The 57,301-nt window shown below is 70.5% G+C and carries 50 protein-coding genes, 1 pseudogene and 1 riboswitch (1 of these 52 running past the window's edge); of the genes and pseudogenes, 22 read left to right on the forward strand and 29 right to left on the reverse strand.

The genetic code is table 11. From position 1 onward, the window contains the following. Together HF995_RS05235 and HF995_RS05240 are read left to right on the forward strand one after the other, a co-directional pair. Positions 1-732 carry the 3' end of a carbohydrate binding domain-containing protein gene (locus HF995_RS05235; protein WP_168446693.1) on the forward strand. The gene continues 915 nt to the left of window position 1, outside the view, so the window shows 732 of its 1,647 coding nt (coding positions 916-1,647); its start codon lies off the left edge, out of view; it ends in the stop codon at positions 730-732. 82 nt (positions 733-814) lie between these two features. Then, positions 815-1,660: a CPBP family intramembrane glutamic endopeptidase gene (locus tag HF995_RS05240; RefSeq protein ID WP_168446694.1), complete on the forward strand. Its 846-nt coding sequence runs from the start codon at positions 815-817 to the stop codon at positions 1,658-1,660. A 580-nt stretch (positions 1,661-2,240) separates the two neighbouring features. On the opposite strand, the gene HF995_RS05245 is transcribed toward HF995_RS05240, so the two are convergent. The 3 genes from HF995_RS05245 to HF995_RS05255 are packed head-to-tail and all read right to left on the reverse strand — an operon-like array spanning position 2,241 to position 7,065. Further along, complete coding sequence (locus HF995_RS05245) at positions 2,241-3,113, reverse strand: PDDEXK family nuclease (protein WP_168446695.1); 873 nt, start codon at positions 3,111-3,113, stop codon at positions 2,241-2,243. Further along, positions 3,110-4,213: a ParB N-terminal domain-containing protein gene (locus HF995_RS05250; protein WP_168446696.1), complete on the reverse strand. Its 1,104-nt coding sequence runs from the start codon at positions 4,211-4,213 to the stop codon at positions 3,110-3,112. Before HF995_RS05250 ends, HF995_RS05245 begins: the two co-directional genes overlap by 4 nt. Continuing rightward, entirely contained in the window at positions 4,210-7,065 is a 2,856-nt protein-coding gene (locus HF995_RS05255) for a Z1 domain-containing protein (RefSeq protein WP_168446697.1), read from the reverse strand. The genes HF995_RS05250 and HF995_RS05255 overlap by 4 nt, the downstream gene beginning before the upstream one ends. 367 nt (positions 7,066-7,432) lie before the next feature. Here HF995_RS05255 and HF995_RS05260 point away from each other — a divergent pair, with 367 nt between their 5' ends. Further along, positions 7,433-8,824 carry a DNA cytosine methyltransferase gene (locus HF995_RS05260; protein ID WP_168446698.1) on the forward strand — a complete coding sequence of 464 codons (1,392 nt, stop codon included), beginning with the start codon at positions 7,433-7,435 and terminating at the stop codon, positions 8,822-8,824. A gap of 71 nt (positions 8,825-8,895) precedes the next feature. Continuing rightward, positions 8,896-9,279 (forward strand): very short patch repair endonuclease, encoded by a 384-nt coding sequence (locus HF995_RS05265; protein ID WP_168446699.1) that lies wholly within the window; start codon positions 8,896-8,898, stop codon positions 9,277-9,279. On the opposite strand, the gene HF995_RS13810 is transcribed toward HF995_RS05265, so the two are convergent. Next, complete coding sequence (locus HF995_RS13810; protein ID WP_168446700.1) at positions 9,276-9,992, reverse strand: Ltp family lipoprotein; 717 nt, start codon at positions 9,990-9,992, stop codon at positions 9,276-9,278. The two genes, HF995_RS05265 and HF995_RS13810, sit on opposite strands and share 4 nt — an antisense overlap. A 243-nt stretch (positions 9,993-10,235) precedes the next feature. Between HF995_RS13810 and HF995_RS05275 the strand changes: the two genes are divergently transcribed. Then, entirely contained in the window at positions 10,236-11,276 is a 1,041-nt protein-coding gene (locus HF995_RS05275) for an LLM class flavin-dependent oxidoreductase (protein ID WP_168446701.1), read from the forward strand. A 233-nt stretch (positions 11,277-11,509) separates the two neighbouring features. After that, entirely contained in the window at positions 11,510-12,847 is a 1,338-nt protein-coding gene (locus tag HF995_RS14065; RefSeq protein WP_168446702.1) for a Fic family protein, read from the forward strand. A gap of 178 nt (positions 12,848-13,025) precedes the next feature. On the opposite strand, the gene HF995_RS05285 is transcribed toward HF995_RS14065, so the two are convergent. Together HF995_RS05285 and HF995_RS13590 are read right to left on the reverse strand one after the other, a co-directional pair. Further along, positions 13,026-15,797, reverse strand: a complete 2,772-nt coding sequence (locus HF995_RS05285; RefSeq protein WP_168446703.1) for a hypothetical protein — start codon at positions 15,795-15,797, stop codon at positions 13,026-13,028. 100 nt (positions 15,798-15,897) lie between these two features. Next, positions 15,898-16,341 carry a hypothetical protein gene (locus HF995_RS13590; RefSeq protein ID WP_210727075.1) on the reverse strand — a complete coding sequence of 148 codons (444 nt, stop codon included), beginning with the start codon at positions 16,339-16,341 and terminating at the stop codon, positions 15,898-15,900. 259 nt (positions 16,342-16,600) lie between these two features. Between HF995_RS13590 and HF995_RS05295 the strand changes: the two genes are divergently transcribed. After that, positions 16,601-17,341: an acetoacetate decarboxylase family protein gene (locus tag HF995_RS05295; RefSeq protein ID WP_168446704.1), complete on the forward strand. Its 741-nt coding sequence runs from the start codon at positions 16,601-16,603 to the stop codon at positions 17,339-17,341. Positions 17,342-17,551: 210 nt separating this feature from the next. On the opposite strand, the gene HF995_RS05300 is transcribed toward HF995_RS05295, so the two are convergent. The 4 genes from HF995_RS05300 to HF995_RS05315 form a co-directional block, all read right to left on the reverse strand. Beyond that, on the reverse strand, positions 17,552-18,601 hold the full coding sequence (locus HF995_RS05300) for a tocopherol cyclase family protein (protein ID WP_168446705.1): 1,050 nt from the start codon (positions 18,599-18,601) through the stop codon (positions 17,552-17,554). 306 nt (positions 18,602-18,907) lie between these two features. After that, positions 18,908-19,474, reverse strand: coding sequence for a protein-L-isoaspartate O-methyltransferase family protein (locus HF995_RS05305; RefSeq protein ID WP_168446706.1), 567 nt, complete (start codon positions 19,472-19,474; stop codon positions 18,908-18,910). 39 nt (positions 19,475-19,513) lie between these two features. Then, positions 19,514-21,034: an amino acid permease gene (locus HF995_RS05310; RefSeq protein ID WP_168446707.1), complete on the reverse strand. Its 1,521-nt coding sequence runs from the start codon at positions 21,032-21,034 to the stop codon at positions 19,514-19,516. An 81-nt stretch (positions 21,035-21,115) separates the two neighbouring features. Further along, on the reverse strand, positions 21,116-22,699 hold the full coding sequence (locus HF995_RS05315) for a methyl-accepting chemotaxis protein (RefSeq protein ID WP_168446708.1): 1,584 nt from the start codon (positions 22,697-22,699) through the stop codon (positions 21,116-21,118). Positions 22,700-22,933: 234 nt separating this feature from the next. Here HF995_RS05315 and HF995_RS05320 point away from each other — a divergent pair, with 234 nt between their 5' ends. Next, positions 22,934-23,539, forward strand: coding sequence for a thymidine kinase (locus HF995_RS05320; protein ID WP_168446709.1), 606 nt, complete (start codon positions 22,934-22,936; stop codon positions 23,537-23,539). A 30-nt stretch (positions 23,540-23,569) separates the two neighbouring features. Here HF995_RS05320 and HF995_RS05325 read toward each other — a convergent pair whose 3' ends face one another. Next, positions 23,570-24,466: a LysR family transcriptional regulator gene (locus HF995_RS05325; RefSeq protein ID WP_168446710.1), complete on the reverse strand. Its 897-nt coding sequence runs from the start codon at positions 24,464-24,466 to the stop codon at positions 23,570-23,572. A 90-nt stretch (positions 24,467-24,556) separates the two neighbouring features. Between HF995_RS05325 and HF995_RS05330 the strand changes: the two genes are divergently transcribed. Together HF995_RS05330 and HF995_RS05335 are read left to right on the forward strand one after the other, a co-directional pair. Beyond that, on the forward strand, positions 24,557-25,669 hold the full coding sequence (locus tag HF995_RS05330) for a YeiH family protein (RefSeq protein WP_168446711.1): 1,113 nt from the start codon (positions 24,557-24,559) through the stop codon (positions 25,667-25,669). A 100-nt stretch (positions 25,670-25,769) separates the two neighbouring features. Beyond that, positions 25,770-26,342: a DNA-3-methyladenine glycosylase I gene (locus HF995_RS05335; protein ID WP_168446712.1), complete on the forward strand. Its 573-nt coding sequence runs from the start codon at positions 25,770-25,772 to the stop codon at positions 26,340-26,342. A gap of 16 nt (positions 26,343-26,358) precedes the next feature. Here HF995_RS05335 and HF995_RS05340 read toward each other — a convergent pair whose 3' ends face one another. Continuing rightward, positions 26,359-27,201 carry an AAC(3) family N-acetyltransferase gene (locus HF995_RS05340; RefSeq protein WP_350308740.1) on the reverse strand — a complete coding sequence of 281 codons (843 nt, stop codon included), beginning with the start codon at positions 27,199-27,201 and terminating at the stop codon, positions 26,359-26,361. An 81-nt stretch (positions 27,202-27,282) separates the two neighbouring features. Here HF995_RS05340 and HF995_RS05345 point away from each other — a divergent pair, with 81 nt between their 5' ends. Beyond that, positions 27,283-27,804, forward strand: a complete 522-nt coding sequence (locus HF995_RS05345) for a methyltransferase family protein (RefSeq protein ID WP_168446713.1) — start codon at positions 27,283-27,285, stop codon at positions 27,802-27,804. A 27-nt stretch (positions 27,805-27,831) separates the two neighbouring features. Here the strand turns inward: HF995_RS05345 and HF995_RS05350 are convergent, their stop codons facing one another. Next, a complete protein-coding gene (locus HF995_RS05350; RefSeq protein ID WP_168446714.1) occupies positions 27,832-28,545 on the reverse strand; it encodes an ABC transporter permease in 714 nt (237 codons plus the stop codon). After that, on the reverse strand, positions 28,542-29,252 hold the full coding sequence (locus tag HF995_RS05355; RefSeq protein ID WP_168447002.1) for an ABC transporter ATP-binding protein: 711 nt from the start codon (positions 29,250-29,252) through the stop codon (positions 28,542-28,544). Before HF995_RS05355 ends, HF995_RS05350 begins: the two co-directional genes overlap by 4 nt. A 130-nt stretch (positions 29,253-29,382) precedes the next feature. Between HF995_RS05355 and HF995_RS05360 the strand changes: the two genes are divergently transcribed. Then, positions 29,383-30,060, forward strand: a complete 678-nt coding sequence (locus HF995_RS05360) for a Crp/Fnr family transcriptional regulator (RefSeq protein ID WP_168446715.1) — start codon at positions 29,383-29,385, stop codon at positions 30,058-30,060. A 76-nt stretch (positions 30,061-30,136) separates the two neighbouring features. Here the strand turns inward: HF995_RS05360 and HF995_RS05365 are convergent, their stop codons facing one another. From HF995_RS05365 to HF995_RS05420, 12 genes and pseudogenes are all read right to left on the reverse strand, one after another. Then, the gene (locus HF995_RS05365) at positions 30,137-30,364 is read right to left on the reverse strand and encodes a heavy-metal-associated domain-containing protein (RefSeq protein WP_168446716.1); all 228 of its coding nucleotides are present in this window, start codon (positions 30,362-30,364) and stop codon (positions 30,137-30,139) included. Positions 30,365-30,417: 53 nt separating this feature from the next. Next, positions 30,418-32,328 (reverse strand): heavy metal translocating P-type ATPase, encoded by a 1,911-nt coding sequence (locus tag HF995_RS05370; protein WP_168446717.1) that lies wholly within the window; start codon positions 32,326-32,328, stop codon positions 30,418-30,420. Between the two features lie 104 nt (positions 32,329-32,432). Further along, the gene (locus HF995_RS05375; RefSeq protein WP_168446718.1) at positions 32,433-33,008 is read right to left on the reverse strand and encodes a hypothetical protein; all 576 of its coding nucleotides are present in this window, start codon (positions 33,006-33,008) and stop codon (positions 32,433-32,435) included. Further along, positions 32,987-34,222 carry a hypothetical protein gene (locus HF995_RS05380; protein WP_168446719.1) on the reverse strand — a complete coding sequence of 412 codons (1,236 nt, stop codon included), beginning with the start codon at positions 34,220-34,222 and terminating at the stop codon, positions 32,987-32,989. Before HF995_RS05380 ends, HF995_RS05375 begins: the two co-directional genes overlap by 22 nt. Beyond that, positions 34,219-34,887, reverse strand: a pseudogene (locus HF995_RS05385) (ABC transporter ATP-binding protein); the annotation flags it as partial. The gene HF995_RS05380 and the pseudogene HF995_RS05385, both read right to left, overlap by 4 nt. 87 nt (positions 34,888-34,974) lie before the next feature. Then, a complete protein-coding gene (locus HF995_RS05390; protein WP_168446721.1) occupies positions 34,975-35,382 on the reverse strand; it encodes a hypothetical protein in 408 nt (135 codons plus the stop codon). A 778-nt stretch (positions 35,383-36,160) separates the two neighbouring features. Then, a complete protein-coding gene (locus tag HF995_RS05395; RefSeq protein WP_168446722.1) occupies positions 36,161-37,096 on the reverse strand; it encodes an ROK family protein in 936 nt (311 codons plus the stop codon). Next, positions 37,093-37,872 carry a glucosamine-6-phosphate deaminase gene (nagB, locus tag HF995_RS05400; protein ID WP_168446723.1) on the reverse strand — a complete coding sequence of 260 codons (780 nt, stop codon included), beginning with the start codon at positions 37,870-37,872 and terminating at the stop codon, positions 37,093-37,095. Before nagB ends, HF995_RS05395 begins: the two co-directional genes overlap by 4 nt. A gap of 27 nt (positions 37,873-37,899) precedes the next feature. Further along, a complete protein-coding gene (locus HF995_RS05405; RefSeq protein WP_168446724.1) occupies positions 37,900-38,715 on the reverse strand; it encodes a carbohydrate ABC transporter permease in 816 nt (271 codons plus the stop codon). Between the two features lies 1 nt (position 38,716). Continuing rightward, complete coding sequence (locus HF995_RS05410) at positions 38,717-39,688, reverse strand: carbohydrate ABC transporter permease (RefSeq protein WP_168446725.1); 972 nt, start codon at positions 39,686-39,688, stop codon at positions 38,717-38,719. A 64-nt stretch (positions 39,689-39,752) separates the two neighbouring features. Beyond that, complete coding sequence (locus HF995_RS05415) at positions 39,753-41,027, reverse strand: extracellular solute-binding protein (RefSeq protein WP_168446726.1); 1,275 nt, start codon at positions 41,025-41,027, stop codon at positions 39,753-39,755. A 73-nt stretch (positions 41,028-41,100) separates the two neighbouring features. Continuing rightward, a complete protein-coding gene (locus HF995_RS05420; protein ID WP_168446727.1) occupies positions 41,101-42,258 on the reverse strand; it encodes an ROK family protein in 1,158 nt (385 codons plus the stop codon). 88 nt (positions 42,259-42,346) lie between these two features. Here HF995_RS05420 and HF995_RS05425 point away from each other — a divergent pair, with 88 nt between their 5' ends. The 6 genes from HF995_RS05425 (at position 42,347) to HF995_RS05450 (ending at position 49,837) form a co-directional block, all read left to right on the forward strand. Then, a complete protein-coding gene (locus HF995_RS05425; protein ID WP_168446728.1) occupies positions 42,347-43,798 on the forward strand; it encodes a family 20 glycosylhydrolase in 1,452 nt (483 codons plus the stop codon). Positions 43,799-43,881: 83 nt separating this feature from the next. Then, positions 43,882-44,415, forward strand: coding sequence for a PH domain-containing protein (locus HF995_RS05430; RefSeq protein ID WP_168446729.1), 534 nt, complete (start codon positions 43,882-43,884; stop codon positions 44,413-44,415). Between the two features lie 75 nt (positions 44,416-44,490). After that, a riboswitch (SAM riboswitch) is annotated at positions 44,491-44,595 on the forward strand. 16 nt (positions 44,596-44,611) lie between these two features. Then, positions 44,612-45,649, forward strand: a complete 1,038-nt coding sequence (locus tag HF995_RS05435; RefSeq protein ID WP_168446730.1) for a methylenetetrahydrofolate reductase — start codon at positions 44,612-44,614, stop codon at positions 45,647-45,649. A gap of 19 nt (positions 45,650-45,668) precedes the next feature. Continuing rightward, a complete protein-coding gene (gene metE, locus HF995_RS05440) occupies positions 45,669-48,041 on the forward strand; it encodes a 5-methyltetrahydropteroyltriglutamate--homocysteine S-methyltransferase (RefSeq protein ID WP_168446731.1) in 2,373 nt (790 codons plus the stop codon). A 92-nt stretch (positions 48,042-48,133) separates the two neighbouring features. Then, positions 48,134-48,865, forward strand: a complete 732-nt coding sequence (locus tag HF995_RS05445; protein ID WP_210727076.1) for a DUF2510 domain-containing protein — start codon at positions 48,134-48,136, stop codon at positions 48,863-48,865. Between the two features lie 114 nt (positions 48,866-48,979). Then, the gene (locus HF995_RS05450) at positions 48,980-49,837 is read left to right on the forward strand and encodes a hypothetical protein (protein WP_168445804.1); all 858 of its coding nucleotides are present in this window, start codon (positions 48,980-48,982) and stop codon (positions 49,835-49,837) included. A 19-nt stretch (positions 49,838-49,856) separates the two neighbouring features. Here HF995_RS05450 and HF995_RS05455 read toward each other — a convergent pair whose 3' ends face one another. Beyond that, positions 49,857-50,711, reverse strand: coding sequence for a formate/nitrite transporter family protein (locus tag HF995_RS05455; protein ID WP_168446732.1), 855 nt, complete (start codon positions 50,709-50,711; stop codon positions 49,857-49,859). Positions 50,712-50,797: 86 nt separating this feature from the next. On the opposite strand from HF995_RS05455, the gene HF995_RS05460 reads away from it, so the two are divergent. Then, positions 50,798-51,670: a sugar phosphate isomerase/epimerase family protein gene (locus tag HF995_RS05460; protein ID WP_168446733.1), complete on the forward strand. Its 873-nt coding sequence runs from the start codon at positions 50,798-50,800 to the stop codon at positions 51,668-51,670. 9 nt (positions 51,671-51,679) lie between these two features. Here HF995_RS05460 and HF995_RS05465 read toward each other — a convergent pair whose 3' ends face one another. Both HF995_RS05465 and HF995_RS05470 read right to left on the reverse strand, forming a co-directional pair. Next, positions 51,680-53,227: a hypothetical protein gene (locus tag HF995_RS05465; protein WP_168446734.1), complete on the reverse strand. Its 1,548-nt coding sequence runs from the start codon at positions 53,225-53,227 to the stop codon at positions 51,680-51,682. After that, a complete protein-coding gene (locus tag HF995_RS05470) occupies positions 53,209-53,964 on the reverse strand; it encodes an ABC transporter ATP-binding protein (RefSeq protein WP_168446735.1) in 756 nt (251 codons plus the stop codon). The genes HF995_RS05465 and HF995_RS05470 overlap by 19 nt, the downstream gene beginning before the upstream one ends. 135 nt (positions 53,965-54,099) lie before the next feature. Here HF995_RS05470 and HF995_RS05475 point away from each other — a divergent pair, with 135 nt between their 5' ends. The 3 genes from HF995_RS05475 (at position 54,100) to rlmC (ending at position 57,274) form a co-directional block, all read left to right on the forward strand. Next, on the forward strand, positions 54,100-55,611 hold the full coding sequence (locus HF995_RS05475; RefSeq protein WP_350308741.1) for an SDR family NAD(P)-dependent oxidoreductase: 1,512 nt from the start codon (positions 54,100-54,102) through the stop codon (positions 55,609-55,611). Between the two features lie 77 nt (positions 55,612-55,688). Then, positions 55,689-56,126 carry a heavy-metal-associated domain-containing protein gene (locus HF995_RS05480; RefSeq protein ID WP_168446736.1) on the forward strand — a complete coding sequence of 146 codons (438 nt, stop codon included), beginning with the start codon at positions 55,689-55,691 and terminating at the stop codon, positions 56,124-56,126. Between the two features lie 17 nt (positions 56,127-56,143). Next, positions 56,144-57,274, forward strand: a complete 1,131-nt coding sequence (gene rlmC / locus HF995_RS05485) for a 23S rRNA (uracil(747)-C(5))-methyltransferase RlmC (RefSeq protein ID WP_168447005.1) — start codon at positions 56,144-56,146, stop codon at positions 57,272-57,274. Positions 57,275-57,301 lie beyond the last annotated feature (27 nt).

Consider the following 57,301-nt stretch of genomic DNA (forward strand, 5'->3'; position numbering starts at 1 on the left):
ATCACCTTCACGGTGACAGCCGACGGCGGCTACAAGGCGACGAAGTCGTTCACGATCGCGCGCACACCGGCGCCGAAGAAGTACACGTCCCTCGCGGGGCGCTTCTTCTGGGGCTATCAGCCGACGAACGTCGGCTCGTACTCCGGCTGGGACAACACGACGATGTGGTTTGTCGACAAGAAGTGGGTGTACGTCGGGGACGCGAAGGGTCGCACCCCGAAGTGCCGCACGACCACGAAGACGTGCAAGCGGTACTCGTATGACGCGCGCCGCGGCGTCGCAAAGATCGGCAAGCAGAAGTTCACGGTGAGGACGACGGGGTACTCGTATCGGGTGGCCAAGGGCGAGCAGAAGTCGAGCTTCTCCCCGGCGACGCTGCCGAAGAAGGGCGCGCGGTTCACAGCGGACCTGGTGCACCAGAACTGGTCGGGATACTGCCTGCTCTCGTGCACCTCGTGGACGGAGCGGCTCACTCTCGCGAAGAACGGCCGTTTCGTGTGGGCGCGCACGTCGATCGGCAGCTGGCCGGGCATCGGCCAGTACTGGAGCTCGGCACCGCCGGCGAACCGCGGGACGTACAAGGTGGTGAAGAAGGGCGTCGTCGAGCTGCGGTACGCGAACGGCAAGAAGGAGCGCATGTCGATCGCGATCGAGCATGACGTGCGCGGCAAGCCCTCGCCTGCGGGTGCGGGCGTGGTGCTCGGGCTGACGAACTTCTACTTCCAGGACTGAACGCTGCGACCCACGCCTGCTCGCGCAGTCCTCGAGCGGGCGTGGGCGAGCGAGTGCCGTGCCGCTGCGGCAGCCTGGGACCATGACCGCCGACGTCGTCGCCCGCGACCATCCCTACGTCGGTCTGCTGGCCGCCGCGGGAGTATCGGCGTCGGCCGTGCTGCTGTTCGGTGTCCATGCCCGCCCGCTCGGGCACGTCGTGCTCGTGGTCGCGCTGGCGCTCGGGTTCGCGGCGGGACGTGAGCTCGGCAAGGACCTGCTGCTGATCGGGTCGGGGCTGACGATCATCTCGACGACGTCGGTCGAGGCGGACCTGGACTGGGGGCCGTTCCTGCGGATCGGTGCGGTGCTGCTGCTCGCGGTGGCGGTGCCGTTCGCTGTGGACAGGTGGGTGTACGGGCGGCGGGCGATCCGCTTCCCGTGGCGCACGGGTGAGCGGTGGCCGACGGTCGACAAGTGGTACATGGTCGCCGTGCCCGTGATCGGCTGGCTGGTGCTGCCCTGGTACTTCATCCGCTCGGGCGCGTACGTGAACTGGCCGTCGATCGACGACGCCGGCGAGACGGCGCGCTTCTTCGTGGGCGTGAACGCGGTGGGCACGTGGGACGAGCTGTTCTTCATCTGCGTGTGCTTCGCGCTGCTGCTGCGGCACTTCCCGGTCTGGCAGGCGAACCTGCTGCAGGCGACGATCTTCGCGTCGTTCCTCTGGGAGCTCGGCTACCGCGAGTGGGGACCGCTGCTGACGTTCCCGTTCGCACTCATCCAGGGCACGATCTTCGCCCGCACCCGCTCCCTCACCCTCGTGCTGATCGTGCACCTGCTCTTCGACGCGATCGTCTTCATGGCGATCATGCACGCGCATGACCCGGGGCGGTTCGACGTGTTTCCGCTCTCACAGCCTGACCTCTCGAGACCCATGAGGCCTTGAGTGTCCAAATGCGCCCCTCGAGCCTCAGCAAACCGAGAGTGCATTACGGGCGACCGCTCGTCTGTTCGCCAGCCCGAAGAACTTCGGAAGCGCGGTCGGCTCTTGCGCCAAAGCTTGCACGGGCAAGCTGTACCTTCAATTAGACGCGCCGTCGCCCACCTCGATCCTGCACACGCCCTGACACGCGGCGCCCTCACGGCGGAACCAAGCGACGGGACCACTCGTGGTTCACGGCCGTGTTCACCGAAATACCCCCGACTCAGTTTGGCTCGACTGACAACGAAGCAATCCTCCGGCTATGCGCCGACGTAGAACCGCACCGCCTCCCGGACTGCCTGCAACCCGCTGAGCGTTACAGTGCCGCCCCTTGACTCGAAATCCGGAACCCAAAGTTCTCCGGTGGACTCGACGATCGCCTGAGCCATCTGGGGCTTCGTAAGGTCGATCGAGAGTCCTAGCGCCAATTCCTCGTTCACCATGTCAAATATGGCGCGAGGTTCGGTCGACCCAGTCGACATCTTCGGCACTTCACGTCCGAACGCGTCAGCAATTTCGCAAACGATGTCCTTCTTGCGTCGCCTCACAGCTCGCAGACCTCTTCCATGTATCCACGCAGTTCGGTCAGAGTTCCGTCAACCCAATCATTGGCCATCTCATCGGCCCTAAGCGGATCGATGAGGCCAACTATACGAATACGATCGAGCACCATGTACTTGAGCGCGAGCTCATTCCAAGTGGTGCCGGGTGCTAGCGCGACTGGCGTGGCGAGAGCAGCCATTGCATCGACGTCCATCGCCAGCCAAGAGCTCCAAAGTCGCGTGTCTACGTCCATACCCTTCGCCAGGAGGTTTTCCTGGAGGGTGCACTGCACGAGCAAAACGGGGAAACCTGGCTTGCCGTCCGGAAATGGACGCCACGCAACTACGTCGACGCCTCCATCCTTGCGGCGTGGCTGCCGGTAGCCTTGCCCGACCTCTACGCCAATCGTGCGCGCGAGCCAGCGGATAGCTTGATCAAACTCTGGAGGCCTGCCAACTTCAGATGGCCAGCCAAAGCGCAAAGCACGGCCAGCCTGCCCCCAAATCCCGGAGACGGCAGACGCCACTATGTTCTCAAAGATCACAGGCATCGCGTCGTCGGGGGCGGCGCTAATGTACTCCCGGACTGGATTGCCAGGCGCCATGAGCGCCGATGCCACGTAGGCAGACGCGCCTGCCGCTGGATGCGATCGAACTGCGAACTCATTCACATGAAACGGGTAGGCGTCGCCGAGAACTCCAGCTCGTCGAGACATTTCCCGGACCCCGGTACTCACCATCTGAGGCTCCAGACCGTGGCGCGCCTCAAAGTACTTGTTGAGCGGATCTATCCCGAGCGGTCGAGACCCCCGGACCAGGAGTACCGTCTCTATCCAGTCAGCTATACGGTCCCGTCCCCTGATTGTCATCGTCACTCGACCTCATCGGCTGCCTGATCGACCACGTTTCGCATCGACTCGACTAGAGCCTCGAGATCCGACAGGAGCCCGATCACCTGACTGTCACTGGCGTACTCCGCCAGATCATCACTCGCTGCACCTAGGGCGTTCGTCGCTGCAGTGATTCGCTTCAAGAGCCTCTCTCTGGGGTCCATGCCCGCGTTCTGAACCTGTTGCTTCGCCTCGTCGAGGCTCTTGCCCGCGCGCAAGGCACCGACCCCGACGTCGCTCGCAACGACGTTGCCGAGCGCACTCATCTGGCGAGAATCGGTGATGACGGGCTCCGCATCCTCGTCCCCGAATACCCACGAGATGACTTCCTTGAGTTCCTCGAGCTTCCCGGCTGGCACCGGGTCCTCGCCGGGCACCAGTCGTGAACCCAGTGGCGCACCGATGTGGTTTCTGAGCTTCGTGTTGCCCATGGCCACCGTCAGCAGCGAGAAGGCGCCCTCAACGTTCCCCGTGTTGAGCCCGACCGACGCAGCCTGCCCGACGATGGCTTGGTCACGGTATAGATCAGCCGCCTTGCTCTTGGTGATTCCGATCAGTTCCGCAACTTCCTTGATCGACCGCCCCTCTGCGACGCGAGCAGCAATGAACCGTGCCTGCATGTACGGCCGCCACTGAAGCTTCCCGACGACATGAGCGCGCGACACTTCCACGTGGGTCGACTCACGATCCGCGTGAACCACGATGGGGACCACCACGTCTGGCGTCAGCGCTGCAGCATCCGCCACCTTGGACCAACGTGACGGCTCAGCGAACTGGTCGCGGATCTCAGGATACGCGAGGCCCAAGAGGGCGGTGAGACGACGGTTTCCCTCCACAACGACGTACTTACCCTGCTCTTCTGCAGGGATTGCGATCAACGGTTCCGCGGCAAAGAACCCGTTATCTGCGATCGACTGAGCCACGGCGAACGCATCGAAGCCCAGTTCGAGGTCCACTGCCAGGTCCGCCTGATCACCTCTCTGCCGCGAGGCCGGGAGACGAGGGTTATGTGGATCGAGCAGGAGTGCTGAAATCGGTACGTGCTTGAGTTCACCAGTGCGGATGCCGGATCGGTCGTAACTCATGCCAGTGTCCCCTTCCGAACAATCTTGCGGTCGCCGAGGTGGACGGCGAGAGTGAATAGTTCATTCTCGGCATCCCCGCGGCGCGCAACGCGATGAATCTGAACAACGACGGAACTCGGGTCATCGGCGATCCCGCCAATAGCACGGTCGCCGGGATATGATGGCCCGCCCTCCGTGCGGACATTGTCCCGCCCCTGGAAGAGATTGACGAATCCGGTCTCCATGTCCCACTTTCGGATTCGAGCACGGCCGTCCTCTTCCATAAGGATCACGGGCACGAGCTTTGATTGGTCTTCAACACGAGATAGCACTTCAACTACATCCCGCAGACGCCAAGACGGCCCGTAAGGATCTGCGACCCACGGATTGATGACCCGCTCGACTATGTCGGAGACAGAGAGGTGCACTGTCCGCAGTGCGAGGCGGCCGTAGTCGACAGGGTCGGCGTCAAGGAGACCGACGCCCCGAACGATCGCGGCGTTTGCTTCGATTGAATCAGGCGTAATCCGGGGCAGACGGATCGACGCCCACCCTGTCGGGCAATATTCGAGTTGGCTCACAACTGCGTCCCGCGTGGGCTTCATGCCCTCTGGCAACATGAGGCCAAGATCTCTCGCCCACGAGTGGACCGTCCCACCATCGTCGACGTGGTCCTGCAGCTGGGCCCTCAGGTCGTACTCGGTGAAGACAATGTCACGCAGGGAACGTATGGTCCGCTTCGTCGCGAAGAACTGGCAGTACGGTAGTTGGTCCCTGCGGTAACCGAAAGCGCGGGCGCGCTGCTCCAGCGTGTCAACCTGAGCGCTAGGCGGGCGGTTCATGTACGTGACCGTCAGGCCTTCGACGGTAAATCCGCGGTCGAGTTTGTTCCCGCCAATCAGGATGTGAACTGGAGTGACGTTCCATGCGACTCTGTTCAAAGCAGATGTCGAGTTCACGAGCCACAATGAGGTCTCACGGAGCACCCATCGCACCTTTGCAAGAAAGGTATCGTCATCCAGCTCGGGGGCGCCGCGCTCGCCTAGAATACCGCGCTCCTGCAAGACGACCTTCGGGAGCCCTTGGACGTCGGCTGCACTGTCGACGGCAGTGCGCCACCTGCGCACTTCTCTCTCTACTAGAAAGCGATAGCGCTCCTGCACGTCGTTTCGCTGAGTGGAATGAATGAGCATACTCACAGGAGCCGCGTCCGGTTGACGAGCCAGGAGTATCGCGGCACCGGCTACAAAGGACCCTAGTGCCGAGAGGAGGCTCGCTGGCAACTCCAGCGGGAGGTCTCGCGGCGTCTGCTCGTCGAGCAGGGGAACGTCCCGAATCACCTGATCAGCGAAGTCCACGAAGAATTCACGACCTCCCGTGTAGCCAGTTCCCGGCTCGAGAAATTCGACAAAGTCAGGGCTGAGGAGGTCGCTGGAATCGAGCATCAGCGGCGCGTATGGCGTGGCCGTGTACTGGACGTAGAGATGCTTAGGAACTCTCGAGCGGAGAACCCTGATGGCCTCGTATGTCTTGCTCTCTGCTTCCGTGCTGGTGTTCAGCGAGGCCTGGTCCGCTTCGTCGTCGATGATGAGAACCGGCACCTGCTCGATAGCCGGCACGGCGTCCAAGACGGCCGCGAGTGCGTTCAGCCGGCCCGCGTGCTTCAGCACGGGGATCAAGACGGCCCGCCCGTTCTCCACCCGATCGCCGATGCGCTTCGCGGTGGGGATACCGGAGGGGTTCGGCTCACTAATCCAGCGGTAGTCCTTGCGAGTCTGAATCCTGAGAGCCGCCTCCAGCCGCTGCCTGTTCTGATCGAGCAGCAGGTTCGTTCCGCCCAATACGGCAACGATGACCTGGTACCCCTGATCTGCTGCGGCCGCAATGAGCGCAGTGATCGACGTGGTCTTTCCAGACTGGACGTATCCGAGCGCAAGCCCGGTCTGTCCGCCGAGCCCCGTTCGCTGCGGACCTCGGTCGAGGATGTTGATCACGGACTTCCAAACCCGCGCACGGCTCTGATCGTCCATCCTCGCTGCCAGCATCTCATCGATCAGCAGGGCTTCCTTCCCTGCGAGCACATCGGCACTCATGGTCTCCCTCTCGATCAGAACCCGACGGCGGATCTCGCTCCACCTCCCGAGGCGCTGGCGTAGCACGCCGCTGGACGGGCCCTCCGAAGCATGGCTCGCGCGCCAACCGTCATACCCATAGAAGGTTGCCGCTGAACCGGCCTCGTCTATGTAGCGCCGTGCGAAGTGCCAGAGATCGTCGTCTGTCCAGTTGGACTGATAGTAAGCCCGGGGGCTCTGCCTGCTCTCAACACCGGCCAGGGCGCATGCGGCGCCCCATCCATAGACTTGTTCGATCCTCGCGGCGCTAGGACCGACGATCTCCCCCGTATCGACCAACTTCTGGTACGCACTCCTCGAAAGAGGCCACGCATATGTTGAGGCCGCTGCAATTGCCGCGATTATGTCCTCTCGTGACCACCTGGCAGCCGCCTCTTTCCTAGCTCCGAGGAACGCCTTGAGGTCCTTGCCGCCGATTCGCTGCACTTCGGCCTCATCGAGATTCGCCATCAGGGCGATCTGAGACATCGAGCGCGCGAGGCCTGTTGCTGCGAGCGCCAGGATCCGTGCACGCACCCTCTCGTCGCGCGCCCCCCGAGCGGTATCGCGCGCGGCTCTCACATCCTCCCGAGCGACCCCACCAAGCCTCTTGATGATCTGCCTCGCGCGTTCCCGCGTGATACCAAAGAGGCGGCCGATCTCTTCGAGCGTGGCACCGTCGCGCCGCATCTCATAGATGCGGCGATCGCGCTCTTGCGTTCCGCCTGAAGCGCGCCTGAGGTCAGTCAAGTACCCGTTCACCTACCAATTCGCGGTCCCACACTGGTCATCGCGGCAAGACTAGTCGTGAAGTCATCTACCTCGACTAAGCTCAGTGGCCACTACGCGGCCAACGAGCCGAAAGCAGCTCGCCTACAGAGTGGCAGATCCAAGGCATCAAGTGTCCCTACTGCGTTGGGTTTGGTGCCGGCGTGTTGAGCCGCACGCTTACCGCACCCAAACTTCTATCGAAGCTGACCCGCAAGCGGCCAGACATGTCGCCGCGCCACGGCGGGTCCGCGGGCCCGCGTCAGAGGGAGCTGCTAAGCTGTTCAAGCTCGTACGCGTGTACAGCTGAGCCACCCTCGGCGAGGGACCATGTCCGAACCGGAGAACGATGACCGCCGCTATGCCCCCCTTCACTTACGTCGACCTCTTCGCAGGCATCGGCGGGTTTGCCGCCGTCCTTGAGTCGCTCGGCGGGCGAGGCGTCTACTCCGTCGAGATCGACAAGCACGCCGCGGCGGTCTACGAGCGCAACTGGGGCCACTCGCCCCTCGGCGACATCACCGCGGACGCCAACGACGAGACGATGAACGTCCCGGACCACGACATCCTCGCCGCAGGATTCCCGTGTCAGCCGTTCTCCAAGTCCGGCGCCCAGCTGGGCATGGACGAGACGCGAGGCACGCTCTTCTTCAACATCATGAAGATCATCGAGGCACACCGGCCCACGGTCGTCCTGCTCGAGAATGTCAGGAACCTGGCGGGACCGCGTCACCGTCACGAGTGGGAAGTGATCATCGATCGCCTGCGCAGCGCTGGCTACCGCGTAGCCGAGGCGCCCGCCGTGTTCTCACCGCACCTCCTGCCACTCTCACGCGGCGGCCGGCCCCAGGTGCGCGAGCGCGTCTTCATCACCGCGACCTACGACCCGGACCATGTCATGGACCACGACGATGTCCCGCTGCCTCTTGTCCACGAGGACGGTCGCGGGGACGAGGAGTGGGACCTCACCCAGGACCTGCCGCTCGACGTCGAGGCCGTCGACCCCCGCTACTCCCTCACCGCAGAAGAGATCCGCTGGATCAACGCCTGGGACGAGTTCGTGCAACTCATCTGGGCCGCCGAGAAGCGCCGCGCGGGTTCCACCGGTGCAGCTAAGCTCCCTGGCTTCCCGATCTGGGCCGACCACTGGGTTCACGAGAGCACCCTCGACATCCCGCTCGGCACACCGGCATGGAAGGCGAACTTCCTGCGCAAGAACGCTGCCTTCTACACGCAGCACCAGCAGATCCTCGACGCGTGGCGTGAGCACCACCGCATTGACGAATTCCCTCCGTCCCGCCGCAAGCTCGAGTGGCAGGCGCAGGACACCCCGACGCTGTGGGACTGCGTGATGCAGTTGCGCCCGTCCGGAATCCGCGCGAAGCGGCCCACGCACCTCCCGGCGCTCGTAGCCATCACCCAGACGTCAATCATTGGGCCGCAGCGGCGTCGGCTGACACCCGCAGAAGCCGCACGGCTCCAGGGCCTCCCGAGCAACTTTGACTTCGGCTCACAGCCTGACGCGAAGTCTTACAAGCAGCTCGGCAACGGCGTCTCTGTCGGGGCCGTCTGGCACGTCCTCCGGAAGCACGTCGAACGGGACGCGCGGATCCTCGAGACGACTGCCAGGGGTCGCGCGATCCTCAAGGCTGTCCGAGACGACGCACCGAAGACCCCAGACGACATCCTCCCGCAGGTCCTCGCCGCCGGCCAGCAGCGCTACCGAGACGCCCAGGCGGCTCTCGCACGCTGATGGGCGACCCGCCGGTCCCGCAGCACGTACCCGCGCACCCGGGTTCGTCGTCGCCTGCGGTCTCGGCGCGCATGTCAATCGCAAGGCGTCGAGACACCGCGCCGGAGCTCGCGCTCCGGCGCCAGCTCCATGCGCTCGGGCTCCGATACCGAGTCACGTACCCCGTGCCCGGGCAACGACGCAGAACCATCGACGTCGCCTTTACAAGGGTCCGCCTGGCGATCTTCGTCGACGGTTGCTTCTGGCACGGCTGTCCCGAGCACGGGACACGACCGCGCTCCAACTCAGCGTGGTGGCAGCAGAAGCTCGCCGCCAACACTGCACGCGACCGAGATACCGACCGAGTGCTGATCGAAGCGGGCTGGACCGTCCTCAGGTTCTGGGAGCACACCGACCCGACGGAAGTGGCCCGGGTCGTCCTGCGGACGCTCGAGGACCTCCGAGATCGCTCCTAGAGTCCGGCCTTCTTGACCCCGTACTCGGCTTGCTTCTGCGTGAAACCCTCGAACTTCAGCTGCTGGATGAGCCCGCTGCGTGAGAACGAGGAGAATTCGAGGTAGTTCTCCGCAGACTTGGCCGCCTGCTCCTTCCAGTCGACGTCGACCCGATCTACAGCCTTGTCTGCCTGCTTCCGCGTGAAGCCCTCGAACTTCAGCTGCTTGACGAGGCCGCTCTTGGAGAACGCCGAGAAGTCGAGGTACCCCTCAGCAGACTCGAGCGCCTCGTCGTTCCAGCTGACCTCGACCAGGTCCGCCGCCCACTTGGCATCAGCGTCGGGGTATCCCTCGAACTTCAGCTGCTTGATCAGGCCCTTCTTCGAGAAAGCCGAGAACCCGACGTAGCCCTCCGCGCTCCGCAGCGCGTTCTGCTGTTCGCTCGTACCGCTCGCGATCAGGTCGGCGAGTGCCTTCGCCGCCTCCTCAGCCTTCAGCGCCTCTGCCTCCTCAGCGGCCGCAGCCGCCGCAGCGGCCTTCTCCTCCGCGGTCGGCTCAGTCTCCTTGACCTCAGGTGTCGCCTGCGGGGCCGGGGTGCTCGGGCTCTCGGCAGGGGAAGTGGTTGCGGGGCTGCTCTGCTGCGCAACCGTCGACGGCGGCGTCTCAGGCTTCTCCGGATCGCCCTGCGAACCCGCCCACGCCACGAGCACGACAGCGGCGGTCGGGATGATCACGCGCTTCTTCTTGTACCAAGCCCGCTTCGACGTAGTAGCTAGCACGGGCGGTGGACCGCCCTGCGCAGGGGGGAACGGTGCCTGAGTACTCATCGCAGACTCCAATGTCAGCAGTTGCGGGGAGATCCTCGCCTTAACTGTTCCTATCGGCCTGACGGCGCCCCTCCACAAGGCATCACCGCTGTCCGTTCTGAGTGCTGCATGCGGCGGGAATGCCCGCACCATCGCCGCCGTTGACCCGACATGCCCACCCCCTTCCCGCTCGAGCTTGGTCTCGACACCTTCGGCGACACGTCCACCACGTCCGGAGGCTCCTTGAGCTCGCACGCGCAGACGATCCGCGAGGTCGTCGAGCAGGGCGTGCTCGCGGACCAGGTCGGCTTGGACTTCATCGGTATCGGTGAGCACCACCGCCCCGACTTCGCGGTGTCAGCGCCGGACACCGTCGCGACGGCGATCGCGGCCCGCACGGAGCGCATCCACGTCGGCACGGCGGTGACGGTGCTGTCGTCGGAGGATCCGCTGCGCGTGTTCCAGCGCTTCTCGACGATCGACGCCATCTCGGGCGGGCGCGCCGAGGTGATCCTCGGGCGCGGTTCGTTCATCGAGTCGTTCCCGCTGTTCGGCTACGACCTGAACGACTACGAGATCCTCTTCGAGGAGAAGCTCGACCTGTTCATGCGTGCCCGCGCGCAGGAGCCCATCACCTGGTCCGGTCAGACGCGCCCGAGCCTCGAGAACGCCACGGTGTACCCGCACGTCGAGGACGGCCTCCTCAAGGCGTGGATCGCCGTCGGCGGCTCGCCGCAGTCCGTCATCCGCACCGCGCAGCACGGGTTGCCGCTCATGCTCGCCATCATCGGCGGGGAGCCTCTCGCGTTCGCGCAGTTCACCGACCTGTACCGCCGGGCGCTCGACCAGCTCGGCAACCCGCTCCAGCCGATCGGCGTGCACATGCCCGGCCACGTCGCGGAGACCGACGAGCAGGCGATCGACGAGGCGTGGCCGTTCATCGCGCCCTACTTCTCGCGCATCTTCGCGGAGCGCGGCGGCCGGCCCATCACCGAGGGGCAGTTCCGGCAGATGGTCGGGCCCGACGGCGCCTACGCCATCGGCAGCCCGGACACCGTGGCCCGCAAGATCGCGCGCACCCTCGAAGGCCTCGGCGCCAGCCGCTTCGACCTCAAGTACGCCAACGGCAACATGCCGCACTCGATGCTCACGCGCTCGATCGAGCTGTACGGCACGCAGGTCGCGCCGCTCGTCCGCGACATGCTCGCCTGACACGCGCCCCACGGGTACGACGACCCCGCGGCCGCTCCACCGACAGGTGTCGACCGGCACGTAGCGGTCGTCGCCCGTCCGGTGGCGCGACGTCACGTACAGGACGCGCACCGTGCGCCCCTCCCGTGCCGAGGTCCGGGCCTCACCAACTTCCAGTGGATCCCAATTCCAATCTGATCTAGAAGTTGGAGTTGGGCGGTACGCTGAGTCCAAGCGCCACGAAGGAGACGACGGTGAAAGTCCCCGCACAACCCCCCACCACCTCCGACCTCATGGCGGCTGCGGACAAGGGCGGACGCCTGACCACGATCTTCACCGAGGCTCAGGGGCTCAACATCACGCGGGACTACCTGCCCTGGGACAAGCTCCGTTTCAAGAACCCCCCGGGCGACCTCACACACGAGGAGTGGTGGCTGGCCCTCACCTTCGCGCGACGAGCAGTCCGGCGGTCGATCCCGTCGCTCAAGATGATGGACGGGAGCGGCTTTCACTACACCCTCCCCGACGAGGTGCTTCAAGCGGTCGAATCGATCAACCGAGACGCGAGCGGTGCGATCCGTGTGAGCGAGCTCGTCACCAACCCCGCAACACGCGACCGCTATGTCGTCACCTCTCTGATCGAGGAAGCGATCACCTCGAGCCAGCTCGAGGGCGCCGCAACGAGCAGGCGCGACGCCAAGGAGCTTCTCCGCAGCGGGCGCGCACCTCGCGACACCAGCGAGCGGATGATCCTCAACAACTACCGAGCAATGCAGCACATCGTCGATCTCAGGAACCAACCACTCACACCTGAGCTCGTGTGCGAGATCCACCGGATCGTCACGGAAGGGACACTCAAGGAGCCGGCGGCGGCGGGCCGCCTTCAGGACGACGACTCGAAGAGGGTCTCAGTCTGGGGCGACGGCGACCAGCTGCTCCACCGGCCGCCGCCCGTCGCTGAGCTGCCGGCTCGCCTCGACGCCCTGTGCAAGTTCGCCAACGAGCGCGACTCCGAGACCTATCTGCCGCCGGTACTCCGCGCGATCGCACTCCACTTCATGATGAGGTTCGACCACTACTTCGAGGACGGCAACGGGCGCACAGCCCGCGCCGTCTTCTACTGGAGCATGCTGAACCAGGGCTTCTGGTTGACCGAGTTCTTGACGATCTCGCGCATCTTGAGAAGAGCCCCGGCGCAGTACGCCCGATCCTTCCTGCTGACCGAGCAAGACAACGGCGACCTCACACACTTCTTCATCTACCACCTTGGCGTGATCCAGCGGGCTATCGCTGACCTGCACGTCTACCTCTCGCAGAAGGCCGCAGCACAGCGTGCAGCGCAGGTGCTCGCAGCCCAGCAGGGCGACCTGAACACCCGTCAGGTAGCCCTTCTCGGGCGCGCGATCAAGGACCCGGAGGTTCAGTTCAGCGCGCGCTCGCACAGCATGAGCCACGGCGTCACCAACGAGACGGCGCGCCAGGACCTGCTCGAGCTCGAACGCCGCGGGTACCTGATCCGCGGTCGAGCTGGTCGACAGCACGTCTGGACGCCGGCTCCCGATCTCGAGCAGCAGCTCGCAAGGACAACCTGATCTCAGCGGTTCCAACTTCCAGGGAAGTGCAAATCTGGTTGGGAGTTGGAGTTGGGCTCGACCTCCTCGTCTAGCCCGGCGATCGACCTGAAATCGCGGACGCAGGCGCGCCTGCACGATGACGACGCCCCGCCAGTCCGCGACGTGCGGACGGACGGGGCGTCGATCAGTCCCGGGATCAGGCCGTTCGGCGCCGCCAGACGAGCAGCAGCGCACCACCAGCGACGAACAGCAGCGAGAGCGCCGCCAGCCCGCCGACCTCCGCACCCGTGACAGGCAGCTCGTCGCTCTCAGCCCCGCCGTCAGAGTCGCCGTCGGCGTCACCGTCCGGCACGACGTCGTCGGACGGGTCCTCCGGAGTGTCGTCCGTCGGCGTGCTCGTCGGCTCGTCGACCGGCTCATCCGTCGGCGTCGGCGTGGGCGTCGGCTCATCTGTGGGCGGCACCGTCGGCGTCGGCACGACCACCGGCTGCGCCGCGACCTGGACACGAACGGTCCGCACGACCGAGGCGACCGCGTTCGTCGCCCGCACAGCGACGTCATACGTGCCAGCAGCGAGCTGGCCCGACACCGTGCCCGTCCCGTCGCCGTGGTCCACGAGCGCGAGCCCCGTCACCGCCTGCGGTGCCACCGCGGACAGGCTCGCGACCAGGTCAGCCCCACTCACGGCAGCACCGCCCCCCGGGAGACCTGCGGCGACCGACGTCACCGACTCGAGCGTGAGCGTCGGCACCGGCGTCCCACCGAACGCGAGCGTGAGACCCACCGGGCCGCCAGCCGGAACCCGGAACGGGTCCGCAGGCGTGCCCGTGCCGGTGACGGACGTCCCCGGCTTCACGGTCTCCGGCACGGGTGCGCGCTGGATCGTCAGCCGCACCGTGCCGCTGCCAGCGAGGGACGACGCGCCCCACGCATCGACCGTCGCGCCGTCAGGCAGCGTGACGACAAGATCCCCGTCAACAGCACCCGGCGCCAACGTCACGTCGACCCGGTAGCCGCCCGCGGTCGCGGCGACCGCGACGTCCGCGACGTCGACGCCCGAGGTCACGACGTCGTCAGCCGTCAGCACGTCCGCGCCCGCGGTCGGGCGCTGCCCGTCCGCATCCTGCACGACGTCGAACGACACCGTCGCACCCTCGACGACCGTCTGCACCGCCCCGCCGGACGGCGTGACCACCGTCGTCGCGCGCGGCGCGCCAACCTCGACCTGGATCGTCTTGGAAACCGTGCCGAACTCGTTCGCCGCGTACACGACGACGTCGAACACGCCACGAGCGGTCGGCGTCCCCTGGAGGGAGAGAGAGCTCCCGGACAAACTGATGGTCATCCCAGGAACGCTGCCCAGGATCGGGCCCAGGCTCGTCGCTCCGACGTGGGATGCGAACACCACGTCCGCCGCACGGCCGGCGCGCAGGCTCACAGGCACCTCGGTCACGGCCGGCACGAGGCCGACCTGGATCGACACGGGGGTGCGGCTCGTCACGACGGTGTCGGGGCCGACCGTCCGGCTGATCACCAGCTCAGACACGTGAGTGCCCAGCGCCGGAGCGGAGCCCGAGAACTTCACGCCCTGCCCCTCACGCGCAACCGTCACGCCCGGGATGGCCGGGGAGAGCGCGACGTCCGAGTCAGTCCCGAACCCCGTCACCGGGACCAGGCGCTCGACGGACGCATCCCGCTGCACGACGAGGCTCACCGGCGCGACGCTCGTCGCCCCGACCACGTCCAGGGTGAAGGCCTTGGTGCGGCTCACCCCGTAACCATCGACCGCAGTGACACTGAAGCTGAACGACCCCACGGCTGACACAGCGCCCACCAGTACCCCCGCAGGGGAGAGCGCAGCCCCGGCCGGGAGCGCGCCGCTCATGATCGTGTGAGTGACACCTGACTCGCCCTGCGCCTGCGTCCACGTCCCCAACGAGCCCGTGATGACGCTGCCTGCGAGCACCGCGCGCTGCGTCGGGCCGCTCCACGACGGGGCGGCCGCCAAGCGCACGCGGTGCGTCAGCGACGCCTGCGCGTTCTGCTGACCCCACGTGTCCGTCACTGCCCCGGCCGGGATCGTGACGGTGAGGTCCTGCGTGCCCGTGCCGGCCCCGAGCCGGGTCGTGACCCTGATCGTGCTCGGGCCCGTGACGACGGTGGTCGTGCCTGTCCCGCCGGCGACCGACACCACGGAGGCGCTCAGGTCGACGAGCGACGCCTGAGACGCCCCGGAGCGGAACACGACGTCGAAGCTTGTCTCGCCGCCGTCCGCACCGACGACTGCCGGTGTCGCCGTCGCGATCACCGGAGCGGGGACGGCCGGGCGGGCGCCGCCGAGCGGCGTCGACGTGATCCCCGCGACCCGCAGCGTCACGGCGGGCGCGGTCGCGTTGCCGTCGCCGTGCATGAACATGACCTGCAGCGTCGTGATGTCTCTGAGGTCCGCCGTGCCCTTGAAGCAGGCAGTCTGACCGGGTGAGCAGTCGTAGTTGAAGACGAAGCCGTGGCTCGGCGTCGCGCCGATGCCCGAGTTGTAGCTGCTGGACCTGCCGCTGCTGTCCGTCACGATCGCCGAGATCGCGACGGCGGTATAGCCAGCGCCGCCCTGGATGTCGAGAAGGTCGAGGAAGAGCTGGCCGTTGGTCGTGTCCTTCAGGTTCGTCGGACCCATCGCGTACGTGAGGGTGACGGTCGGCACCGAGCCGTTGCCAGCCAGCTTCTCCAGCTTGATGTTGCCCGTGCCGCCGCTCTGCGTGAACGTCGAGTTGCCAGCGACCTCGTACGACCGCGTGCCGCGGACCGTCCCTGAGAAGTCGTCGAAGGCGATGGCGCCCGCTGCGGATGCCGGCGCTGCGACCGGGAGCGCGACCACACCGGCCGCGAGGGCGAGGGTCGTGACGAGCAGGGCCCGGATCGCTCGTGATGTCCTGCTGGTGACCTGCATGTTCTCCCCGGTTCGTGACACTGTGTCAGGTGACGGCCAAGGTTCCCACACGACGACGCCCGCGTATACCCCCCAAGCGGACTTGGTGCCAACAGATAGGGCGATACTCACGAGCCGTACGTCACAGCGCGGACGCGACGATCGCTCTCTCCCCCGCCGAAGCACGCCCGAGGTAGCGGCGGAACGCCGATCTCCGCACGGACAGGCACGGGTCCGCTCCACGACGCTCCGCGATCTGCATCCAGCTCCGGCGCCCCGCGACGCGGCCGGTCCACCCGCTCGTGTCGACCGGCACGTAACGGTCGTCGCCCGTCCGGTCGCGCGACGTCACGTACAGGACGCGCACCGTGCGCCAGCTCCGACCGACGACGTAGCACGGCCGGTCCTTGCTCCCGGCACCCTCACGGAACGGGACGTCCGCCATCCAGAACTCACCCGGTCGCGGACCCCCGCGCCTGACGATCACCAGCAGCGCGACCACGACGACGACGACCGCCGGGATCAGCCACCCCGCACCGCGCACCAGGTCGAGTGCCGAGCTCATCCGCGTCTCAAGTTCCCCCATGAACACCGAGGCTAGCGCCCGCGCGCCTCGCCCCGGACACGAACCGCTTCTTGTAGATCGCCTTGGACACGCTGGTCACGGTGATCGTCGCGGGCGTCAGCGCGAACGGCTTCGTCACCTTCGTGGTGCGGACCTTCGAGGCGGTCAGGACCGCCTTCGGTGCGGCCTTCGCGGCCGCGAGCCCGCGCGGTCACACGCGCCTCACGCGTCCCACGACGCAACGATCACCAATCCCGCGCACGTGCGGCAGCATGAACGCATGAGCGACGCCGCCTACCCGCCCGAGCCCTGGTTCCTCGCCGGTCAGATGCTCGTCTCGACGTTCCTCGTCGAGCCCGGCGACATCCCGGGCCTGGACGCCGCGCTCCCCGATGGTCATCGGCTCGTGCTGGCGTGCGGGCGCGCCGTCGTCGGCGTCGCGTCGGTGACGTACGGCGCCCGCGAGATGCTCCAGTACGACGAGCTGCTCGTCGGCGTCCTCACCCACGCGCGCGGCGCGCTGCGCGTGACGATCCCGCAGATCTGGGTGTCCACCGAGCAGTCTGCGGCTGGCGGGCGCGAGCTGTGGGCCATCCCCAAGCACGTCGCGACGTTCACCCCGGACGGCGCGCTGCTCGCCGCGCCCGGCTCGGGGCCGGGCGGCAGCCGCGTCGCCGCGCCGGTACCGGAGCGCGACCCGCACCGGCGGGGCGTCAGTGCGCAGGTCAGGCTGCCCGACGGCGCCCCGATCCTCCGCCTCGCCGCGCACCTCGGCGCACGGCTGCTTCCCCGCCTCCCCCTCACGCTCACGACCGCCCAGCGCGCGCTTGCCGACCATGCCGGCTCCGGCGTCGGCTCGATCACGTCGCGCAACCGCGTCCACGCGGACGTCCGGTGCGTCCGCGTCCGCTGGGACGTCGCGCGCCCAGGCCCGCTCGCCTGGCTCGCGGGCCACCGCCCGCTGCTCTCGCTCGCTCTGACCGACGCCGTCATCACGTTCGGCCGCGACGTCCGCCGCTGAGGGCACGGACCGGGGCCTCCTCCGGCAAGCCGCTGCGCCGTCCCGCCCGGCGCCACGAGCCTCTGGCGCCACCAGCCCGCTCCGCCCGCCGCGGCCCAGCGCCGAGGTCGTGAGTTCCGCCCCGAGGTCGGCAGCTACGACTCACGCCTTCGGCACCAAAGTCACGACCTCGGTGGCGCCTGGGCCCGCGCCGGGCTCAGGCCCCGGGACCTACGCGTCCCGCCCGGCCGCGTCCCGGCGGGCGAGCTCGGCCGCCGCGCGGTCGAGCCCACCGTGCTCCAGCCCGGCCGTGTTCGACGTCGCCTGCCACACCCTCCGCCCGCCCCGCCGGACGCGCACGCGCATTCGCCCACCCAGGTGCTCGATCGCGCCGGGCACGTTGCGCCGCTCCGCAGGCAGCGGGACGGGGAGCACGTGGGCGTCGTCGAGCGGCGCATCCGCACGCACCTCGACCTCCCACCGCCCCGACCGCCCGTGCAGCAGCCACTCCTCGTCCGTGACCCGCGCCCGCACGGGGGACGTCCCGGGGTTGCCGAGCCGCAGCAGGGTGCCGTCGGGCAGCAGCACGACGAGCCCCGTCACCTCGGTCCGCAACGGGCCGGCGTGCACCTGTCCACCGGCGAACGCGACGCACGCGTCGGAGCCGTCGTCGAACGCCTGCGCCTGCCCCCACCACCACGACTCGGGGAAGCCGCCACGCCCCCAGTTCTTCTCCGCGTAGACGCTCGCGCCGTCGAGGTTCCACACCTCACCGCCGACGACGGCGCTCCCTTGCGCGGTCCCGCCCAGCAGCCAGGGGTGCCAGTACTGGTTGAGACCTGGGACCGTCTGGAAGATGCTCGACCCGCCGAAGCGGGCACGCGGCCACGGCCGCGAGGCGAGGATCGTCGCGTCGATGCGGGCGTCAGGGTTGAGGTGGACGTGCAGCTCGTCGGCCCAGCCGCGGAACGCGTCACCGGCGACGACGCCGAGTCCGTGCGGGTCGGCCGCACCGGTCGGGTGCTCGGCCTGGAAGAGCGTGCCGCCGGGATAAGCAGCGAGGCCGAGCGTCGCCCAGTGCTGCTCCGACGGCCCGAAGACCGCCGACGCGCTGGACCGGTCCCGCGGTAGCGGGCCAGCGCGGTTCACGCCCGCGAGCGCGATGAGCGCGCGCCCGTCGAGCAGCGTGAACCGCCAGAAGTAGCCCTCCATCGCGACGCCGTGCGCCGCGAGCAGGTTGCCGAACGGTCGGTCAGCGCCAGACTCCCGATACCACCCCATGCTGGGACGCTACGGCGACCGGGTGCGGATGGCGACCGGTAGCGGCCCCGCCGGGACGCGGCGCGCCGCCCGCCCGCGAGTCCGTCACTCCCAGCCCGACTCCGTCAGTCGCAACCGACGGACTCGGTCGGAACTGACGGACTCAGCAGCCCGGCCCGGTCGGCACCCGACGGACTCGGCCGGGACTGACGGAGCCGGCGCCTGCACGCGCCCGGCGCGTGGCGCCTGCACGCGCGCGGCGCGGCGCGGGGCCGCCGCGGGGTCGGCGCGGCCGCGAGCCGCGCTCAGCGCGCCCGGCGCGGGGCCTCACTCTTCGCGCAGCGGGACGAACGTGTAGGCGCCGTGCTGCTCGACGCGCAGGTCGTCCCCCACGCGGTCGACGACCGTCATCCGGCCGCGCACGGGGACGACCATGCGTCCTCCGTCGGCGAGCTGCGCGACGAGCGCGGCGGGCACGTCGAGCGCTTCGGCGGAGACGAGGATGCGGTCGTACGGGCCGTCGTCGGGCCAGCCGAGGCGGCCGGGGACGGCCTGCTGGACGCGCGGTGCGAGGTCCCCGAGGAGTGCGGTGAGGTTGCGGCGCGCGAACGTCACGAGCGCGGGCTCGAGCTCGACGCCGACGACCGTCCCGCCGGGCGTCACCAGATGGTCGAGGAGGGCGAGGGTCCACCCGGAGCCGGAACCGACGTCGAGCACCGCGTGCCCGGGCCGCGCACCCAGGAGGCGCAGCATCGTGGCGACCGTGGTCGGCTGCGAGCACGTCGCTCCGTGGCCGATGCCGAGCGGGACGTCGAGCCCCGCGCGCTCACGCTGCGTCGGCGGCAGGAACTCCCGCCGCTCGATCGCGTGCATCGCCTCGCCAACCCGGTCCATGGCTTGTGCGACTGCCGCGCCGGATGCCTCCCCCGACGCTCATCCGATGGCGCCGCCCACCTCCTTCTCGGTCGTGGTCTCGATGTCGATCCGCCCCACGAGGCTGTGCTCGCGGGAGTACGTGAAGTAGATGATGAAGCCGAGCACGAGCCAGACGCCGAAGCGCAGCCACGTGATCGTCGTCAGGTTGGTCATGAGCCACAGGCAGGCGACGCCGGACACGATCGGCAGCACCGGCGACCACGGCACGCGGAACCCACGCTCGAGGTCGGGGCGCTGCTTGCGCAGGAGTGGCACCGCGAAGCTGACGAGGACGAACGCGGACAGCGTGCCGATGTTGATCATGTCGGCGAGCGCAGACACGTCGGTGAGCGCGGCGACGAGCGCGACGACGACGCCCGCCCCGATCTGCAGCCGCGCAGGCGTGCGGTGTACGGGGTGCGTGACGGACAGCGCGCGGGGGAGCAGGCCGTCGCGGCTCATCGAGAAGACGATCCGGGTGAGGCCGAGCAGGAGCACCATGATCACGGACGTCAGCCCGACGAGGATGCCCATCGAGATGACCTTGCCAGCCCAGTCGGCGCCGACGAGCACGAACGCGGACGTGAGCGACGGCTCGTCGACCTTCGCGAGCTCGGCGTAGGAGACCATGCCGGTCACGACGATCGTCACGAGGACGTAGAGGACGGTGACGACGGCGAGGCCGCCGAGGATGCCGCGAGGCAGGTTGCGCTGCGGGTCGCGCGTCTCCTCTGCGGTCGTTGCGACGACGTCGAACCCGATGAAGGCGAAGAACACGAGTGCCGCGCCGGACAGGACGCCGACGATGCCGTACATCGACGGCTCGAGGCCGGTGACGAACGCGAACAGCGGCTGGTGCAGGCCGGACGCGCTCTCGGCGGGCTGTGCCGGCGGGATGAACGGCGAGAAGTTCTCGGCCTTGACGTAGAAGAACCCGACGACGATCACGAAGAGCGTGATGCTCACCTTGATGATCGTGAACACCGAGTTCACGCGGGTGCTCATCTTCGTGCCGATGACGAGCAGCGCGGTGAAGATCGCGACGATGAGAGCTGGACCCCACTCGAAGGTGATCGGGCCGAGGTGCAGGTCCATGGGGATGCCGATGCCGAAGAGATCGAACGCGTCACCGAGGTAGATGCCCCAGAACTTCGCGATGACGGCAGCGGCGAGGAGCATCTCGAGGATGAGGTCCCAGCCGATGATCCAGGCGACGAGCTCGCCCATGGTCGCGTACGAGTACGTGTAGGCGGACCCGGCGATGGGAAGCGTCGAGGCGAACTCGGCGTAGCACATCATCGCGAGGCCGCACACGATCGAGGCGATGACGAACGAGACGATCACGCCCGGCCCGGCGTGGTTGGCGGCGGCCTGCGCGCCGACGGAGAAGATGCCCGCGCCGACGGCGACGGCGACGCCGAGGACGGCGAGGTCCCATGCGGTGAGGTCGCGTCGGAGCGACCGTTCGGGGTCCTCGCTCGTGGCGATCGCAGCCTCGATGGACTTGCGTCGTCCCCTGCTGTCAGCCGTCCTGGCCATCCCTGCTCCCGCCGTGAGGTCCTGTCTTACGAGCCTGCCCCCGTGGATGGTGCGACGCCAGCGGGGCACGCCGCGCAGACACTACCGCGTGAATGCGGCGAGAACCGTCTGGAGGTCCTGGGAAGCGTCGACGAGCTCGTGCGCGGCGTCGCGGACCGTGCCGATCTCGACGGCGGTCGCGCGTGAGGCTGCTTCCACGTCCTGGAGGGACCGGGCGATCGTGCGGCCGCCGTCGGCGACCTGCTCGACGGAGCGGGCCATCTCGTTGGTCGTGGCGGTCTGCTCCTCGACGGCTCCGGCGATCGACATCTGGTAGTCGTTGATGCGCGTGACGACGTCGGTGATGTGGGCGATCTCCGCGGTCGCGCGGTCCACGGTCGCCTGGATCTCCTCGACCTGCTCGGTGATGCCCCCGGTCGCGGTGGCGGTCTCCTGGGCGAGGTCCTTGACCTCGCTCGCGACGACGGCGAACCCGCGCCCGGCCTCGCCGGCGCGTGCGGCCTCGATCGTGGCGTTGAGTGCCAGGAGGTTGGTCTGCGCGGCGATCGCGGAGATGACCTTGACGACGCTGCTGATCTGCGCGGACGCCTCGCCGAGGGCGACGACGGTGCGTGAGGTGGCGTCGGCGGCGTTGACGGCCTCGGTGGCGATCTGCGCGGCGGCGTTCGCGTTCTGCGCGATCTCGGAGATGGACGCGCCCATCTGGTGGGTTCCTGCCGCGACGGTCTCGATGCCGGCGGCGACCTCGGTCGCGGAGCCGGCGAGGTCGACGGTCTGCTCGGTAGCGGTGGCGGTCGCGCTGGCGATGTCGTCTCCCGTGGCGAGGAGCTGGCGGGCGGAGGCGTCGAGGCGGGCGGCGACCTGGGCGACCTCGTCGGCGACGGAGGAGGACCGGTCGAGGGTCGCGTTGAGGGACACGGCGAGCTGCTCGAGCTCGGTGCGGCCGCGGCCCTCGTCGAGGCGGATGCTGAGGTCGCCGGTGCCGAGGACCTGAGCGGCGCGGCGGATGGGCGTGACGATCGAGCGGGCGATGACGATGCACACGGCGACGGTGACGGCGAGGACGACGAGCGTGGCGAGGGCGAGGCGTGCGGCGTCGCCGAGGGCGACCTGCTGCACGTCGTCGACGTAGACGCCTGAGCCGATGATCCAGCCCCACGGCTCGTAGCCGACGACGTAGGAGACCTTGGGCTGCGCGGCGTCGTAGCCCGGCTTGGGCCACTGGTACTCGACGAACCCGCGCCCGTCGGCCTTGACGACGTCGACCATCTCGACGAAGAGGAGCTTGCCGTCGGGGTCGGCGTTCTGGCTGAGGTCGCTGCCGTCCATCTCGGGCTTGATGGGGTGCATGACCATGGCGGGCGTCATGTCGTTGATCCAGAAGTACTCCTCGCCGGAGTACCGCATGTCGCGGACGGCGTCGATCGCGGCGGCCTGCGCGGCCTCGCGGTCCATCGCACCGCTCGTCTCTTGCGCGCCGAAGTAGGCGAGGACGCCGGCGGCGGACTCGACGACGGCGCGGGTCGCGTCCTGGCGCTCGGTCATGACGCGGTCGCGGACGAGGACGCTCGCGATGACGGTGAGCGCACCCATGCCGAGCGCTGCGAGGACCACGACGGCGACGAGGCGCGTCATGATCGAGGTCGAGCTGAGTCGTGCGGTCATCGCGGGCTCCTGGGCGTGCGGCGTGGCGTGCGGCTGGGTGTCCGGCTGGTGGCGAGACGGTGCGGGGCGGTGGTGCGGGCACTCATCGGTCGCAGGCGGTACTCGATGAGACGACCGTGAGAAATGCGTCCACGCGTTAAGGGGATAACACCCAGGGCTGCGGAGAGGGGGCCTCCGCAGCGTCCGCCCGGACACCGTCGATGCCCACAGCCCCTGGATGGGAGAATTCCCGTCATGGCGAAGCTCTACTTCCGGTACGGGGCGATGAACTCCGGCAAGTCGACGTCCCTGCTGCAGGCGGCGCACAACTACGAGGAGCGGGACCACCAGATCCTGCTCGCCAAGCCGGGCATCGACACGAAGGCGGGACGCAAGATCCACTCGCGCCTCGGCGTCGACCGGTCGGTCGACTACGTGCTCGGGGAGGACGACGACGCCTACCTCACCCTGCAGACGCACCGCGAGCGCGTGCAGCGCGAGACGGGCCGCGACGTGTCCTGCCTGCTGCTCGACGAGGCGCAGTTCCTCACGCCGCGCCAGGTCGACGACCTGCTGCGTGTCGCCGTCCTCGATGGCATCCCGGTGATCTGCTACGGCATCCGCACCGACTTCCGCACGGCGGCGTTCCCGGGCTCGCAGCGCCTCCTCGAGATCGCGCACAGCCTCGAGGAGCTCAAGACGATCTGCCGGTGCGGCCGCAAGGCGATCTTCAACTCGCGGCGCGTCGACGGGCACGCGGTGTTCGACGGCGACCAGGTCGCGATCGACGGCGCTGCGGTGACGTACGAGTCGCTGTGCGCGGCCTGCTACCTGCGCGAGTCGGGCGGCGTGCTCGCCTGACCCTGGGGGTCGTGCTTGCTCGGGCGGCCCTCAGTCCGCGCAGGCTTCGAGGAAGTCGCGGGCGTGCCGCGGCGGGGCCGCGCCCGCCCACAGGGCGGTGAGCGGGCGGCTCATGGTGAGTCCGTCGACCTGGACGCGGGCGAGGCGTCCCGCGCGGACGTCGTCGGCGACGGCGAGGCTGCTGAGCACGCCGGGTGCGGTGCCGCCCATGACTGCGCTGCGCATGCCAAGGGTGCTCTTCTGCACCATCACGGGCTCGGCGTGGTCCGGGTAGCCGGCGTCGGCCATCGCGGCGTCGAAGGCCTGGCGCGTGCCGCTGCCCTTCTCGCGCAGCACGAGTCCGGTCGTCGCGAGCTCCTGCACGGTGATGGAGCGGGCGCGGGCCCAGCGGTGCTCGGGCTGGACGACGACGTCAAGCGTGTCGTGCGCGACCGTCGCCGAGCCGAGGCCCGCTGGCGTGCGGGGAGACTCGACGAACCCGAGGTCGGCCGTGCCCTCGCGCACGCTCATGGCGACGGTGCTGCTGTTGGCGGCGGTGACCTGCACCTCCGGCCCGTGCTCGCCGACCTGCGCGCGCCAGGTCCCGATCCACCTCGGCAGGAGGTGCTCGGCGATCGTGAGGCTCGCGGCGATGCGCAGGGTGGTGGTGCGGTCGTCGCGCAGGGCGCGTGCGGCGTCGGCGAACGCGTCTGCGGCGGCCAGGAGGGGCTGCGCCCAGCCGACGACCTGCTGACCCGCTGGCGTGAGCCGGGAGCCGCGGGTGGAGCGCACGAGGAGGCGCGCGCCGAGCTCGCGTTCGAGAGTGCGGATGCGCAGCGAGACGGCCTGCTGGCTGACGCCGAGGAGGCCGGCCGCGGCGGAGATGCTGTTCTCCCGGGCGGCGAGCGCGAGCGCGCGCAGCGCCTGCAGGTCGGGTTCTGCCCGCATCGATCTCCTCCGTCCTGCGACAAGCCTACGTTGTGACGCGCTCGGGAACTGCTTCTACCGGCGATGAGCGCGCGCCGAGACGATGACGTCATGACCCTCCTCGAGCCCGACGCCGCCGCGCACGCGCCCGGGGACGGCCGACGCCTCGCTCAGCAGGTCGGCCCCGCGCGCGAGCGCGGCTCCCTCCGGCCCTCCCTCTCGCGTGCGGCGTCGCGACTGCCCGGCGTCGCGCTGTGCCTCGCGGCCGCGGCGCTCTCATGGGTCACTGGCCAGCTCGTCCCGGGGCTCAGCCCGATGATCGTCGCGATCGTCCTCGGCGTCGTGGTGACCAACGCGACGCGGCTGCCCCCGTCCCTGTCACCGGGGATCGACTTTTCCGCAAAGGTCCTGCTGCGCGTCGGGATCGTGTTCCTCGGGCTGCAGCTCGTCCTGGCCGACATCCTCGGCCTGGGCGCGCCGATGCTGCTCGTCGTGCTGTGCGTCGTCGGCGGCGGGATCCTCGGCACGGTCGCGCTGGGCCGCTGGCTGCGCGTGCCGCGCGGCCTCGCGCTCCTGATCGCGTGCGGCTTCTCCATCTGCGGGGCTGCGGCGGTCGCGGGGGCCGCGAGCGTCACCGACCCGGACGACGACGCGGAGGACCAGACGGTCACCGCCGTCGCGCTCGTCGTCATCTTCGGCACGGCGATGATCGCCCTGCTCCCGCTCGCGAGCCACCTGCTGGCCCTCGGTGCGGTCACCGCGGGCACGTGGGCCGGGGCGTCGGTCCACGAGATCGCGCAGGTCGTCGCGGTGGGCGGCATCCTCGGCCCGGACGCTCTCGCGGCTGCCGTCGTGGTGAAGCTGGCGCGCGTGCTGCTGCTCGCCCCGGTCGTGGCGGCACTCGGCGTGCGGCAGCGGCGGGTCACCTGCGCGCGTGGCGCTGGCGCGGTCCCCGCGCGGCGCCGTCCGCCGCTCGTCCCGCCGTTCGTCGTCGGCTTCCTGGCGCTCGTGCTGCTGCGCGCCCTGGTGACGCTGCCCGCGTGGACGCTCACGACCGGTCGCCTCCTGCAGACGGTGATGCTCTCCGCTGCGATGTTCGCGCTGGGGTGCGGCGTCAAGGTCCAGGAGCTCAGGAAGGTTGGTGCGCGGCCATTCGTGCTCGCGGCCCTGGCCACGCTGCTCGTGACCACGATCGCGGGGGTCGGCGTCACGCTCGTGAGCTGAGCCGGCTGCGCCCTGTCCACAAAGCGCCAGCCGCACCTGCACCGGCCCGGGCGGGACGACGGCACGCGGCGCTGTCGGTCGGGTACGGCACAGTGTGCGTATGACGACGACGATCCAGGCCGCACGCTGCTTCGGCGACGGCGACCCGCTGTACGAGGCGTACCACGACGACGAGTGGGGCGTGCCCGTGCACGGCGAGGCCGCGCTGCTCGAGCGCCTCGCGCTCGAGGCGTTCCAGTCGGGCCTGGCGTGGATCACGGTGCTGCGCAAGCGCCCGGCGTTCCGCGAGGTGTTCGCGGACTTCGACCCGGAGACGGTCGCGGGCTTCGAGGAGGACGACGTCGAGCGGCTCCTCCTGGACGCCCGCATCATCCGCAACCGCGCGAAGATCGAGGCGACGATCAGCAACGCGCGCGCCGTCGTCGCGCTGCGCGAGGCAGGAGAGACGCTCGACGAGCTGATCTGGTCGTTCGCGCCGCCCGCGCGCGAGCGCCGCCTCGCGAGCCTCACGGAGATCCCGGGCCAGACGCCCGAGTCTGTCGCCCTCGCGAAGGAGCTCAAGCGTCGAGGCTTCCGCTTCATCGGCCCGACGACCGCCTACGCGGCGATGCAGGCGTGCGGCCTCGTCGACGACCACGTCGCGACCTGCCCGATCGCTGCCCGCACGAGCTGAACGGTCAGCCCACGCGTCAGAGGACGGCGCCGCCGCGGGCGCGGGCGAGCCACGGGGTCGCGAACTCGACGAGCTCACGGACCGGGACGAGGACCGCGGGGGCGTTCCCGACGAGCGCCGTCTCGACGAGCTCGGGGTGCGCCTCGCAGAACGCGGCGCCGCACTCGCCGAAGTCCTCGTCCTCGGGCCACAGCTCCTGCCACGTCTCCCAGACCCGCTCCCCGTCACGCAGCACGGGCCCGCCTTGCGCGACGTACTGACGCGTCGGCCAGGTGATGCGGTTCTCCGCGAGGTGCAGCGCGGTGCACTTGTCGAAGCCGACGCCCAGGAGCAGCACGTACCCGCCGACGTCGTGCAGGGCGCGCATCGGCGAACGCTCACCTGCGGCGTCGTCCAAGTCGTGGGTCGAGGTGATGCGCGCCGCGTTCGGGCCGAGCGCGGCGATCGACCGCTGCGGGTGCGCCGAGCGCAGCACGCCGGGCCACGTGCGGAACAGCTCGGCGACCGCGCCCATCGTGCGGGTCGGCGTACGCGCCGGGTCGTACGCCGGGAGACTGTCGCGCAGCGTCGGGTACCACTCCTCCGGCACGTCGGGCATGCGCAGGAACGCGGGGTCGCACAGCTGCCACGACTGCGCCGGCATCACGACGGTGCCATCGGGCCCGACGGCGTCGACCACACCCTGCACGACCCCCGCCTCGCCACCGACGACGTAGCCGAGGCGCGAGAGCGACACGTGCACCATGACCGTCCGGCCACGCACCCCCAGATCCGCGAGCACGTCGCTGAGAGCGGTGGCGGTGACGGGTACAGGTGCGTGACGATGGCGGACAGGCGCTCCGCCGGACTGGGTTTCCACGCGCTCCAACGTAGCGGCGGCGTCCGCGCGCCGCGCGTCCACACAGGTCACGACCCAGGATGAAAAGCAGGAGGAAGCACGATGAGCACCACGAAGATCGTCGATCACCTCGGTGTCACGGACGGTCGCGTGCCGCCCGCCGTGCTTGCTGCGGGGGCGTGGGTCGCGCAGTCGCTCGTGTCACGCGAGCGCGGCGGCAGGTTCGCGCGCCTCGCCGGGACGGCGCTGGGCGCCGCGTCGGTGGCGCTCGCCGGTGCGTCTGTCGTCGACTTCGCGCGACGCCGCACGACCGTCGACCCGCGCGTCCCCGACGCGTCGACGCTCGTCACGTCCGGCGTCAACGCGGTGAGCCGCAACCCGATGTACGTCGGGATGGTCGGCGTCGTCGTCGCACGGGCGGTCGCTCGGCGGTCCGTCGCCGCCCTCGCCCCTGCGGCCGCGCTCGCCTACCTGCTGCACTCCCGCCAGATCGCGGCGGAGGAGGAGATGCTCGCGGCGAAGTTCGGTGCCGCATATGCGGAGTACGTGGCGACCGTGCCGCGCTGGGTCGACGGACGCTCGGTCGGGGCCGTGCGCGCCCTCCTCGAGGACCGGACCGGCTGAACGCCCCGCCGGGCAGGCGGGTGCAGATCAGGGCGTGCGGCGCCGCAGGGTCGCCGCACCGAGCAGCAGCAGCGCGACGATGAACCCCACCACGATCGTGAGCGGCATCAGCACGTCGGGCGACTCGTGGCGGGTCACCTCCGTCATCGCGTCGACGACGTAGGAGAGCGGCATCACGTCGGACGCGAGCTCGAGGGCACGCGGCATGTCGGCGCGCGGCACGAGCAGCCCGCACAGCAGGAACTGCGGCAGGATCACCGCGGGCATGAACTGCACGGCCTGGAACTCGGTGCTCGCGAACGCCGACACGAACAGCCCGAAGGACATCCCCAGGAGCGCGGCGAGGACTGCGACGAGCACCATGAGCGGCCACGGCCCCTGCGGGTCGAGGCCGAGCGGCCCCATCATGAGCGCCGACGCGAGCAGCGCCTGCACGGTCGCGACCAGGCCGAACGCGATGCCGTACCCGAGCACGAAGGACGCCTTGGGCAGCGGCAGCGTCAGCAGCCGCTCGAGCGTGCCCGTGGAACGTTCCCGCAGCGTCGCGACCGACGTGATGAGGAACATGATGATCACGGGGAACATGCCCAGCAGCGACCCGCCGATCTGCTGGAACACCGGCCCGCCGTCGTACACCCACCACAGCAGCGTGAGCAGCACGCACGGCACAACGGCGATCATCGCGACCGTGCGCGGGTCGTGGCGCAGCTGCGCGAGCACCCGGCGGGCTGTGGCGGTCATGGGCGCTCCCTGCGGACCAAGGTGAGGAAGGCGCCGTCGGCGTTCGACGCGCCTGTGGCGGCGAGCAGCTCGGGGAGGGTCGAGTCGGCGATCACCTCGCCGTCGCGCAGCAGGACGAGGCGGTCGCAGCGCTCCGCCTCGTCCATGACGTGGCTCGACACGAGCAGCGTGACGCCGTCTGCGGCGAGGTCGGCGAACAGGCCCCAGAGCGACTCCCGCAGCACCGGGTCGAGCCCGACGGTCGGCTCGTCGAGCACCAGCAGCTCGGGCGAGCCGAGCAGCGCGGTCGCGAGCGACACGCGCGACATCTGCCCGCCGGACAGGCGCCCGACGAGCGCGCGCTGGTGACTGCCGAGGTCGACGCGGTCGACGACGTCGGCGACCTGCGCCTCGAGGGCGCGGCCGCGCAGGCCGAGCGTCCGGCCGAAGTACCGCAGGTTCTCGAGGACCGTGAGGTCGAGGTAGACGCTCGGCGCCTGCGTCACGTACGCGACCCGCGAGCGCAGCCCTGCGCTGCCAGCCGGTTCGCCGAGCACCGTCACGTCGCCCGCCTCGACGAGCTGGACGCCGAGGATCGCCCGCATGAGCGTCGTCTTGCCCGCGCCAGACGGGCCGAGCAGGCCCGTCACGGTGCCGCTCGCGATCGACAGCCGCAGGCCGTCGAGGACCGTGCGCGGGCCGCGGCGGACCGTCAGTCCGTCGATCATGATCGCCGGGATGCTCACGGAGCAGACGCTATTCCTCGTGCTTGCCGCGGCGCACGCGACACGACGCACACTGGGGGCATGACTCTCGCGTCCCAGGCGCAGCTGATGGTGCGCGGCCTAGGCTCGGAGCATGTCGTCGTTGCCGGTGTGCGTGTCGCGGGTGCCGATCTTCGCCGGGCTCACGCCCGTCGAGCAGCGCGAGGTGCACGACGTCGCGCGGCCGCGCCGTCTGCCCGACGGCGAGACGGTGTACGTCGAGGGCGACCGTGTCGCGAGCCTCCTCGTGGTGAACTCGGGCCGGCTGCGCCTGACCCGTTCGTCGCCCGACGGCGGCGAGCACCTCTTGCGCGTGCTCGACGCGGGTGACTTCATCGGCGTCGAGTCGTTCCTCACGGGCGCGACGCCCGGGCACACGGCCACTGCGATGGGCGCGACCGTGCTGTGCGAGTTCCGGCACGCCGACCTGCAGCCGCTCCTCGACGCGCACCCCGGCGTCGGTGTCGCGATGCTCGCGACCCTCGCCACACAGCTCTCCCGCACGGAGGAGCGGCTCACCGCGCAGACGCTCGCGCCCGTCGAGCGGCGCCTCGTCGGCTACCTGCTCGACCTGCCCGCCCAGCCCCACGCGGACGGGCTGCTGATCGAGCTGCCGCTCAGCAAGAAGGACATCGCGTCCTACCTCGGAACCACGCCCGAGTCGTTGTCCCGGTCGCTGCGCGCCCTCGCCGACGCGGGGATCGTCGAGTCGCGCGGCAAGCGCGAGCTCCTGGTGCGCGACGCCGCAGCGTTGGACGACCTGGTCCGCTAGCTCGGGGCGCAGTGCACGAGAGCGCCCGCCTCGTGGCGGGCGCTCTCGGCATTGGGGGCTGGTCGGCCGGCGCGGCTCAGGCGGGCGTCGCGGTGTACCCGGCCTTCGCGACGGCGGCGACGAGGTCGTCGACGCTCGCACGCTCGGCGTCGTGCTCGATCTCGATGCGCGCGGACGCGAAGTGGACGGTCACGGAGTCGACTCCGTCGACCCGGCCGACCTGCTTCTCGATCTTGGCGACGCACGACGGGCAGCTGAAGCCCTGCGCGCGGAGGGTGGTGCGGGTGGTGGTCTGGGCGCTCATGGTGAGCTCCTCTCCTGGGGGTCCTTCCCGGTGTCCGGGCTTCTGGTTGCACACTACGAACGGGCGACAGCGAGGTCCTTGACGTGCGTCAACCGGGCGGCACGGGTCTCGCGGGGGCGGCGCAGGAGCCGCACCGCGTTGGCGATGACGATGAGGACGGACGCCTCGTGGACGAGCATCCCGACGGCCATCGTGACGCCACCGAAGAGGACGCCCGCGAGCAGGGTCGCGACGGTCACGAGCGCGACGGCGATGTTCTGGCGCATCGTGCGCACGGTGCGGCGGGCGAGGGCGACGGCCTGGGGGATCATCAGCAGGTCGTCGCGCATGAGGGCGATGTCCGCGGTCTCGAGGGCGACGCCGGTTCCGGCGCCCATCGCGATGCCGACGTCGGCGGTGGCGAGGGCGGGGGCGTCGTTGACGCCGTCGCCGACCATCGCGACGACGTGCCCGTCGCGCTGCAGCGCAGCGACCGCTTCGAGCTTGTCCTCGGGCAGCAGGCCGGCGCGCACCTCGTCGATGCCGACCTGCGCTGCGACGGCGTCGGCGACGCGCTGCTGGTCGCCGGTGAGCATGACGACCGTGCGCACGCCGGCGGCGTGCAGGCGGCGCACCATCTCGGCCGCGTCGGCGCGGACGCGGTCCGCGACGCCGACGACCCCGAGGACGACGCCGTCGCGCACGACGACCATGGGCGTGCGGCCGGCGGCGCCCAGCTCGTCGACGACGAGGTCGGCGGCTGCGCCGTCCACTCCCTCGGCTGCGAGGAGGGCGAGGTTGCCGACGACGATGCGGGCGCCGTCGACCGTGGCGACGATGCCCTTGCCGGGGACCGGTTCGGTGCTGCTCGGCAGCCCCGGAACCGCGAGGCCGGCGTTCCGTGCTGCGTCGAGGACGGCGCGGGCGAGCGGGTGCTCGGACCCGGCCTCGGCGCGGGCGGCGACCGCGAGCACCTCGTCCTGCGTCACGCCGCGAGCGAGGGCGACGACGTCGGTCAGCGACGGACGCCCCTCGGTCAGGGTGCCGGTCTTGTCGAGCGCGACCGCGGAGATGCGTGCCGACGTCTCGAGGTGCTCGCCGCCCTTGATGAGCACGCCGTCCCGCGCGCCGCGGCCGATGCCCGCGACGATCGACACGGGGATCGAGATGACGAGCGCGCCCGGGCAGCCGATGACGAGCAGCGTCAGTGCGAGCACCACGTCCCGGGTGAGCAGCCCGACGACGACCGCCAGGACGATCGTGCCGGGCGTGTACCAGGCAGCGAACCGGTCCATGAACGCCTGCGTGCGAGCCTTGGCGTCCTGCGCCTCCTCGACGCGGTGGATGATGCGCGCGAGCGTCGTGTCCGAGCCGACGCCGGTCGCGCGGACCTGCAGGAACCCGCTGACCGCGACAGTGCCGGCGAACACCTGGTCGCCGTCGGCCTTCTCGACGGGCATGGACTCGCCGGTGATGGACGCCTCGTCGAGCGCACCGGACCCGCCGGCGACCACGCCGTCGACGGGGACCTTCGCGCCGTTCTTCACGAGGACGGTCTCGCCCGTGCCGACGTCCCGGGTCGGGACCTCCTCCTGCACGCCGTCGCGCAGGACGACCGCGACGTCGGGGGCGAGCGCGACGAGCTCGCTGAGCGCGGAGCGTGTCCGGTCGAGCGTCGCCGTCTCGAGCGCGTGCCCGACGGCGAACAGGAACGTCACCGCGGCGGCCTCCCAGTAGTTGCCGACCAGGACGGCCCCGATCGCCGCGACCGAGACGAGCAGGTCGATGCTCACGACCCGCACGAGCGCAGCGCGCACCGCCTTGACGACGACGGGCGCGCCAGCGACGGCTGCCGCCACGATCATGAGCGCGTCCCCGACGGACGCGCCCCCGAACCGCTGCGCCGCGAACGACGCGAGCACCAGCAGACCCGACACTCCGGGAACCGTCCACCGGTTCCGCATCCACGTGCTGCCAGTCGTCATGTCGGGTCCTCGCCTTCGCTCGCGGGCCGCGAGCGCGGCCTCGCCCCGAGGCTAGGGACGACGACGTGGCGCCACCTTGACGTGCGTCAACCTCCCGTTTGTGGTCAGTCGGCGAGCGTCCTCAGGCGCCGCGGACCGACGGCGCCGACGAGCACCGTCGCTCCGGCGAGCGCCACGGCCAACCCGAGCGTCGTGCAGGCCGCGAGCGCGCTCGTCACGGGCGCGCCGGGCGCTGTATCGACGATGAGCGACGCGAAGCCGGCCGCGAAGACGACGGTCCACGCGAGGTCGCCGACGGCGGCGACCGCGAGGAGCCCGAGCGTCAGCGCGGCGAGGAAGAGGCGGGTGTCGTCGACGCTGTCCGGGACGGCGACGGCGGCGGGCAGGTACGCGATGAGTGCGAGCGCGACAACCCCGTAGGGCCTGACGCGTCTCACGGCTCGCTCGCGGTCGAGCGTGTCGACGAGGTCGGGGAACGTCAGGTAGAGCGGCGTGATCGCGACGACGACGGCGACGACCGCGACCAGGACCCGCGCGGGCAGGCCGTCCTGCAGAAATGGGATGTCGAGGTACGTCGCCCGGCTCAGGTAGCCCACGAGTCCGAGACCGAGCGCCACTGCCAGGCTTGTCCCCCATCGGTGCGCCTTGAGCGCGGGGCTCACTCGAAGGAGAAGGTCCATGCGGGGATCGCCTCCTCGTCGCAGGTGGCGAGCGCCTCGAGAGTCTGCCGGGCGCCGTCGATGTCAGCGGGGTCGGTGCCACCGTCGCCGGAGAGCCGGACGTCGAGCCAGGTCATGAAGTTCCCTTGAGCGGCAAGCAGATCCTCGGGCGCCAAGTCGTCGCGGAAGGCGTCGCAGGCTGTCGGTCGCGAGATCGTGCTCACGACGTTGGAGCGCCCGAGGTGCCCCGGCTGGATCGAGCCGGAGTCGACCAAGAGCATCCCCGCCCCTTCAGCGGGCCGGTCGAACCCTCTGACGTAGTCGAAGCGGGCTCCGATCGAGATGCCGTCGCCAGCGAGCACCTGGCCAGCTGCCCCGAGGTCCCGGGCCGCGAGCTCGTAGAGCGCCTTGCCCTCGCTAGGGCCACAAACTTTAGGCGCCGTCCCTGCACACACGACCTCCGTGCTGCTCTGACGCCACGCGTTCGACATCGGGTCGAGCGACTGGAGATAGCCAAGCCCCCCGACCAGCATGATCGCGAGCCCAGCCGTTCCCACCAGGACCGACACGCGCCGGGGCCCCGCTGTGTGGACCACCGCACGCCACGCAACCGCACCGATCAGCACGGTGCACATGATGCTGGCTGCGGCGACGGTGGGCTCCGTGGTGATCCCGATGGTGAGCGTCGTGGCCCCACCCGCCCGCATGATCCCGTCAACGCCGGCCAAGGTGCCAGCGATGGGCAGCGCGTAGCAGAGAAGCGCGGCAACAGGTGCCGCCGCCACGTTGCGCATGAGAGTGCCGATCGCTGCTCCGACGCCGACGCTCGCGACGAGCGCAGCCATGCCCGCGCCGAGGATCCACCAAGGCAACGAGCCCGCGGCGCCGTTGCGTGCGGCGAGCGTGAGGGCGACACCTACGCCGAGGAACCAGGCGAGAGTCGCATACAGGAGGGTGGCACCCGCGAGCGCCATCGTTCCGCGTGCGCCTCGCCGTGTGGTGGCCGCGATCGTGCGCATGGCGCTCGTCTGCCGTCGCCAGATGTCGAACGCGACGAGGCCCGCGGCCACCGGCCCGAGGATGATGACTGCGGTCGTGGACTGGTTCACGGCGTGACCGATCTCCCAGGCCCACCCGGATCGTCCGAACAGGATGAACAGCGCGATGACGACCATCCCGGGAAATGCCAGTCGAGCGGTGGACCGTCGCAGCCACAGACGCAGCGCGAGAATCATGCCGTCACCCCGGCTCGCGTTGAGAGCACTGCGAGGAAGCCTGCCTCGGCAGCACGCGGCGATTCGGGGTCCGGGCCTCGGCGGCACAGCTCGGGAAGCGTCCCGTCGAAGACGATCGAGCCACCGTCGAGGATGAGCACGCGGTCGGCGAGGTCGCTGACGTCCTCCATGACGTGGGAGCTCAGCACGACGGCGCCGTCGAGCTCGCGGAGCCGGTCCACCATGAGGCGTCGCTGCTCGGGGTCGAGCCCCGTGCTGGGCTCGTCGAGCAGCAGGACTGCGGGCTTGGTCGCGATCGCCTGGGCGAGCGCGACGCGGCGCAGCATCCCGCCGGAGAGCGAGCTCGCCCTGCTGTTCGCGCGGTCGCCCAGGTGGACGATATCGAGCGCTTCGGCCGCCATCTTGCGCGCCTCCCCTGCGCGCGCTCCGCGCATCCAGGTGAGGTACTCGACGATCTCGCGAGCCGTCATGTTCCCGGGGAACGAGGAAGCCTGTGGCATGAGCGCCACGCCCGCGAGCGCGCGCCGTCGGCTGCGCGGCGAGTACAGCGACTCACCGCCGACCAGCACCGACCCTGACGTCGGCCTCATCCCGCCCGCTGCGATCGTGAGCAGCGTGCTCTTGCCAGCCCCGTTGACGCCGATGAGAGCGGTAGTTCCTCGTGCGATCTGGGCGGAAACGCCCGAGATTGCGAGGCGTTCCCCATAGGAATGAGACACCGTCGCCAGGGTCAGTGCTGGTGTGCTCATTTCCTACAAGCCTCCGAACGGCGAGTACCGCTCCGTCGAGCAGATGTCAGGCCGCAATGAGGCATCCTCGCACACCTTGGTCCACCCGCTCGCGCCAACCCAGCCATTCGCGCTGTGAAGACGCGTCTGAGCAACGGTCGTCCAGTCGCGGTTATGAGTCTTCGCAGTGCTTGTCCGGGCGGTGCCCGACGAGGCCCACGCCTGCGAACTGACGAAGATGGCTCGGTCGTTGTCGGGCTTGTTGTCCCTCAGCGTCGCGGTCGTGATGACGTAGTTGTAGCCCGACCGGTACATCGCACCGTACCCGTCACCGTGCGAGACGCCCTTGTAGGTGGCCGACTGCGGCGCACTCTTTGTGGCATAGGTCCAAGCGGAGGCGCTGCCAGCCCCAGCTGCCATCATCGCGACCACCGTGAGAACCGTAAGCCCGGTCCGTCGTCCTCGAACTGTCAGAAAATGCTTCAACGCGCTCTCGCTTTCTATTAGGCAATGCATGGTTCTACGGGCACGCCTGTGCGCACAAAACTCCGCACAGTCAGCGAGAGATGCAAGTACTGCGCGGCGCCCCCCGCATTCGGAAAAATAGCATCGGACTGGGCGTTTGACAACAGGGAAGCAAAGAGTGGGTCGCAATAGCTTCCAAGGTTCGAGCGATTGCCACGGCCATATTCGCGTGGAGGACTATATGACGAGGGCGTGGGGTCGATCGCGGCTGCCGAATAGCCCATGCTTTCGCCAGTCGACCATTCTCAGGGACGAGCGTTCGCCGCACTGACGGGATCGCACCCTAGCGCTAGGCTGCTCATCGGCTGGCCTAATCACCGGTCGACGGTTGCGCCCCAGAGACCGGGTGGACGAATGGAGCTGCACACCGCTGGCAGATCCCCTGCTGTCGCCCCCGACGTATGCGGTGCTAGCTCCGGGGCGGATCGTTGGCGACCGGGACGGGCGACGCCACAGCCGGGCGATTGCGCCGCTCAGCGCCGCCCCGTGTGCGAACCGTCCGGCACCGAGCGCGGCGTCTGCCACCCGTGGTGCCAGCCCTCACTAGCCGCTCAGTGCACACGCTCGACCGCATACGGTGCCGTCCCCCTGGCTCGTCTACCCCCTGCCCAGGGGCTTAGCCGGGACGCTATCCGCTCTGATATGTGCAGGTCAATCCCCCGAAGTGGGTCATCGAGAGACCTGGTCAGTCGAGCGTCGCGAGCGCCGCGCCCACCACTCCAGCGCGAGGCCCGAGGCCTGCGGTGACGATCTCGGGGACGACGGCGACGCGGGCGCGGGCGAGGAGCCGTTCGCGCAGGGGCGCGACGAGGGCGTCGCGGGCGAGGGACAGGCCGCCGCCGAGGACGATGCGTTCGGTGCCGAGCAGCGTGATGGCGCCGAGGAGCGCGTGGGCGAGGGCGTCGAGCGCGTCGTCCCACACGACGTCGGCGGCAGGGTCGGTGCCGAGGGCGGCGACGACGTCGCGCGAGGTCACGTCGTCGCGGCCGGTCGCGGCGGCGTAGGCGCGGCCGATCGCGCGGGCCGAGGCGTAGACCTCCAGGCAGCCGGTCTGCCCGCACGGGCAGGGGCGGCCGGGCTCCCGGACAGGGACGTGGCCCAGCTCGCCGGCGTGGTGCCCGCCCTCGACGGGCGTGCCCGCGACGGTCAGGGTCGCGGCGATGCCGGTGCCGATGAAGACGGCGAGGAGGTCGCGCACGCCGCGGCCCGCGCCGAGGGTGCGTTCGGCGAGGCCGGCACACGCGACGTCGTGGTGCACCTCGACGGGCACGCCGAGACGTGCCGAGAGCTCGGCGGCGACGGGGACGTCGCGCCACCCGAGGTTCCCGGCGAGGTGCACCACCCCGGCGGCGGTGTCGACGACGCCCGGTACCGCGACGCCGACCGCGCCGACGGAGACGCGGTGCGACGTCGCGGAGTCGAGGAGGGTGCGGCAGACGCGCTCGATCGCGTCGAGAATCGCGTCGCCGTCAGGCTCCGCGCCTGCGCGCGGCGTGTCCGCGAGCACCCGCTCGAGGACCTCGAGGTCGACGACCTCTCCGGCGTCCCGGACAGGGCGGAGCAACTCACCGCGGATGCTCGTGCCGCCGACGTCGAGGGCGACGAGCGCGTCGGTGCTCACAGCCCCTGCCACGCGGGCTTGTGGGCGTACACCTCGCGGTAGCGCTCGGCCCCGGTGAGGCGGCTCGCGGCCGCCTCGTCGAGCAGGACCGTGACGTGGCGGTGCAGCTGCGCGACCGATGCGGGGCACGACGCGCTCACCGGCCCTTCCGCCATCGCGGCGACCGCCGCGGCCTTCGCCTCGCCCGTCGCGACGACGAGCAGGTGCTTCGCGTCGCTGATCGTGCCGAGTCCTTGCGTGAGGGCCCAGCGCGGCACGTCGTCGACCGAGTCGAAGAACCGCGCGTTGTCCTGGCGGGTGCGGTCCGTGAGCGTGAGGATCCGCGTCCGCGACGTGAGCGACGAGCCCGGCTCGTTGAACGCGAGGTGCCCGTTCGCGCCGATCCCGAGGATCTGCACGTCGACGCCACCCGCGGCGACGATCGCCTCCTCGTACGCGGCCGACGCCTCGGGAATGTCCTCCGCGGCGCCGTCGGGTGAGTGCACCGCTGCGTCGGGCATGTCGAGGTGCTCCGTGAGCTCGCGCCGGATCGTGCGGGCGTACGACTGCTCGTGCCCCGCAGGCAGGCCGACGTACTCGTCGAGCAGGAACGCCTGCACGTGCTCGAAGGACAGTCCGGCACGGTGCCGCGCGATCAGCTCGCGGTACACGGGCAGCGGCGACGAGCCGGTCGCGAGGCCGAGCACCGGCGCGGGCGACGTGCGCACGAGCTTCTCGACGACGTCGGCTCCGAGCCGTCCGATCTCTGCCGCGGACGGCAGGATCACGATCTCCATGGGAGGTACCTCTCTGGGATTGCGGTGTCAGCCCTTGACGGCGCCGGCGACGACGCCGGACGTCATCTTGTTCTGCACGATGATGAAGAAGACCATGACCGGCACCGCGACGAGCACGGCACCTGCCATGACGCCGGGCCAGTCGATCGCCGCGTTCGACGACGTCGTCAGGCCGCGCAGCCACAGCGGCACCGTCCGGTTGGACGGGCTCATGACGACGGTCGCGAGCGTGAACTCGTTCCACGCCTGCAGGAACGCGTACACGCCGCACGCGACGAGGCCGGGCGCGAGGAGCGGGAACGTCACGACGAAGAACGCGCGGGTGCGCGAGCAGCCGTCGATCATCGCGGCGTGCTCGAGGTCGACGGGGATGCCCTCGACGAACCCGCGCAGCATCCACACGGTGAACGGCAGCACGGCCGCGACGTAGAGGAGCGACAGGCCGAGGATCGAGTTCAGCAGGTGCCAGCCCTCGAGCATCTTGTACTGGGAGATGAACAGGCCCTCGGCGGGGATCATCTGCACGATCAGCACGGTGAGGATGAGCGCTTTGCGGCCGCGGAAGCGGAACCGCGACACCGCGATGGCGGTGAGGAACGCGAGCAGCAGCGCGACGACGACCGTGATGAGGGTGACCGTCACCGACAGCTTCATCGACGCGAGGAACGCGTCGTCGAACACGCGACCGTACGCCGACGCGTCGCCGCCGAACGGCCAGAACACCGGGTCCTTGCTGCGCACCTGGGCCGAGTCGAGGAACGACGAGCTCACCATCCAGTAGACGGGGAACACCCAGACGAGCGCGACGACCAGCCCGAGGGCGTTGGAGACCTTGCGTGACATGTCAGTCCTCCTTCGCCAGCTTGCGGACGTAGCCGATGGTCAGCACGAGCGTGAGCACGAGCATGAAGATCGCGACGGCGGACGCCATGCCGTAGCTCGACTGGCCGATGCCGAGGTTGTAGATGTGCGTGCCGAGCAGGTCCGTCTCGGAGCGCAGCCCGCCTGCACCCTGCAGGTAGTAGATCTGCGCGAACACGCGCAGGTCCCACACGACCTGCAGGAGGGAGACGACGTATACGACCGGCATGATCGTCGGCACCGTGATGTGCCGAAACCGCTGCCAAGGGCCAGCACCGTCGAGCTGCGCGGCCTCGAGCTGCTCGCCGGAGACCTGCGTGAGGGCCGCGTACAGCGAGAACGCGACGAACGGCACGCTCATCCACACGACGATCACGGTCGCGACGAAGAAGAACGACAACGGCTCGAGGAGCCACGGGTGCTGCGCGTACTGCTCGAACCCGAGCTTCACGAGCAACCAGTTGATGACGCCGTACTGCGTGTCGAACAGCCACTGCCACACCGTCATGGACGCGATGACGGGCATCGCCCACGCGAGGAGCAGGACGGACTGCACGACGATCCGCACCCACGTCGACAGCTTCGTCTTGAGGACTGCGACGGCCATGCCGAGGATCATCGTCACGGCCGCGTTGACCGCGCAGAACACGAGCGAGCGGATGATGACCGCCCACGTCGCGTCGTCGGTCAAGAGGGTCTTGTAGTTCTCGAGGCCGACCCACTCGGGCTCCGCGCCGAACTGCTGGGCGAGCCCGAACTCCTGGAACGACATGACGAGCTGCCGGATCAGCGGGTAGCCGAGCGCGACTGCGAGCGTCACGACGACGGGCAGGACGAGAAGGTACGGCGCCACGGTCCGCAGACGGCGGGAGGCCTTCGAGCTCGGGGGCCGGCGCCGGGCGCCGGGGCGTCTGCGCGTCGGCGGCGCGGACGGTGCGACGAGGAGGTCGCTCATGGTGGGTCTCCTTGCAGGGCGGGGTGCCGGTCCCGGGGGGACGACCGGCACCCCGCAGCCGCGACTAGTTCAGAACCTTGTTGAGGGTCGCGTCGGTCTCGGCCGCGAGGGCGGCGACGTCGCCGCCCTGCGCGATCTTCCCGAAGAACTCCTCCATGACCCGCGACTGCTCGACGGACGCCCAGCCCGCAGAGGCGGGCGTGAGCTTCGACGTCGCCGACGCCGCGATCGCCGCCTGGGCGAACTCGTCGTCGCCCATGAGGCTCGTGAACGAGTCACGCACCGGGCCCATGCCGTTCTCGGCGAGGACCTTCTGGTAGCCGTCCGAGTAGACGACCTTGAGCAGCTCGAACGCGAGGTCCTGGTTCTTCGACGCCTTCGAGATGCCCATGTTGGAGCCGCCCGCGAAGACGGGGGCGGTGCCGCCGTCGACACCCGGGAGGGCGAACGCGCCGAGGTTCTCGGCGAGGTCCTCGGTCACGGACCAGCGCGCCCAGCTCGGCGCCATGAACATCGCCGTGTCGCCGTTGTTGAACGGCGTCCAGGCTTCCTTGTCCTCGCCGTCCTTCGGCGCGTGCGTCGCGTTCTCGAAGAGGTCCTTGACCTCGGCGAGCGCCTTCTGGCTCTCGGGCGACGACAGCTTGCCGACCCACTTCCCGCCCTCGTTGACGGCGATGTCGCCGCCGTTCGCGAAGAGCCACGAGATGCCGTTGCGCCAGTCCTGGCCGGGCAGCCAGAACCCGCTCTTCTCGTCGGTCGTCAGCTTCTTGGCGGCGTCACCGAACTCAGCGAGGGTCTTCGGCACCTCGATGCCCGCGTCCTTGAACGCGCCCTTGTCGTAGAAGACGTAGCGCGAGCCCCAGTAGTAGGGCACGGCGTAGACCTTGCCGTCGACGCTGCCAGCGTCGACGAAGCCCTGCGGCACGATCTTGGCGCCACCGGCGAGCTCGTCCATCTTGTCGGTGAGGTCGGTGAACGCGCCGACGGTCGTGAACGTCGGCGCCTGCGTGTTGCCGATCTCGACGACGTCGGGCGTCTGGTCCGGGTTGGACAGCGCCGTCGACAGGCGCGGCAGGAGCTCGCCCCAGCCGATGAACTCGATCTTCAGGGTCGCGCCGGTCGCGGCGGCGAACTCCTTCTTGAGGTACTCGGGCAGGGCAGGCGCGACGTCCTTCTCCTGGTCGGCGAGCCAGAGAGTGATGCTGCGGTCCCCGGCGGGGGTGGTGGCAGCGTCGGTCGGGGCGGCCGACGTCGGGTCCGTGGTGGAGCCGTTCGTCGAGCAGCCGGTGAGCGCAAGCGCTGCGGCAGCGCCGAGCAGTGCGATCTTGCGGATCTTCATTGATCTTCCTTCCGGTTCGGCCGCGTGCGGCCTGGGGTGTCGTGAAGGTCGTGCGATGGGATGGGCTGTGGCTTCAGGCGAGGCCCAGCTCGCCGTCGAGGACGAGCGCGGCGGCGCCGGTGAGGACGCCGTCGTGCCCGAGGGCGGACATGCGGAGGTGCACCTCGTCCTCGCCGAAGGGGCGGGTGTGTGCGACGAGGGTGGCGGCGGTCGACTCGCGCAGGGCGCCGTCGACGAGGTCTTCGGGTCCGGACAGGACGACGTCGTGCAGGCCGAGCGCTTGGACGACGGGGGCGAGCGCGAGGCCGAGGCGACGCCCGGCGGCGGCGAGCACCTCGTCCGCCTCGGCGGGCGTGCGGTCGGCGAGCTCGGCGCGCAGGCGCGGGACGGAGACGAACGACTCGAGGCAGCCGCGGCGGCCGCACGAGCACTCCGGCCCGTCGGGGTCGACGGTGACGTGCCCGATCTCGCCGGCTGTCCCGAGGGGACCGCGCAGGAGGTGGCCGTCGAGGAGGATCCCGGCGCCGAGACCGCGGCCGATCTCGACGAGGATGAGCCCGGCGCCGCCGCTGCGGCCGACCGAGTCCTCGGCGAGCGCTGCGGTGTCGGCGTCGTTGGCGACGTGGACGGCGACGCCGAGGGCGTCGGCCAGGCGGTCGCGCAGGGGCAGGCGCGACCACCTGAGGTTGGGGGCGTTACGGACGACGCCCTCGGCGTCGACGACGCCGGGGGTGCCGACCCCGAGGCCGAGCACCGGCCCGGGTGCGTCGGCGAGGAGGCGGCGAGCGAGCTCGATCGTGCGGTCGACGGCGTCCTCGCCGCGGTCCTCGCCGAGCTCGAGCTCGTGCTCGACGACGATCGTGCCGGCGAGGTCGACGACGGCGCCGCGCAGGGCGTCCTCGCCGGAGAGGTCGAGGCTCGCGACGTAGGCGCCGGAGGGGTTGATGCCGACGAGGGTCGCGGGCTTGCCCATGCGGGTGCCGGGGCGCGGCCCGAGGTCGACGAGGAGGTTGTCGTCGAGGAGGCCGGCGACGACGTCGGACATCGTGACGCGGGTGAGGCCGGTGAGGCGGGCGAGGTCGGCGCGGGACAGCGGGCCCTGGTCGGCGAGGTTCTGCAGGACGAGCGCACGGTGGTGGAGGCGTGCGTCGCCGGGGAGGATCTTGGCGGCCGGCGCGGCGATGCGGGTGGTCCCGCGGCGGGCGTCGGTGAGGGGTGTCGTCCTGGCCATGTAGTTAGTACAGTTTACTTACTTAGTTCGGTCAAGGGATCTCGCACCCCGCGACCAAATCGTGACCTTCCCGAGCAAGGATGAACCCATGCCGACGTCGCCAGCCGTCATCCCCGCCCCCCGCACCGTGCACCCCGATCGCGGGACGACCGTCGTCGACCCGCGCGCGCTCGCCGCGCTCGCCGTCGCCCTCGAGCCCTGGGCGTCGAACGCCGCCCGCGCGCTCCGCGACGCGCGGACCGACGGGCCGCTCGTCGCGCCGCCGGAGCGCACCGCGACACCTGCGACCGCGACACCCGACCCGGACCTGCCGAGCGAGGGGTACACCCTCGACCTGTCCGACGCCGGCTGGCACCTCCGCGCAGGCGACGCCGCGGGCGCGTTCTACGCCGTGCAGGTCCTGCTCCAGCTCCTCGCCGGCGCGCAGCACGCAGGCGGCCGCACGTCGATCCCCGCCCTCGCCTGCGAGGACGCGCCCACCTACCCCCTGCGGGGCGTGTCGTTCGACGTCGCACGACACTTCTTCGGCGTCCCCGACATCGAGCGGCTGATCGACCTCGCCGCGACATACCGCCTCAACCAGCTCCACCTGCACCTGACCGACGACCAGGGCTGGCGCCTCGAGATCGAGGACCGCCCGCTGCTCGTCGAGCGCGCATCGACGAACGACGTCGACGGCGGCGCGGGCGGCTTCCTCACGCTCGCCGACTACGCGCACCTGCAGGACTACGCCGAGGCTCGGCACGTGACGCTCGTCCCCGAGGTGGACATGCCCGGCCACACTCATGCCGCCCAGGTCGCCTATCCACAGATCAGCCCGGACGGTGAGCCGCGAGGGCCGTACGCCGGTATCGAGGTCGGCTTCTCGACCCTGCACCTGACGTCCCCGGAGACGTGGGCGTTCGTGGACGACGTCGTCGGCACGCTCGCGCGGCACACGCGCGGCCCACGCCTGCACCTCGGCGGCGACGAGGTGCACACGCTCACGGCTGAGCAGTACGCAGCGTTCCTCGAGCGGCTCGGCGCGGTCGTGGCACAGCACGGCAAGCAGCTCGTCATGTGGCAGGAGGCCGCACCCGCGCACCTCCCGCCCGGCACGCTCCTGCAGTACTGGACTCACGACATCGACACGAGCCACCTCGCGCAGCTCGCCCGCGAGCGCGACGTCCGCTTCATCGCCTCGCCAGCGCCGCACGCCTACCTCGACCTCAAGCACGACGAGAGCCAGGAGCTCGGTCTGACCTGGGCGGGCACGGTCGAGGTGCGCGACGCGTACGAGTGGGAGCCCGCGGACGCGCTCCCGGGGGTACCGGCCGACAAGATCGAGGGCGTCGAGGCGTGCCTGTGGACGGAGACCCTGCGGACGTGGGACGACGTCACGACGATGCTCCTCCCGCGCCTGCCCGCCGTCGCGTCCGTCGCGTGGGGGTCGCCGCGCGACACGGGCACGTTCCTCGAGTCGCTCGCCGTGCACGGCGAGCGGTGGGCGCGCGACGGCGTCGCGTTCCACCGGTCGCCCCAGGTGCCCTGGCGGTCTTGACCCAGGTCGTCGCGGCAGGGCCGCCGTCGCGCGGCGCGACGAAGGCCCTGCCCAGCGGGGCCGCCGCGTGGAAGGATGCCGCCATGAGCATCGACAAGACCCTCGGCAACGGCGAGTTCGTGGTCCTGACGACCCGGACGCACCCCAAGGCGCTCTTCAAGCCGTTCCTGCTGTTCCTGCTGGTCGTGGCGGCTTTCGTCGCGGCGCTCGTGTGGTTCCCCGAGAACGACGCGAAGCAGTGGGTCCTGGTCGCCGTCGGTGCGGTCGCGATCGTCACGCTCGTGACGTGGGTGCTCGTCCCGTACCTGCGGTGGCGGCACTCGAGCTACACGTTCACGAACAAGCGCCTGATCACCCGTGAGGGCATCATCACGCGCGTGGGCCGCGACATCCCGCTGTTCCGCATCAACGACTTCACGTACGAGCGCGACCTCCTCGACCGCATGCTGGGCTGCGGGACGATCGTCGTGTCGGACGCGACCGAGAAGGCCGGCGTGCTGCTGTACGACGTGCCGCGCATCGCAGAGGTGCAGCGCCAGCTCTCCGACCTGATCTTCCAGGCGGACGACGGCTCCGACGACGGCGAGTTCCCGCCCACGGAGCCCCGCCGCCGCTGAGACGCACTTGGACACGCGATCTCGCCATCCGGACACCTCTTGGAGGCCGTGATTCGCGGGCCTAACCTCGAGTCACAACCATCCAGAGCGGTCGAGAGTCCTGGCTCGTCGACGCCGCAGCAACCCCCCACTACGGAAGCCTCCTGAGGGTGCGGGTGCTAAAGCCAGGTTCGATGGACGTTCCCATGGAGGCTTCATGAGCATCGCCGACCTCGTCGACTCGTCGGTCCGCCCGACCGTGTCGTTCGAGCTGATGCCCCCGCGCAACCCCGACGCCGCGCCCAAGTTCTGGACGACCGTGCGTCAGCTCCTCACGGCCCGCCCCGACTTCATGTCGGTCACCTACGGCGCCGCGGGCACGGACCGCGCGACGACCCGCGCCGTCGTCACCACCCTCGCCCGGCAGACGCCGGTCCTGCCGATCGCCCACCTCACCTGCGTCGGCGCGACGCGCCCGCACGTCGCCGAGGTCATCGGCGAGTTCCTCGACTCGGGCGTCCGCTCGTTCCTCGCGCTGCGCGGCGACCCGCCGCGCGACCAGCCCGACTGGCGCCCGCCGTCCGACGGCGTGCACTCGTCGATCGAGCTCGTCGCCCTCCTGCGCGAGGTTGAGGCGAACCGCTGCGACCGCAGCGCGGCGTCGGCCCTGCGCGGGGCTGCGCGCCCGCTGACGATCGCCGTCGCGACCTTCCCGGGCGGCAACCGCGCTGCCGGGACCACGCCCGCGCAGGAGGTCGACCACCTCCTCGCGAAGCAGGAGGCGGGTGCGAGCTTCGCGATCACCCAGCTCTTCTACGAGGCGGACACGTACCTGTCGTTCGTCGAGTCCGCCCGCGCGGCGGGCGTCACCATCCCGATCCTCGCGGGCGTCCTGCCCGCGACCGACCCGGGCCGTCTGCGGCGAGTCGAGGAGCTCACGGGGGTGCCCGCGCCGTCGGCGCTCGTCCGTGAGCTCGAGTCCCTGCCCGACGACGAGGCCCGCCACGAGCGCGGCATCCAGGCGTCGGTGGGCCTCGTCTCCGCCGTCCTCGAGGCCGGCGCTCCCGGCCTCCACATCTATACGTTCAACAAGTCACGTCCAGCACTTGACCTGCTCGAGGGTGTTCACCTCGGCGGCGGCTCCGCAGGCCCGGCTCCGGCCGGGCTGGCGGAGCCAGACCTGGCCAGCGGGCCGTGGGTCGGGGCAGCACACGCACAGCTGAGCTCGACGAGCGACACCGTCGCCGTCGACTGACCCCGAGAAGAGACGCATCATGTCCAACCAGCAGCACAGCCCTGCCCTCGCCCAGGGCACAAACCTCGCATTCCCGGCAGCGACCGTCCTCGGCTACCCGCGCATCGGCCCGAACCGTGAGCTCAAGCGTGCGGTCGAGGCGTTCTGGGCAGGCCGCGTCAGCGCGGCCCAGCTCGAGCAGCAGGCCGCGGAGCTCCGGTCCCGCACGCGCGACCACCTCGTGTCGCTCGGCCTGACCGAGCCGGCCGCCGTGCCGTCGTCGTTCTCCTTCTACGACCAGGTGCTCGACGTCGTCGCCACGGTCGGGGCGGTCCCGCCCCGGTTCGCGCACCTCCGCGCCGCGGACGGCTCGCTCGACCGCGCCGCGTACTTCGCGCTCGCCCGCGGCGACGACGAGGTCGCGCCGCTCGAGATGACGAAGTGGTTCGACTCGAACTACCACTACCTCGTCCCGGAGATCGGCCCCGAGACGGAGCTGCGGCTCGTGAGCGACCGGATCGTCGCGGAGTACGTGGAGGCACGCGAGGCGGGCGTCGTGACTCGGCCCGTCGTCGTCGGGCCGGTCACGTTCCTGCTGCTCAGCAAGCCGAGCAACGACGCGCCGGCCGGGTTCCGCCCGCTCGACCGCCTCCCCGACCTGCTGCCCGTGTACGCGGAGCTCCTCGGCCGCCTCGCGGACGCGGGCGCGCCGTGGGTCCAGCTCGACGAGCCGGCCCTCGTGACGGACGCGCTCGACGTGCCCGCCGAGCGCGTGCGCGCGGCGGTGACGGACGCGTACCGCGCGCTCGCGTCCGACCTCGCCGTGGGCGCGCAGCGCCCGGCGATCCTGCTCGCCGCCCCCTACGGGGACCTCGGCGACAACCTCCCGGTCGTCGCGGCGTCGGACGTCGAGGCCGTGGCCCTCGACCTGGTCAAGGGCCACACCCCCGCCCCCGACGTCGTCGAGGGGCTCGCGCGCAAGACGCTCGTCGCGGGGGTCGTCGACGGGCACAACGTGTGGCGCGCCGACCTGGATGCGCGCCTCGCGCAGGTGGAGGCCCTCGCGGCGCTCGGCGGCCGGGTGACCGTCGGGACGTCGACGTCCCTGTTCCACGTCCCGCACACCACCGCCGCCGAGACTCAGCTCGGCGCGGGCCTGCGCTCGTGGCTCGCGTTCGCCGACGAGAAGGTCGCCGAGGTCGTCACGCTCGCTCGCGGACTGGTCGAGGGCCGTGACGCCGTCGCCGGGGAGATCGCCGCCGCGAGCGCCGCGCTCGCCGATCGCGCGACCGCGGCCGGCGTGCGTGTCGAGGCCGTGCGTGCCCGCACTGCGGGGCTCACGCCGTCGGACCTCGAGCGCGGCGACGCCGCGGACCGCCGCACCGCCCAGGCGGCGCGCCTCGGCCTTCCTCCCCTGCCGACGACGACGATCGGCTCGTTCCCGCAGACGACCGACATCCGGGTCGCACGGGCCGCGCACGCGCGCGGCGAGCTGAGCGACGCGCAGTACGACGCCGCGATGGAGGCGGAGATCGCGCGCGTGATCGCGCTGCAGGAGGAGATCGGGCTCGACGTCCTCGTGCACGGCGAGCCGGAGCGCAACGACATGGTCCAGTACTTCGCTGAGCTGCTCGACGGCTTCGCGGTCACCCGCAACGGCTGGGTGCAGTCGTACGGCACGCGCTGCACGCGGCCGTCGATCCTGTGGGGCGACGTGTCGCGGCCCGCGCCGATGACGGTCCGCTGGACGCGGTTCGCACAGTCCCTCACGCCGCGGCCGGTCAAGGGCATGCTCACGGGCCCGGTGACGATCATGGCGTGGTCGTTCGTGCGTGACGACGTGCCCCTCGCGGAGACCGCGAACCAGATCGGGTTCGCGCTGCGCGACGAGCTCGCGGACCTCGAGGCTGCCGGTGTCGCGATCATCCAGGTCGACGAGCCGGCGCTGCGCGAGCTGTTGCCGCTGCGACGCGCGGACCAGCCGGCCTACCTCGACTGGTCGGTGTCGTCGTTCCGGCTCGCGACGTCGGGCGTGCGTCCGGGCACCCAGGTGCACACGCACCTGTGCTACTCGGAGTTCGGCGAGGTCATCGGTGCGATCGACGCGCTCGACGCGGACGTCACGTCGATCGAGGCCGCACGCTCGCGCATGGAGATCCTCGACGAGCTGCGGGCCTCGGGCTTCGGCCGCGGCGTGGGGCCGGGCGTCTACGACATCCACTCCCCGCGCGTGCCGTCGGTCGAGGAGCTCGGGGAGCTGATCGGCCTCGCGGCGGCGGACGTCGACCCGGGCCTGCTGTGGATCAACCCTGACTGCGGCCTCAAGACTCGCGGCTACGCCGAGGTCACGCCCGCGCTGACGAACCTGGTGGCGGCGACCCGCGCCGCCCGCGCCGCGCAGGTCACCGTCTAGCCGGGCCGGCGCCCCGCCGCGGATCGGCGGGGCGCCGGAAGGTGTCGAGGCGCCGGGGGCGTGCGCCCGTCGCGGCGGCTACGCTGCCGCGTGTGACCGCAACCCCTCCGCCTCTTCCGGGCACGCCTCGCGCCACGACGGTGACCGCGCCCGACGGCGGCGGCGACGTCCTCGTCGGACCTGCTGGCTGGTACCGGCATCCCGAGGGGGGCGAGCGCTGGTGGGACGGCACGGCGTGGACCGAGTCCGAGCGGGTCGACGGCAAGGTACGAACGGTCTCGCGGCCGGCGACGCCGCAGCAGGCCGCGGAGAGAGAGCGTGAACGCTCCTGGAACCGTCGCCGCGGGCGGATCGTCGGATGGTTCGTCGCGGCGGTCGTGCTGTGGGTCGTCGGGGCTGTGGCGTTCCAGGCCGCTGCCGACCGGTTCCCGGCGCTCGAGCGCACGACACCTGCCGAGAGGGTCGCGGCGCTCCTGCGTGCCCCTCGCGGCGTCGGGTCGGCTGCCGTGGAGAAGAGCGGCTGCCCGACGACGGATGCGATGCTCGCCGACCCGTCCTCCCCCGACGTGGCTCGGTTCCGCGAGGTCAAGGGCTGCACCAGGGCAGAAGGGCTCGCCCTGGAGCGTGCGGCGGTCGTGACGCCTGCGACGGAGGACTCGCCGACGGCGGTCTACGACGTGACGTTCCGCGGGGTGAAAGATCCAGCGCATCCTGACTCCGCTCTGGGCGGGCAGACGGTGCGGCTGACGTTCACCGTCACGAAAGCGTTCCTGGGCTGGAAGGTCGCGTCGGTGGAGGGCCTGCCGGCGCGCGTCGCTGGCTGACCAGCGCCGCCCCGGAGCGCCCTCCACCGGTGCGCACGGAGCGAGCGAGAGCCGCCCTTGCTTCTCACGTCGCCTTCACCCGGGGTGCACGGCCGGTCGGTAGGGTCGTAGGAGATGACTTCTCCCACCACTCGCAGCTCCCAGATCCCTGCCCCGGCCTCTCCCGAGAGCACCGGGGCTCCGTCGTCTGCGTCTGAGCAGCGCCCGTCCGACGTCGCTCGGCCGTCCTTCGTCCAGATCACCGCGTCGGTGCTCACGGCTCTCACATCGACGGTCGCGCTCTCGTACCTGGGTGTCGCCGGCACGCTCATCGGTGCGGCCGTCGCGGCGATCCTCACGGCGTTCGCGAACTACCTCTACACGCGGTCGCTCGTCCGCACGCACTACGTCGTGACGACGCTCGCGCCGCGCGTCGTGCGCGCTCCCGGCGAGACCGCGGTGCTGCCCGCGTTGCGGGGCGGGCGGGCGCAGGACGGGTCGGGCAGGTCGCCCGAGGCCCTCATGGCACCGGCCCGCCGCTCGCGCCGCCCGTACGTCGCGACGGCGCTCGTGACGTTCGTGCTGGTGATCGCTGCGGTGACGGTGGTCGAGCTGGGCTTCGGCAAGCCTCTCTCCGACGTCGTGCGCGGCAACGAGGGTTCGGGGACGACCATCTCAGGCGTGCGGCCCCAGCGCGGGACGCCCGCGGAGAAGCCGACGCCGGAGCCCACGCCGGAGGAGACACCAGCGCCGACCGACGAGCCGACGCCGGAGCCCACGACGAGCCCCGAGCCCACCCCCACTCCCGAGCCCGCACCGACGGACGTGCCGTCCCCGGCGCCCACGACGCCCGCGCCGACGCCGGCCCCCGAGCCGAGCCCGACCGCCCCGCCCGTCGAGCCGACGCCTGACGCCGGCGACCAGTCCCTCACGGACGGCACCGCGGACCCGTCGGGCGCAGCTGACGACGCAGCCCCTCCAGCGAACGGCTGACGGCGCGCCCCCTCAGGCATCACACCGAGGCGACGTACTTCCGGTCGTCGTTGCAGTACGCGTAGTACCAGCCGATCAGCAGCCCACCACCGACGAAGTTGCCGGCGAGCGCGATCCCGACGTTCGCGGCGGCCAGCCCGACCTCCCCGGCGCCCAGGCCGAGGCCGCCGTCGAGCCCTGCGATCGAGAACAGCACCGTGTTCGCCACGGAGTGCTCGAAGCCCAGGTAGGCGAACAGCGCGACGGCGACGATCATGACGAGCGACTTGGTGAGGTCTTCCTTGACGTAGCCGTTGTAGACCATGAGCATCGCGACGTTGATGAGGAAGTTGCACAGGATCGCGCGGACGAACAGGTCGCCCGCGCCGGACAGGCTGGTCACGTAGTCGAGCTTGTGCTCGACGGACAGCCGCGCGAGGTCACCGGTCACGCCGTCGAGGATCGACGAGAACCGCAGCAGCACGGCGACGAGCAGCCCGCCGAGGAAGTTGCCGCCGAGGCACATGCCGAGCAGGCGCAGCGACCTGCCGAGGCTGACCCGCCGGTAGTAGTGACCGATGCTGACGATCATCATGTTCGACGTCAGCAGCTCGGAACGCGTGTAGTAGATGAACACCAGCGCCCACCCGAACGTCAGCGCCCCGGCGAGACGCCCGATGGTCGTCAGCTCTCCGTCCCCGCCGACCTGCGCGAACGCGCCCATCACGGTGTAGTTGGCGACGTAGAAGACGCCGATGAGCATCCCGGCCATGCCTGCCCGCATGAGGTAGCGGCGAGCGATGAGCCCGGACATCTCCGTCTTGGTGTCGAGGGCGTCGAGGATCGCGGAGATGAAGTGCTTGCCGGGGAAGAGCGAGCGGGGATCAGCGGCCATGCGCCCATCATTCCAGCCGGCGGTCGACGCCGTGCGTGTCTGCGCGACCCGGTGCCGCGTCGCCAGGTCGGGGCTATCGTGCTGATATGCCTGCTGAGGGAAGTGCACGCCAGATCAACGTGACCCTCTCGACCGCGTCGGTGTACCCGCGCAAGGTGCCGTACGCGTTCGAGCTCGCTGCCGAGCTGGGGTATGACGGCGTCGAGGTCATGGTGTGGGGCGACAGGATCTCGCAAGACGACGTCGCGCTGAGCCACCTCGCGCAGGAGCACGGCGTCCCGATCCGTTCGGTCCACGCGCCGACGCTCATCGTGAGCCAGCAGGTGTGGGGCTCCCGGCCGCGGAGCAAGCTCGCGAAGACCGTGGACATGGCGCTCACGCTCGGGGCGAGCACGGTCGTGGTGCACCCGCCGTTCGCGTGGCACCGGAAGTACTCACGCAGCTTTGCCGACCAGGTGCACGAGCTGACCGAGGACATGGGCGTGACGATCGCGGTCGAGAACATGTACCCGTGGCGCGGCCGCAAGCGCGAGATCACGGGCTACCTGCCGGGCTGGGACCCCACGGAGCACGACTACGACAAGGTGACGCTCGACGTGTCGCACGCGGCGACGTCGCGGCAGTCGTGCCTGCAGCTCGCGGAGCAGTTCGGGTCGCGGCTCGCGCACGTGCACCTGACGGACGGCACGTCGTCGGGCTTTGACGAGCACCTGGTTCCGGGGCGGGGCACGCAGCCGGTGCGGCAGCTCCTCGAGCGGCTCGCGAGGTCGGACTTCGACGGGGACGTCGTCGTCGAGATCGGGACGCGCAAGGCGCGGTCGGCGCAGGAGCGCCGGGACGACGTCGAGCAGTCGCTGCTCTTCGCGCGCACCTACCTGAAGCGCGGCCCGCACCCGGACTTCACGCCGCACGAGACGCCAGGCGCGCCCCACCACCACCCCGACGACGCGTGGGCGTGAGCGCGAACCTCAGAAGGACCTGAGCCGGGCGAGGAGCTCGGGTGCGCCGGCCTCGAGCCGTCGCGACCCGACCGCGATGCCGCCGAGCAGCACCGCGACGCCGGTCACGACGCCGAGCACAGCGGCGACGACCGCGAGGACGGCGGACGTCTTGACGACCGCGAGGACGCCGACGACGTAGGTCGGGGCAAGCACGACGAAGAGCGCGAGCGACCCGACCGCCTGCGAGACGACCGCGGCCATCGAGCCGCCCTGCTGCGCGGCGAACGGGTTCTCGCCGGGCGCGGTGACCGGGAAGACGACCATCGCGGAGACGACCGCGGCGAGGCCGAGCGACGCGAGGAGCGTCCCCAAGGTAGCGCCGAGCACGGCGGCGGCGGCGTCCCAGCGGTCGGTGTAGCCGAGGGTGCCGAGGGCGACCACGAGGCTGAGGACCAGCCCGGGGACGCCGATCGCGAGGGTCCGGCCCCAGCGGTCCGCGGTGCCGCGCAGAGGCGCGGCGACGTGCGTCCAGAATGCCGTCGAGTCGAGCGCGACGTCCGTCGAGATCGACCACCCGCACGTCCACGCGATCAGGGGCCCGCCGATGAGCAGCCCGGCGCGGTCTCCGGCGAAGATGACGAGGAGGATCACGACGACGGGGATCGACAGGAGCGACGTCACGTAGCGCGGGTCGCGCATCCAGTAGGTTAAGCAGCGCGCGAGGACGGCGCCGAGCTGCGAGTCGGGAACGCGGCCGAGGACGCCGAGCCCGTGGCCGCGCCCGGCCGACGCGCGGCGTGGCCGCAGGAACGCCCGCTCGAGGGAGCTGCGCCACCAGAGCGTGAGCAGGACAGGGCTCGCGACGGCGACGGCGAGGTGACCGAGCGCGGCGACCCAGGCGCCTGCGGCGACGGCGGCGGGGAGCGCGAAGGGCGCTCCGAAGGGGGTCCACGCGAGCACGGGTGCGACCTGGTGGGCGAGCGCGGTGTACTCGATCTCGGTCCCGGAGAGCAGCACGATGCCCGGCCCGATGAGGCTGACGCCGACGACGGTCGCCCCGAGCATGAGGTCCCGCCCGCGCCGCCCCTCGAGGAGGGGGCGGACGGCTGACGTCGTCGCACGCGACCCGACGACGGCGGTCGCGAGGGCGAGCACCGCCCCGACGAGCGCGGCCACGAGCGCGGCGGGCTGCGAGACCCACGCAGCGACGAGGCCGACCAGGACGAGGACCGTGAGAAGGCCGCCCGGGCCCATGAGCGCCGCGACGGCCGTGCCGAGCATGAGGTCGCGCGTGCGCAGCGGAAACTGGGCGAGGCGTCGCGGGTCGAACGTGTCGTCGATGCCGAACGCGACGAGCGGTCCGACGGTCCACACGACGACCAGGAGCGAGCCGAGCGCGACCACGTCGTCGGACACGTCGCCGCGCAGGCCGAGGAACAGCAGCCCGACGATCGCGAGGATGCCGAAGCCGACGGCGTAGAGGACCGCGAACGCGAACCCGATCATCTGCCAGACGCTGCGCCGCAGGGTCGAGAGGTAGACCTGCCAGCGCAGGCTCAGGAGCGGTGCAACCACTCGAGCCCCTCCCCGGTGCGGCGTCCGCCGACGAGCTCGACGAAGCGGTCCTCGAGCGACGCCCCGGCGCGCACCTCGTCGACGGTCCCTGCGGCGAGGACGCGTCCGGCGGCGAGCACGGCGACGTGGTCGCACATGCGCTCGACGAGGTCCATGACGTGCGAGGACACGATCACGGTGCCGCCCGTCGCGACGAAGTCGGCGAGGATCCCGCGGATCGACGCGGCGGAGACGGGGTCGACGGCCTCGAACGGCTCGTCGAGGACGAGGAGGCGCGGGCCGTGCACGAGTGCGCACGCGAGCGCGATCTTCTTGGTCATGCCGGCGGAGTAGTCGGCGACGAGCGTGTCGGCGTCCTGCTCGAGGTCGAGGGCTCGCAGGAGGGAGTGTGCCCGCTCGACGGCGGTCGCGCGGGGGAGGCGCTGCAGCATGCCGGCGTGGACGACGAGCTGCAGACCGGTGAGCCGGTCGAAGAGGCGCACACCGTCAGGCAGCACGCCGAGCAGCGACTTCGCTGCGACCGGGTCTGCCCACAGGTCGACGCCGAGCACGTCGACACGGCCCGCGTCGGGCCGCAGCAGGCCGGTCGCCATCGACAGCGTCGTCGTCTTGCCTGCGCCGTTCGGGCCGACGAGCCCGTAGAACGACCCCGCAGGCACGGCGAGGTCGACGTGCTCGACCGCGACCTTGTCGCCGAACCTCTTGCGCAGCCCCTGCATACCGAGCGCGACGTCCATCTGCTCCTCCTCCGCGCCACCCGGTGAGCGGCGTCCCAGCGACGCTACCTGCGACGTCGGTAGGGGTGGAACCGACCCAGGTATGCGATCGCGGGTGTGGTCCCCGTCATTGCAGCGCCTGAGATACTGGAGCACGTGCCTGAATCAGCCTCCCCCTCCGTCGACGACGTGCCTGCGGGCGTGAACCCGGACGAGCTCGCGCGCGCTCTCGAGATCCTCGAGGCGGCGAACGCCCTGCCGCCCGAGCACCCGGACAAGGTGGCGCTGCAGCGCGCGACGGCGAAGCTCTACAAGACGGTGAAGAAGCAGCGCCGCGACGAGGCGAAGTCGGCGATCCAGGAGGCGGACCGCGCGGTCATCGAGTCGACGGCGACGGGCGCTCCGACGCGTATCGACGACGAGACGGCGGGCGTCGACATCCGGCCCGGCACGGCGACGGGCCCGTTCGCGGGTCGGCTGTCGAAGCCGCAGGGCTGCTACGTGTGCAAGGAGCCGTACCAGGACATCGACGTCTTCTACCACCAGCTCTGCCCGCGCTGCGCTGCGGAGAACCGCGCGAAGCGGGACGCCCGCACGGACCTGACGGGCAAGCGCGCCCTGCTCACGGGTGGCCGCGCGAAGATCGGCATGTACATCGCGCTGCGCCTCTTGCGCGACGGCGCGCACACGACGATCACGACACGCTTCCCGAACGACGCGATCCGGCGCTTCACGGCGATGGAGGACTCGGCGGACTGGATCCACAACCTCAAGATCGTCGGTATCGACCTGCGCGACCCGGCGCAGGTCATGGCTCTTGCCGACGACGTCGCGGCGGAAGGTCCGCTCGACATCCTCATCAACAACGCGGCGCAGACCGTGCGTCGCTCGCCGGGCGCGTACGCGCCCCTCGCGAGGGCCGAGGACGCGCCGCTGCCGTCGGGCTTCCTGCCGCCCGTGACGACCTACGGTCGATCGCACGACGCGCACCCGGCAGCGCTCGAGGCGTCGGTGCGCGCGGGTGGGCGCGACGAGGGCAAGCCGGTGTCGACCGTCGTCGACGAGTCCGTCACGGCCCCGGGCCTGCTCACCGAGCTGGCGCTGCGTGCCGGCTCGTCGTCGCTCGAGCGTGTCGCGACCGGCACGGCGATCGACGCGGGCGGGCTCGTGCCCGACCTCGTCTCGCAGAACTCGTGGGTCGACAAGGTGCAGGACGTCGACCCGCTCGAGATGCTCGAGGTGCAGCTCTGCAACGAGACCGCGCCGTTCATCCTCATCTCGCGGTTGCGCGCTGCCCTGGCTGCGTCGCCGGCCCGCCGCAAGTACATCGTCAACGTCTCGGCGATGGAGGGGCAGTTCAACCGCGGCTACAAGGGGCCCGGGCACCCGCACACGAACATGGCGAAGGCCGCCGTCAACATGCTCACGCGCACGAGCTCGCGCGAGATGTTCGAGAGCGACCGCATCCTCATGACGAGCGTCGACACGGGCTGGATCACGGACGAGCGTCCGCACACGACGAAGGCGCGGCTGCACGAGGAGGGCTTCCACGCTCCCCTCGACCTGGTCGACGGCGCCGCGCGCGTCTACGACCCGATCGTGCGCGGCGAGGCCGGCGAGGACGTGTTCGGCGCGTTCCTGAAGGACTACCGCCCGTCGGCGTGGTGACGCAGCACCCCCTCCTCCATGTCGGTCTGCGGTGCGAGAATGGCACCGGACCCGTTGCCCAGCCCGAAGGAACCGAGATGTCTACGATCACCACGCTCGACGTCACCGGCATGACCTGCGGACACTGCGTCTCCGCCGTCACGCGTGAGCTCGAGGCCGTGCCCAGCGTGAAGAACGTCAGCGTGGACCTCAACGTGGGCGAGGCGTCGACCGTCACCGTGGTGTCGGACGCCCCGCTCCCTGAGGACGCGCTGCGCGAGGCGATCGACGAGGCGGGCTACGAGCTCGCAGGCATCGCGACGCACAGCCCTGAGCAGGAGTTCAGCCACCTCGCGGACACGCGCGAGCGCGTCTACGCGGGCACCGGCATGATCGGCTCGGGCTCGGCCGTTGCCGTCGGACCGGTCGGCATCTCGCTCACCTCCCGCGAGGACGCGGACGCTGCGGTCCTCGCCGACGCCGAGGCGCCGCAGGCCGGCGGCTGCGGCTGCGGCGGGTGCGGCTGCGGCTCCTGAGCACCCCGTCGAGCGTCGTGCGCTGCGCTTACCACGCGGCCGGCGTGTGCCGGTCCTGCACCCACCTGGGTGAGCCGTACCTCGGCCAGCTCGCTGCGAAGGACGCGCACGCGCGCGCCCTCCTGAGCAAGGTCCCGAGCGCCTCGGGCGCGGTCTGGCACGATCCGGTCGCGAGCCCCGAGCAGGGCTTCCGCAACAAGGCGAAGATGGTCGTCGCCGGGACGGTCGACGCCCCGACGCTCGGGATCCTCGACGAGGCCGGTCGCGGCGTCGACCTGCAGGGCTGCGGCCTGCACGAGGAACCTCTCCGGGCGGCGCTCCCGGCCGTCGCCGCTGCGATCACCGCCGCGCGCCTGACCCCGTACGACGTCCCGTCGCGGCGCGGGGAGCTCAAGCACGTGCTGCTGACCCTCTCGCCCGACGGCGAGCTCATGGCACGCTTCGTGCTGCGTTCGACCGAGGCCGTGCCCCGCCTGCGCAAGCACCTGCCCGCGCTCATGGCGGCGCTCCCCGGGCTGCGGGTCGTCACCGCGAACGTCCAGCCCGAGCACAAGGCGGTCCTCGAGGGTCCCGAGGAGATCGTCCTGACGCCAGACGACTCGCTGCGCATGCGCGTCGGGAGCCTCGACCTGCACCTGCGGCCGCAGTCGTTCTTCCAGACGAACACCGCGATCGCGCAGGCCCTGTACGCGCAGGGGGCCGCCTGGGTCGACGCGTCCGCGCCCCGGTCCGTGTGGGACCTGTACTGCGGTGTCGGCGGCTTCGCGCTGCACGTCGCCGCGCCCGGGCGCGACGTGCTCGGTATCGAGCTGAGCGCCGAGGCGATCGGTTCCGCGCGCCGGACGGCCGCAGAGGCCGGTCTCGACGTGCGCTTCGAGGTGGGTGACGCGACGGCGTTCGCGCTCGGCGCGGACTCCGCTCCGGACCTCGTGATCGTCAACCCGCCGCGGCGCGGCATCGGTGCCGACGTCGCGAGCTGGCTCGAGCGTTCGGGCGTGCGCGACGTCGTCTACTCGTCGTGCAACGCCGTGTCCCTCGCACGCGACCTCGCAGCCATGCCGAACCTGCGCGTCGCCGAGGCGCGGGTGCTCGACATGTTCCCGCAGACGGCCCACTACGAGGTCATCACCCGGCTGACGCGCGGCTGAGCAGCTGATCCCGGCGCGCCGACCGTC

The organism is Sanguibacter hominis ATCC BAA-789, from assembly GCF_012396185.1.
In the GTDB taxonomy this organism is placed as follows: domain Bacteria; phylum Actinomycetota; class Actinomycetes; order Actinomycetales; family Cellulomonadaceae; genus Flavimobilis; species Flavimobilis hominis.

Excerpts from the sequence above, each read along its gene's own strand:
- HF995_RS05240 (WP_168446694.1), top strand. The coding sequence starts at position 815 with ATGACCGCCGACGTCGTCGCCCGCGACCATCCCTACGTCGGTCTGCTG.
- HF995_RS05250 (WP_168446696.1), bottom strand. The coding sequence starts at position 4,213 with ATGAGTTACGACCGATCCGGCATCCGCACTGGTGAACTCAAGCACGTA.
- HF995_RS05260 (WP_168446698.1), top strand. The coding sequence starts at position 7,433 with ATGCCCCCCTTCACTTACGTCGACCTCTTCGCAGGCATCGGCGGGTTT.
- HF995_RS05265 (WP_168446699.1), top strand. The coding sequence starts at position 8,896 with ATGTCAATCGCAAGGCGTCGAGACACCGCGCCGGAGCTCGCGCTCCGG.
- HF995_RS05275 (WP_168446701.1), top strand. The coding sequence starts at position 10,236 with ATGCCCACCCCCTTCCCGCTCGAGCTTGGTCTCGACACCTTCGGCGAC.
- HF995_RS13590 (WP_210727075.1), bottom strand. The coding sequence starts at position 16,341 with ATGGGGGAACTTGAGACGCGGATGAGCTCGGCACTCGACCTGGTGCGC.
- HF995_RS05295 (WP_168446704.1), top strand. The coding sequence starts at position 16,601 with ATGAGCGACGCCGCCTACCCGCCCGAGCCCTGGTTCCTCGCCGGTCAG.
- HF995_RS05300 (WP_168446705.1), bottom strand. The coding sequence starts at position 18,601 with ATGGGGTGGTATCGGGAGTCTGGCGCTGACCGACCGTTCGGCAACCTG.
- HF995_RS05305 (WP_168446706.1), bottom strand. The coding sequence starts at position 19,474 with ATGGACCGGGTTGGCGAGGCGATGCACGCGATCGAGCGGCGGGAGTTC.
- HF995_RS05310 (WP_168446707.1), bottom strand. The coding sequence starts at position 21,034 with ATGGCCAGGACGGCTGACAGCAGGGGACGACGCAAGTCCATCGAGGCT.
- HF995_RS05315 (WP_168446708.1), bottom strand. The coding sequence starts at position 22,699 with ATGACCGCACGACTCAGCTCGACCTCGATCATGACGCGCCTCGTCGCC.
- HF995_RS05320 (WP_168446709.1), top strand. The coding sequence starts at position 22,934 with ATGGCGAAGCTCTACTTCCGGTACGGGGCGATGAACTCCGGCAAGTCG.
- HF995_RS05325 (WP_168446710.1), bottom strand. The coding sequence starts at position 24,466 with ATGCGGGCAGAACCCGACCTGCAGGCGCTGCGCGCGCTCGCGCTCGCC.
- HF995_RS05330 (WP_168446711.1), top strand. The coding sequence starts at position 24,557 with ATGACCCTCCTCGAGCCCGACGCCGCCGCGCACGCGCCCGGGGACGGC.
- HF995_RS05335 (WP_168446712.1), top strand. The coding sequence starts at position 25,770 with ATGACGACGACGATCCAGGCCGCACGCTGCTTCGGCGACGGCGACCCG.
- HF995_RS05345 (WP_168446713.1), top strand. The coding sequence starts at position 27,283 with ATGAGCACCACGAAGATCGTCGATCACCTCGGTGTCACGGACGGTCGC.
- HF995_RS05350 (WP_168446714.1), bottom strand. The coding sequence starts at position 28,545 with ATGACCGCCACAGCCCGCCGGGTGCTCGCGCAGCTGCGCCACGACCCG.
- HF995_RS05355 (WP_168447002.1), bottom strand. The coding sequence starts at position 29,252 with ATGATCGACGGACTGACGGTCCGCCGCGGCCCGCGCACGGTCCTCGAC.
- HF995_RS05360 (WP_168446715.1), top strand. The coding sequence starts at position 29,383 with ATGTCGTCGTTGCCGGTGTGCGTGTCGCGGGTGCCGATCTTCGCCGGG.
- HF995_RS05365 (WP_168446716.1), bottom strand. The coding sequence starts at position 30,364 with ATGAGCGCCCAGACCACCACCCGCACCACCCTCCGCGCGCAGGGCTTC.
- HF995_RS05370 (WP_168446717.1), bottom strand. The coding sequence starts at position 32,328 with ATGACGACTGGCAGCACGTGGATGCGGAACCGGTGGACGGTTCCCGGA.
- HF995_RS05375 (WP_168446718.1), bottom strand. The coding sequence starts at position 33,008 with ATGGACCTTCTCCTTCGAGTGAGCCCCGCGCTCAAGGCGCACCGATGG.
- HF995_RS05380 (WP_168446719.1), bottom strand. The coding sequence starts at position 34,222 with ATGATTCTCGCGCTGCGTCTGTGGCTGCGACGGTCCACCGCTCGACTG.
- nagB (WP_168446723.1), bottom strand. The coding sequence starts at position 37,872 with ATGGAGATCGTGATCCTGCCGTCCGCGGCAGAGATCGGACGGCTCGGA.
- HF995_RS05405 (WP_168446724.1), bottom strand. The coding sequence starts at position 38,715 with ATGTCACGCAAGGTCTCCAACGCCCTCGGGCTGGTCGTCGCGCTCGTC.
- HF995_RS05410 (WP_168446725.1), bottom strand. The coding sequence starts at position 39,688 with ATGAGCGACCTCCTCGTCGCACCGTCCGCGCCGCCGACGCGCAGACGC.
- HF995_RS05415 (WP_168446726.1), bottom strand. The coding sequence starts at position 41,027 with ATGAAGATCCGCAAGATCGCACTGCTCGGCGCTGCCGCAGCGCTTGCG.
- HF995_RS05420 (WP_168446727.1), bottom strand. The coding sequence starts at position 42,258 with ATGGCCAGGACGACACCCCTCACCGACGCCCGCCGCGGGACCACCCGC.
- HF995_RS05425 (WP_168446728.1), top strand. The coding sequence starts at position 42,347 with ATGCCGACGTCGCCAGCCGTCATCCCCGCCCCCCGCACCGTGCACCCC.
- HF995_RS05430 (WP_168446729.1), top strand. The coding sequence starts at position 43,882 with ATGAGCATCGACAAGACCCTCGGCAACGGCGAGTTCGTGGTCCTGACG.
- HF995_RS05435 (WP_168446730.1), top strand. The coding sequence starts at position 44,612 with ATGAGCATCGCCGACCTCGTCGACTCGTCGGTCCGCCCGACCGTGTCG.
- metE (WP_168446731.1), top strand. The coding sequence starts at position 45,669 with ATGTCCAACCAGCAGCACAGCCCTGCCCTCGCCCAGGGCACAAACCTC.
- HF995_RS05450 (WP_168445804.1), top strand. The coding sequence starts at position 48,980 with ATGACTTCTCCCACCACTCGCAGCTCCCAGATCCCTGCCCCGGCCTCT.
- HF995_RS05455 (WP_168446732.1), bottom strand. The coding sequence starts at position 50,711 with ATGGCCGCTGATCCCCGCTCGCTCTTCCCCGGCAAGCACTTCATCTCC.
- HF995_RS05460 (WP_168446733.1), top strand. The coding sequence starts at position 50,798 with ATGCCTGCTGAGGGAAGTGCACGCCAGATCAACGTGACCCTCTCGACC.
- HF995_RS05470 (WP_168446735.1), bottom strand. The coding sequence starts at position 53,964 with ATGGACGTCGCGCTCGGTATGCAGGGGCTGCGCAAGAGGTTCGGCGAC.
- HF995_RS05480 (WP_168446736.1), top strand. The coding sequence starts at position 55,689 with ATGTCTACGATCACCACGCTCGACGTCACCGGCATGACCTGCGGACAC.